We start from the raw sequence: 57,671 nt of genomic DNA, 5'->3' as shown, positions 1-57,671 counted from the left end.
CTTTTTCGATAATATCTTTTATCTGACTGATAGGTTCACTATTTCCTATCATTTCGTACTTCTTCCCTACTTTTTTCTTTAATATCGTATTCTCTACTACTAGCTTACTAGTATCTAAAGCATTTCTAACTGTAGTAAGTAACCTATTCAGATCAGGTGGTTTTGAGATATAGTCAAAAGCACCTAGACGCATTGTGTTTACAGCAGTCTCTAAATCTCCATGCCCAGATATCATTACAAATACTGTATCTGGCTTTATCTTTTTAGCTGCTACTAACAGTTCCTCTCCATCCATTTTAGGCATCTTGATATCTGAAATTACTAAATCATAATCTTCAACCGTTATCTTTTGTAGTGCCTCCTCTCCATTCTCAGCAGCATCTACTACATATTCTGAAGACTCTTCTTCTAGAATCTTTACTAACACTCTACGAATAGCAGCTTCATCTTCTACTATTAATATTTTAGATGTTTTTCCCATATATTATAATTCAAAGCAATTTATAACACTAGTATTTAAGCCACTTATAAAGTTCTTTCCATGAAGGTCTCTTTCCGTACATTAACACTCCAATACGGTATATCTTAGCCGCTATCCATACTACTAGTATAAATGTAAGGAATAGAATAATAATAGACACTATAACTTCCCACAAAGGTACACCAAAAGGTATTCTCATCAACATAACAATTGGAGAGGTAAATGGAATCATTGAAAATACAGTAGCAACTGTCCCATGTGGATCTTTCATTACTGTAAAGAAACCAATATACACACCTAACATTAAAGGAAGTAAAATAGGCAATAAAAACTGTTGAGTATCTGTTTCGTTATCTACAGCAGCTCCTATAGCTGCATATAATGAACTATATAAGAAATATCCTCCGATAAAGAAAATAATGAAATAGATAAACAGAGAAATCAATGGTAAACTTAATATTTCACTCACATAATTCTGCACATCGAACATTATTTCATTCGAAATCATTCCATTAGCAGCTTGCATAGCTTCAGCACTTCCTGTTCCTGGCATAGCATTGATACCTAATACACTACTTGCTACACCTAATAAAATGGCTCCTACTACTCCCCAAATAAGGAATTGTAGCAACCCTGCCATAGACGTTCCTACTATTTTTCCCATCATCAATTGAAAAGGTTTTACAGATGAGATAATGATTTCTATAATACGGTTTGTCTTTTCTTCTATCACAGAGCGCATCACCATATTTCCATAAATAATAATAAACATCATGATAAAGTATCCAAATAACCCACCTATAATAATCTTAATTTCATTAAGACCTTTTACAGTAGCTTCTCCATCTGCTTTCACTAGCTTTAAGTTTACATCAGCCTTAGCTTTATCTATTACAGAAATATCGATTCCACTTTGTTCTAAATTGACATGTGTTATCTTATCTCCTAACAATAACTCTACTTTACTAACAAAACTAAGACTAGGACTTTCATTAGAAATATAAGTTACACTCTCTTGATAATCTCCAATATTATCAGTCTTTGGAACATACACTACCCCTTCGTACTTTTCCTCTTTCACTCCCTCTTTAAGAATATCTAAATCAACTGCTGATAAATCTTGATATTCAAAAGCTTCATTGCTTTCAAATTGAGTAACAAATAATCCACTTTCATCGTGGATAGCTATTTTTTTTACTTCCCCTTTCATACTGCTCAAATAAGCAATAAATACAGTTAGTAAAACAAAAAATATAGGGCTTACGAAAGTCATTACGATAAATGACTTATTGCGTACTTTAGCAATGAACTCCCTCTTTATTATTAATGGTAGTATATTCATATTACTTGCTTACAGATTGAATAAAGATATCATTTACAGTTGGTAATTTTTCTACGAAGTGAGTTACCTGTCCGTTAACAGATAATATACTTAATAATTCATTAGGCATTTTTGTACCTAAGTCCACTTCTAACTGTACTTCATTATTAAGAGATTTAAAACTAGTATTTTGGAACTTGAATTTATCACTCAATTCTAAAAATAAACGTTCTATATTATCACTTAAAACTCCGACTTGATACAAGTTCGTTCTGTGTTCTCTTTTTACATCTACTAGTTTTCCTTCTATTAGTTTATTTGATTTATTAATTAATGCAATATAATCACACATTTCTTCTACACTTTCCATACGGTGAGTAGAAAATATAACAGTAGTACCTTTTTCCTTTAACTCTAGGATTTCATCTTTTATGATATTTGCATTAACTGGGTCAAACCCTGAGAATGGTTCATCTAAGATTAATAATTTTGGTTCGTGTAATACAGTTACTACAAACTGTATTTTCTGAGCCATTCCTTTTGATAGTTCTTGTATTTTTTTATTCCACCACCCCTTGATATCAAGTTTATCAAACCAATAATCTAATTGACGTTTAGCTTCAGCTTTAGAAAGGCCTTTTAATTGAGCCAAATACATAGCCTGCTCTCCTACTTTCATAGTTTTATACAGACCTCTTTCTTCAGGCATATAGCCTATATCTTGGATATGTCTTGGACTTAGAGGTTCTCCATCTAGTAAGATTTGTCCTGAGTCTGGATAAGTGATTTGATTTATTATACGGATTAAAGAAGTTTTACCTGCACCATTAGGTCCTAAAAGACCATAGATTGTACCCTTAGGCACAGTGAGAGATACTTTATTTAATGCTGTTTTATCAGAATATGTCTTTACCACATCCTTTACTTCTAATATAGATTGCATCGGTGAATTCAATTAATTTCTGTAAAAATAAGTAAATATTTGAAAACGGGAGAATGAGGACAGTTATTTTCAATATGGCATAAAAAAACCCAACCTTATTTGGATAAATAAGGTTGGGAAAAATTGCTATGAAAAAGAAAATCCACTGTTTAATAAGTGTCCTACAAATGTATAACTTATTTTCAATCAAGAAAACATTTCTTTCACTTTTTCAAAAAAAGATTTGTCATTTTTAGTCGGACTTGGCTTAAAGTTTTGATCCTCAAGCATTTGTTCAAAGAATTCTTTTTGCTCTTTGTTCAACTTTTTAGGTGTCCATACGTTAATATGTACTAATAAATCACCATTTCCGTAACTATTTAAGCTTGGTAATCCCTTGCCTTTTAGGCGTAAAATCTTACCAGACTGAATTCCTTCTTCTAATTTGATACGTACACGTCCTGTTACCGAATCAATTTCTTTACTTCCTCCAAGAGCTGCTTCTGCGAAACTTATGTATAAATCATAATGAAGATTATCTCCTTCACGTTGTAATGTATCGTGTTCTAATTCTTCTATAACTACTAATAAGTCTCCTGGTATACTATTCTTTCCTGGCGCTTCATTTCCTTTTCCAGATACTTTCAGTTGCATACCATCTGCTACACCTGCAGGTATTTTGATTGATACGGTCTCATCACTTACGATCATACCATCATTATCAGCACCAGCAGGTTTGTGATCCATTACTTGACCACTTCCTTGACAGCTATTACAAGGAGAAGCTGTTTGCATACGTCCAAACACAGTATTAGCTACTCTCATTACTTGCCCAGTACCATTACAGGTAGGACATGTTTTGTAAGTAACTCCATCCGCTTGAACTTTGCGTTTTACTTTTATTTTTTTCTCTACTCCATTAGCGATATCTTCTAAAGTCAACTTCACTTTTATACGTAAGCTAGTTCCTTTCACTCTGCGCTGACCGCCACCACCTCCGCCGAAGCCACCAAAGCCTCCGCCTCCGAATGCACTACCAAAAATGTCTCCGAACTGACTGAATATATCATCCATATTCATGTGACCACCTCCACCGAAGCCACCTCCGCCTTCGAATGCAGCATGACCATATTGATCATATCTCGCTTTCTTATCCGCATCACTTAATACTTCATAAGCCTCAGCTGCTTCTTTGAACTTCTCTTCTGCTTCTTTATCTCCAGGATTTTTATCAGGGTGAAACTCAATTGCTTTCTTACGGTATGCTTTTTTGATAGCTGCAGCATCTGCACCTTTATCAATACCTAATATTTCGTAATAATCTTTTTTCATCTTTACTGTCTTTTACTTCCTATTTTAGAAAGATTACTGTCCTATAACTACTTTAGGGAAACGAATAACTTTTTCTCCTAATTTATATCCTCTTTCTATAACATCTACCACTTTACCTTTCATATCATCTCCTGCAGGAATTTGTGTCACAGCTTCTGACAAATCGGCATTAAAGTCATCTCCTGCCTTAATCTCCACCTCTACTAAACCTTTGCTAGATAATGTATCTGTAAATTTAGTAGCGATTAGTTTAATTCCTATAAGATGATCACTCTCTCCATGCTTCTCTAATTCTAGAATAGCACGATTAAAATCATCTAACACAGGTAATAAAGATAACATCACACCTTCACTTGCAGTGCTTAAAAGCTCTAAACGCTCTTTAGCAGTACGCTTTCTAAAGTTTTCAAATTCAGCAAACAAGCGTAAATTCTTATCTTTTTCACTTGCTAATTGTTCTGCAAGTAATTCTTCTGCACTCTTCACTTCTTGTTCTACGTTCTCTTGCGTTTCAGCAGTATCTTGTACTACTTCTTGTTGAATTTCTTCTTGTTCTTTATTTATATCTTTATTTTCAGTACTCATGATTGTGTATTTATTATTCTTATTAACTGCTAACTTCATAGCAAATCCTTTGCCAACTTAGTCAATCTGTCATTATGACATTTTCATTATTAAGCTATATTCGTGTTAATTACCTCACTTAATCTCTTTAAATAAAATTCCTATCACACTTTATAAAAAAAGGAAACTCTAGCACCCTAAAGTTTCCTTCTATCATTATCTATTGTACTTTTTTCTTTAACTTTTAAAAAAGTCCCTTAAAGCCATTTTTAAAGTCTTGAATTTAAATTCAAATCCTGAACTGATAATCTTTTCACTACTTACTTTTTGTCCTTCTGTTACTAAGATTGCTTTTTCTCCTAGAGCTACTCTAATAACGCTTTCTGGTATTGCAGGTAACCAAATAGGCTTTCCCATTGCTTCGCCTAATCTATTTGTAAACTCTCTATTAGTCAAAGGTTCTGGAGCCACACCATTATAAATTCCCTCTAGCCTACGTTCTAAGACATAGACAAACAAGTTTACTAAATCATCAATATGAATCCATGAATAATACTGCTTCCCTGTACCAATAGGTGCACCTAACCATAGCCTAACAGGTTTTATCATAGTAGCTAATGCACACTCATGCAAATCTAATACTAAACCTATACGCACAAGACTCACCTTAATTCCTAATTCTCTAAACGCTAGATTACCTCTTTCCCATTGCTCTACTACATTTCCTAAAAAGTTAGTAGCCTTTTGATAATGCACTTCATCTTGTACCTCAGCTATATTACTATAAATACCTATAGCAGATGCGCCAATAAGATGCTTCACCTCATGCGTATTTTCTTTCAACACTTGATAAAGAAAAGCAGTAGGTATAATACGGCTATCCAATATTAACTTCTTACCAGCCTTAGACCAAGAATCGGCTATACTAGACCCAGCAAGATGAATAATAGCTTCTACTCCTTCTAGACAAGAAATATCGATCTCGCCCTTATAAGGATCCCATACAAATCCTTTTGCACTACTTACGTCATTCTTACCTAAAGAGCGTGTAAGATAATGCACTTCATGACCTTGACTGATCAAAGATTGAGTTACTCTACTCCCGATAAAACCTGTAGCACCTGTTATCAGTACCTTCATTATTTTTTACTTCTTATTTTTAAAGTCCATTCAAAGTTCATGACAGACACCTGATCACCATCTGCATTTCTTCCAATGCTCTTCATCCATACAGTCACTCCCTCACCCGTTTCTATTGTTTTCTTTATAGCTTCATCTAATAAGGCTCCATCTACACATTCAAAAAAAATACGTCCCGTTGCCTTCTTTGTAAAACTACTATTATTATTGGCTACTAGCATAGATATTTTCTCTCCACTCTCTGCTATCTTACGCATAACTAATGCCCCTGTAGATAATTCTGCTGCCATAGCTTGTACAGCAAAGTACATAGAATTAAATGGATTCTGATTTTTCCAACCATGCTTAACAGTTGTAACTGCCCTTACATCAGATATTTCTTTCATACGCACACCTGTCCAATAAGCAGATGGCAATTTAAAAAACAAAAACTTATTAATATTCGATACGTTAAACTTCATAAAACTTAGATTTTTACTAAATATACAAAAAATGTTTATCCCTAACATAAATTTAACAAAAGTTAATTCTGTGTTAAAAAACAGTACTATGCAATACAAAGTACCTTCCTTTAGATATATCTTTGCTATAGAAAATAAGAAACACTATTACCATGAATATAGAAAACACAAAAGCGCAAATGCGAAAAGGTATTTTAGAGTTTTGCATTCTTTCTATTCTTAAAGAGAGAGATTGTTATACCTCAGAAATACTAGACGAACTAAAAAGCGTCAAGTTGGTAGTGGTAGAAGGTACAGTATATCCTTTACTAACTAGATTAAAAAATGATGATTACCTAGCTTATAGATGGGAAGAGTCCAGTTCTGGACCTCCACGTAAATACTACAAGCTAACCGAAAAAGGAGAATTATTTTTAGACGAATTAGCGAAAACATGGTATGAACTAGCTAATGCAGTAAAAGAAATAACTACTAAAAAAATGAACGATGAATAAAACACTTACAATCAATATAGCAGGATCAGTTTTTCACATAGATGAAAATGCTTATCTAAAACTAGATCAATATCTAAAGGCAATTAAACGTTCGTTTCCTAAAGAAGAACAGGACGAAATCATTCACGATATTGAAATCAGAATAGCAGAACTATTCTCTGAGAATATTACAGACTCTAATCAAGTTATCACAATAGCTGATGTAGATAGAGTAATCTCTATTATGGGAAGTCCAGAAGACTACATAATAGATGAAGAACCAGCTGCAAAAACTGAGACTAAATACGTCTATACTGGTACGAAAAAACTATACCGAGATGGTGAGAACGCTATGGTAGGTGGAGTATTAGCAGGTCTAGGTCACTACTTTAAGATAGATACTGTATGGATGAGAATTATCTTTATGATATTAGTATTATTCTACGGAACAGGAGTTTTATTATACCTCATCTTATGGATTATCGTACCAGAAGCGAAGACTACTTCTCAGATCTTAGAAATGAAAAGAGAACCTATAAATATCTCTACTATTGAGAAAAAGGTAATGGAGAATGTTAATTATGTAACGAGCAAGATCAATGATGTAGACTACGAACATATCAAAAATCAAACGAAAAGAGCGGGTGAGCGCAGTGGTAAAATCATCCTAAATATTATCGGTATCTTCTTTATCGTCATAAGTGTATTATCAATATTTTCAAGCATAATAGGTATTTCAGCAGCTTTGATTAATAAAGAAATTATCTTAGAAGAAATAGGTTCTGAATTTCCTTTACTTTCTGCAGGAGTATATCCATTTTGGGTAAGTATCTTGTTGCTAACTTCATTAGTTACCCTTCCTTTCATCGGATTGTTAATTATAGGGTTACGCATGATTTATACTAACATTAAGTATGTAGCTCTAATCATAATTGGGTTATTACTACTGTGGTTTATTTCTTTAGGTTTGTTCTCTATACCATTCTTAAATGCTAAAAACTATGAAGCAAGACACATCTATAGAACTGAATATACAGAGTCAGCTAAAGCGACTTCAGAATTCAACTTTGATGATACTATTGATGACATTAAAATCACATTAGTAACAGAAGATTATTTTAAATCAGATAAGTCAAAAACGGAAGGGTTTGAAGTAAAAGAAATCAACTCTCTTTTGCCTATAGAAATAGAAATTTTACCAACATTTCAAAACGAGATATACGGTACTTCAGAGGTTAAAGACTTCACTATCAATAAAAAGAAAAACAAGTTAATTGAGATAGACCTAAACTTAATTAACTTCAATCAAGAAGGAAATCAATTAATCCTTTCTAACAATCTATTTCCAGAAAGTACAACAAATACAGATACTAAAAATGCTAAAATAGTATACACTATTTACATCCCAAAAGGTAAAAAAGTATACATCAGTGAACCAGTAAAAGCATTAATAAAATCAAACGAGACACTTACAGCCGGAGCGCATTGGTATGAGATGCAAGAGGACTCTACCCTTAAATGCTCTGACTGCTAGTAATATTAATTTTGTTTCAATTATTACCAATAAAAAAGGTTCCTTAAAGGAACCTTTTTTTGTATTATATCCATCTGATTAGTAAGAACCAGACTCGTTATAAGCGTCTCTGATCATTTTATCATTTGCTTTAATCGCAAACTCTACACGTCTATTCTTAGCTTGTCCTTCTTTTGTATCGTTAGAAGCGATAGGATCAGCTACTCCGAAACCATCTGTCTTCATACGATTAGCAGCTACTCCTTTAGATGCTAAATACTGTCTTACAGATGCTGCACGTTTTTTAGATAAGCTTAAGTTATATTCTTCTCTACCAGTATTATCCGTATATCCATATATCTCGATATCTGTATCTTGATTCTCAGGATCTTTAAATACTGTAATTAACTTATCTAAATTATCTTTTGCTCTTTGTGTCAATGTTGAAGAGTTTAAATCAAAGTTTACAGAATTCTCTCCTAACACTAATTTAATTCCTTCCCCTACACGTTCTACTTGAGCACCAGGTACAGTGTTTTCGATTTGACGTGCTTGCTTATCCATCTTGTTTCCGATCACTCCTCCAGCAGCACCACCGATTACACCTCCAAGTACTGCACCTAAAGCACCGTTTCCGCCTTTGCCGATATTGTTACCTAAGATCCCTCCGATAATAGCTCCACCTGCAGCACCGATAGCAGCACCGCGTTGTGTTTTATTAGAGTTTTTAGCAGCTTCACATCCTGTTAAAGATACTGAAGAGATTAATAATGTTCCTGCTAATATAAATGTGGCTGTTTTTTTCATCTTTTTTATTGTTTTGTTATAAAAGGTAATTAGTTCTTAGTAAAGCGATATGTCACATCATACGATTGTCCACCTGCATAGAATTTATCAACTAATTCAAATGTATTAGCTGTTTGATTCTTTACACGTAGAGAATATCCTGTTGTCACATTTTTAGCTTTGACACCCTCATCTACGAATTTGAATTCGAAGTTACCATTCGGAGTAATAGTCCATTTAAAGTCACTTGCAAAACTAGGACAGTCTCCTCCTTTTGTCAATTCTACTATACCTGTATTATTGTTAGAAACAAACTTCCATTGGCTCCCAATAAAACATTGTGAATCAGCAATATTAAATGAACTCACTTTTACGAACTCACCCCCGATGTGCTTGATATCCGTTAAAGTCCAATTCCCTTTTATCCCTACCTGAGATTTGGTATCCATAGTAGGTTTACACGATGCTACTGCAAGAGCCAGTGCACCAAATAATACTAATTTTTTCATAGATCTTTTATTATTGTTACATTTTTTTTGAACGATACTAATCTCAAAGTTACAAAGAAATAAGTTAACCTTAAGTTTTCTGACAAAGTGACACTCTTTTTGCTTTGGTATCTTTTTTGTCCTAACATCACTGTAAAAATATTAAAAATTCAAATAACATTAAACATACAACTATGACATCTGGAAAAATTAACGTTACAGTGGAGAACATCTTCCCACTTATTAAAAAGTTCCTTTACAGTGATCACGAAATTTTTTTAAGAGAGTTAGTATCTAATGCTACCGATGCAACATTAAAACTAAAACATTTAACTAGTATAGGAGAAGCTAATGTAGAGTACGGAAATCCTATTATCGAAGTTAAAATAGACAAAGACAATAAAAAACTTCACATCATAGACCAAGGTCTAGGGATGACTAAAGAAGAAGTAGAAAAATACATTAATCAAGTAGCTTTCTCTGGAGCTGAAGAGTTCTTAGAGAAATATAAAGACTCGGCTAAAGACACAGGTATCATCGGACACTTTGGTCTAGGGTTCTACTCTGCTTTTATGGTAGCGGATAAAGTAGAAATCTTCACTAAATCATTTAAAGATGAGCCTGCTGCACATTGGACATGTGATGGTAGCCCAGAGTACACTTTAGAGGCATGCGACAAAACAACTAGAGGTACTGAGATTGTATTACACATTGCGGAGGATTCACTAGACTTCTTAGAAGACTATAAAATCCGTGAATTATTAGTAAAATACAATAAATTCATGCCTGTGCCTATTAAGTTCGGTACACATGAAGAAGGTGAAGGAGAGGATAAAGTAGAAGTAGATACTATTATCAATAACCCTAACCCAGCATGGACAAAACAACCAGCTGATTTAAATGATGAAGATTATAAGAACTTCTATAAAGAGCTATACCCTACTCAATTTGAAGATCCTTTATTCAATATCCACTTAAATGTAGATTATCCATTTAACCTTACAGGTATCTTATACTTCCCTAAGTTAAATGCTGATCTTCAAATGCAAAAAGACAAAATCCAATTATACCAAAACCAAGTATTCGTAACGGATAATGTAGAAGGTATCGTTCCTGACTTTTTGACAATGTTAAAAGGGGTAATCGACTCTCCAGACATCCCATTGAACGTATCTCGTTCTTACCTTCAGGCAGATGGTAATGTGAAGAAGATCTCTAACTATATCACTCGTAAAGTAGCGGATAAGTTAAAATCGTTATTTAACGAAAACAGAGAAGACTTCGAAAGTAAGTGGAATGATATCAAAATCGTACTAGAATACGGTATGTTATCTGAAGAGAAGTTCTACGAAAAAGCTGGAGCATTCATGCTTTACCCTACTGTAGATAATAAATTCTATACATTAGAAGAATTAAAAGAAGCGACTAAAGATAACCAAACTGACAAAGATGGTAATCTAGTAATCTTATATGCTTCTAATAAAGATGCTCAACACAGCTATATCGCAGCTGCACAAGAGAAAGGATACCAAGTATTATTACTAGACTCTCCTATCGTATCTCACTTGATCCAAAAGTTAGAAAGTGATAATGAGAAAACAACTTTCGTACGTGTAGACTCTGACCATATCAATAACTTGATTAAGAAAGAGGATTCTGAAATCTCTAGATTATCTGAAGATGAACAAAAATCATTACAAGAGATCGTAGAGAATATCGTACCTAAGGATAAATATACTGTGAAGCTAGAAGCTATGGATAGCACAGCAGAGCCATTCATCATTACACAGCCTGAGTTTATGCGTCGTATGAAAGAGATGAGCCAGTCAGGTGGTGGAGGTATGTTCGGTATGGGTAACTTCCCTGAGATGTATAACCTAGTGGTGAACACAAACTCTCCTCTAGCATCTAACATCATTAGTAACACTGATGAAACAACTAGAACAGAAAGTATCAAACAAGCAATGGACCTTGCAAAACTATCTCAAGGTTTATTAAAAGGTGAAGAACTTACTGCCTTTGTAAAAAGAAATTTCAACAATCTGAAATAAGATTATAGCACTTCCAGAGAAGCCCATAACATCGCTGTTATGGGCTTTTTTTATTTAATATTAAGGATTACAGTTTTACAATACTCATTTTACATTATCCTCTGCACCTCTTTTTCAACTGTGCTTCTGTTGCTTTTACTTAATTTTAAATGGTTTAGCCCAGACTACATTTCTCCCTTTCCACAGTACAGCCACTACGGTTCTTAATCACTAATCTTTCTATCTCGTTTTATTATACTAGCACATTGCTAGGGGTATTCTTGCACATTCCTTCGATAAAACGGCCTTCTAGGCAAGTAAACTCCAAGGATTCTCCTAGCAAACCCCTAGAAAGTGCAAGCCAAACGAGGTGTAGACAACTTAGAGAAGCCTTAAAACAAGCATTTCTAAATCTACATTTTTAATTCCTAACAGAAGCATCTCGCTAGACATTTGTCCTAGACTGCTGAGAAAAATATGACTACCTTTGCCACGCAAAAAGTAATAAAAATGAAAGAACAAAATACAGCAAAAGGTGTTTTCTTAGTTGCTATCGGAGCGTCTAGTTTCGGTATGTTAGCTTCGTTCGTAAAACTGGCTTATGCACAGGGATATACGACTGCAGAAGTAACATTGTCTCAAGTACTTATTGGATTGATCTGTGTGACCTTAATCAATATGCTTCGCAAGAAGTCTAGTGATGAGCAAAAGGCGACTTCTAAAGATATTAGACAATTAATCTTAGCGGGTACTTCTATGGGATTCACTTCTGTACTATACTATATGGCTGTGAGCTATATCGATGCTTCTATCGCAGTAGTTCTCTTAATGCAGTCTGTGTGGATCGGTATCGTATTAGACAGTATTGCGACTAAGACTTTTCCTAATCTACTAAAAATAGTTTCTGTTATCTTAATCTTATCAGGGACAGTACTAGCGACTAATGTATTGTTTAGTGAAATCAAGTTAGATATTAGAGGAGTGATATTTGGTTTTATGGCAGCGTGCTCTTTTGCTACTACGTTATTTGCTTCAGGGCGTATCGCTAATCACTTAGCTGCTCCTAAGCGCAGTATGTTTATGCTATGCGGTGCAGCGACTATCGTATCTATCTTTGTGATCATTACACAGATAGGACCTAATAACTCTGATGCGATGATGAGCTTCTATACGATGTTCTCTGACAATACTTCTGGTATCCGTGATTTTGACTGGAGTATCTTCTATGGATGGGGACTTGTATTAGCCTTATTTGGTACTGTACTGCCTCCGATATTCTTGAATATGGGATTCCCATTGACAGGAGTTGGCCTAGGTAGTATTATCTCTTCATTAGAACTACCTGCGTCAGTAACAGTAGCTTTCTTTGTTCTAAAAGAAGAAGTTATCTTCATTCAATGGATGGGAATATTAATGATACTAGGAGCTATCGTATTGATGAATAGCAACCTATTATTTAAAAAGAAAAAAATTGAGGTAGTGGAATAACCTCCTCATTGTAGTTTTTATATATAATTTTAAAAAGCCTTCTCTTGCTAATCAAAAGAAGGCTTTTTTATTGGATTGAGTTACTTTATACTTTTCTCTTCGTTCCAGTAGTAGCTATCTGGATAGATACGTTCGCCGAAGATGGCAGTACCTACTCTCACGATGGTAGCCCCCTCTTCTATCGCTATCTCTAGATCATGGCTCATTCCCATAGAGAGCTCCTTCATTTCTACATTAGGCAGTTGTAGTGCTATAGCCTCTTGTTGTACTTTCTTTAATATTTTAAAACAAGGTCGTACTAAACTCTCCTCTGCGCTGAATAACCCGATTGTCATTAGCCCCTTTATATGTAATCGATCATACGTAGCTACTTCTTTTATAAAATCAATAGCTGCTTCTGGTGCTACCCCAAACTTACTGTCTTCATCAGAAGTATTCACTTGGATTAATACATCTATAGTTCTATCATCTCTTTCTAGGAGTTGTTGTAACTTCTCTACTACACTGATGCGGTCTATAGACTCTATGCAAGTCACACCATACTTCAGGATATCTTTAATCTTGTTGGTCTGTAGATGTCCTATAAAATGTCTAGTACAGTTATCTGTACCTATACCTTCATACTTATCCCTTAGTTCTTGTACTTTATTCTCTCCTATCAGAGGATATCCCTCCTCTATAGCCATCTTTATTCTATCTGCATCTACCGTCTTAGTAGCGAGTAGTAGCTGCACCTCATCTCTAGAACGACCACTGTGTACGCATGCTGCTGTAATACGCTTTTCTATACTTGCTAAATTATCCTTTATTCTAGTTTTCATACTTCTCGATTTAAAAAAGGATATCCCAAAGATTGATACTAAGGGATATCATGAACTAAACAACAGTTAGATTTCACTTTAGACTATTATCCATTACTGTTAGTACAAATGTAATATTCCTTTTGATCAAATAGATAACACAGATTTAATAATATAAGCTAGTCCAGATGTTCACTAAGCGACTCGCTGAAAATAGTGATTTTGCGAAACAGAACATAAAATATTGCCAATATGTGAAAATAATAAAAGAGACTTCTTTACTTTTACCATCTATAAAACACAAACAAAACCATTTAAAAAAGAACCTATGATTAAAAAGATTTTCTCATTAGCCATTTTATTCTCTACACCGATGTTCAGTCAGGTAGCACGAGATACTATCTGGGTAGATAGCTATGACTATGTAACAGCTAAAAAGAATGCTGAATCTTTTAAAATTGCAAAAGATATCAAAGGCGAACCTACATTAAAATCAATAGAAGTGTATAATGCGGCTTCTAAAAAAATAGAAAGTAAAGGAAATGGAACTCTTGAAGAAGGAGGACATATTCTATATACAGGAGCTGTAAACTATTATAACAAAGAAGGAAAAATAGACGCTACTTATACTTATGATCAAGATAATATGATCACTAAGGCAGAGACTATAGATCCACGTAATGGCAATAAATATATATGTACTTATAGCGATAATATGATCCAAGATGGTCAGGCTATCTATAACTGGCAAGGAACGTATATCTATGTAGAAGCTGAGGGAGGTATATATACTCGTTATGAGATTATAAACCCTAAGAATGAAAAGAACTATGTCGCTTATATCTTCGATGAGAATAATTATATCACAGAAGAGAAATACTTCGATGTAAATGGAGAGCTAAAGCAGCAAGCTAATTATAGTGGAGGGACACCTTATGCAGGGTATGTGACTACCTTAGACTACAACAACTTCACGGTACAGTCTATCAGCGAATATAGTGATGGTGTTCTAGTCTCTACTGTAGCTTACTATACAACAGGAAAAGTGAAGAGTAAATCTACAACTGTGGCTAATGTAACAACAGATGTGTACTATGATCAGTCTGGTAAAGAACTAGGTACCTTTACGAGTAAATTAGAAGACGATGGATATTCTACTTATCAGGAAGGAACTAACTACATATTCAATACATATGATAGTCATCCTGATGAAATCTACTCTATCTATACCTATAAACAAAATGTACCTGTACAGGTAAAAGAATACTATACATTCCCTAAAAAGAATGTAGTGAAGTCTATTACGTATAGCAATGAAGAGAGTTATATCCAGAAAGTAGAATACTTCAATGAAGATGGTAGTTCTAAAGGACAAATCACTTATAACGAGGATGGATATACTCCTAAAGAAGGGACTATGATAGCAGATAATGTAGTCTCTATTTATAAGAATAGCAAATTAGTAGAAAGAACAGAAACGTATGAAAATGGCAAGGTATTCGAGGTTACAAAAAACAATACTTCTGTATACTATGATCAAAAGGGAAAAGAGATAGGTCGTATTGACTTTAAACTAGATCCTATCTATGGTTCGATGTCATATATTACTGGTACTAGATATGTATTATCTAATGATTTAATTTCTACTGTTGCTAAGTATGAAAAAGAATTATTAGTATATCAAGCTGATTATGATACAAATACTGATAAAGCAGTATTATCAACAGAGTCATACTATTCTAACAATGCGTTAATCAAAGAAGTAGAGTATCATGACAATGGTAAAAAGGCAAAGGTATCTATTTATTCGCCTAACTCATACTCTTATTCTCCTGTAAAAGAAACACATTTCGACAAAGCAGGAAAAGAAATAGGTACGTATGACTATATCTCTCAGACAGGTACTCGTATAGAATTATCTTATGACAAACAAATAACTTCTATAGAGAAATTACAAGGTGGGAACCTTCTTTCTAAAAAGGGATATGCATTAAAAACAGGTAGTAACTCATACGCTACTAACTCTTATTTCTTACAAGCTGATATCGACTATAATAAGCAAGGAAAATTCTATAATGAAAAAGGAGAAGTAATCTCTACAGCTACTTATAAAGATGGTGTTCCTTATGAAGGAACAGTGACTATCATAGACTCGTATTACAAAACAGAAACTGTTTATAAAAACGGACATAAAATAGGCAAAGAGACTATTCAATATTCTAGTGGAGATGAGGTTATCAATATCAACTACTATGATGATAAAGGTGATCTTACTAAAATAGAGTCTTATGAGAACAGTACTCTTAAATCATCTAGTGAGTATAAAGACAATGTGATACACGGTGTCTCTACATACTATGATAGTGAAGGAGAGGTATTATCTACGCTGACTTACAATGAAGGAGTTCCTTATGAAGGAGTATTAACTGAAGCTTCGTATATAAACTACACCACGAAAGGTTTTGAGAATGGAGCGTTAACTTATGTAAAAGTTTACAACGTGGATGATGCTTATTCACCTACGAACTTACTGATGGAAGAGAATTATAGAACTTCTACTTCATTCGAAAGAACTATCTATAATCCAGAAACAGAAGCTATCGTGTATAAATACAATCTTACAGATAGTGAGCTAGATGGAGCATACCAATACTATGAAAATGGTAAAGTGAAATATCAAGCTACTTTTAAAGAAGGAACATTAGTAGATGGTTCTGTAGCTATAACTGACTTTAATTATGAACCATACAGCTATTATTATTCATATGAAACTTCTCAAGATACTTCTAAGTACACTGTATTAAATAATAAGAAAGGTACTTATACGATCAGTATTCTGAATACTGATGATAATAAAGAAGTATTTAAAATGGAAGCGAAAGTTAAAAAAGGAGATCATAGTTTAAACCCATTGGCTAGTAAAAAAATAAAACTAGAAAACTTATACCCAAACAATGAGTATAATGTAATGTCATACTACAGTAGTCCTTATGACTATGCAGTAGATGCAGCTGCTACTGCTGTAGCAGCGGAGGTGCCTGTACCTGCATCTGCATACTAAGAGACCTATAAATTCTATAAACAAAAAAAATCCCAAGTATAATACTTGGGATTTTTTTGTTTATAGAAGTATCATCCCTCTTTATTTTAATCAACTATTTTGATATAAATATTAATTTTATTAAATTAGACTTCAATAAAATTAAACAAACAATTCACATTATGTCAATTAAACCCAAACTACCTATACATTGTCCCAGTTGTGAAAGTGAACTAAAGGTCACTCAGCTATCTTGTGAGCACTGTCAGACTATCGTCAATGGTAACTTCTCTTTGCCCCTACTCTTACAGCTGAGTAAAGAGGAACAGGAGTTTATCTTAGCCTTCTTTTTAAACAGTGGGAGTCTAAAACAAATGGCTTTACAGATGAACATCAGTTACCCTACTGTCCGAAATAAGCTAGATGATATGATAGAACATATCCAACACTTACAGAAAAAAGAATAACTCACTATAAACAACCAACCTTATGACACTCAAAAACTACATTACAAAACCATTTGAAACAATTCAGGAAAAAACGCTATTATGGATTGGAATAAGCACAATCTTAATCAGTTCACTATTTGCTTACTTAACTCATGCTCGTTTTGATGGAGTAATAGATATGCATGTTGGAAGTAAAGTATTATGGTATCAACCTTTACTTGACAACATTGTCAATACCTTGTGCTTAACTTTATTTCTTTATCTGCTCTCATTATTACAACCTACGAAAACACGGATTATAGATCTACTAAATGTTAGTTTAATAGCGCGTATTCCCATTTACTTTACTTTGATTACAAATATTGGAGGTGTTAATCAAGAAACTGGCGAATATATCATTGCTAACATCGACAATCCAGCAGCAATTTCAAATTTGCCTATGATTAATTTAATTGTACTTGGTGTAGGAGCGCTTTTGTTTTTTGGGGCACTTATTTTTATTGGAATCTTAATTTACAAAGGCTATAAAACTGCTACGAATACTAAAAAGAACTCCCATCTAATTCTTCTAATTCCTGCCGTACTAATTGCAGAAATAGTATCTAAACTGATAGCATACAAATATTAATCATTAACCAACACAACAACACTATGAAAAAACTATTAACTACACTTATCGTATGCTTTGCTACTTCATTTAGCTTTGCACAAACAGCTGTTCAGATAGACAGTGAAATTGATGGTGACTTATACCTAGCTAATAAAGACAGTAAACAACTTGCCATTATAATAGCGGGCTCTGGTCCAACTAATAAGAACGGGAACAGCCCTGCAGGGGTAAATGCGAACTCGTATAAGTATCTTGCTCAAGGGCTAAAAGAGAATGGTATCAACACCTTCACGTATAACAAGAGGATGTTTGCTCAAATGAAGAACCAGACAATGAATGAAGCTGATGTAACTTTTGATGATAACGTAAAAGACCTCAACCTTGTTATTGATTACTTCAAAAGGGACTATCCAAATATTGTATTGATAGGACATAGCGAAGGAGCTTTAGTCGCTACATTGGCTAGTCAAGACAATAGTACTGTATCTAAGCTTATCTCACTACAAGGGCCAGGAGAGACAATAGATAAAACACTGTATAAACAGATAACAGCGCAAGCACCTTTCTTTGCGAAATCAATAGAAGACATTCATGCTAAACTTAGAAAAGGCGAAATAGTAGATAGCATCCCTCCTATACTACAAAGCTTATATCGCACTTCTGTTCAGCCTTACCTTATCTCTTGGATGAAGTACGATCCTACTGTAGAACTTAAAAAAGTAAAACAACCTATTTTAATCTTACAAGGGGATAAGGACTTACAGGTCAAGACAGATCAGGGAGACAACTTAAAACAAGCTGTACCTGCTGCAACTCTTGTGACAATAAAAGGAATGAATCATGTACTAAAAACAGTTGTAAAAGAGGATGAGAACTTAGCATTATACAAGAAGCCTGATGTGCCTCTTCACGCTGAACTAGTACCTATTATTGTTAATTTTATAAAGAAATAATATGACCGTATATTTTGTTATCGCTATAATGTATATAGGAATTAGTTTTCTTCTAACACCTACTAATGCTGACAGTATGTTAGCAGGTTACAATACATTATCAGAAGAGCGCAAAAAGCTTTATGACATCACCTCTACTGTTAATATAATTAACCGAACAATCCGCTGTACGGGTATAGTATTAGCTCTTTTAGGAATAGTCTTCTATTTTATTGATGTATCAGAGTTTATACATTTTATCATACTTATTTTCAGTGTACTCCCATTATTGATTTCAAATATTTATACGAGATTAAAGTATTCTTCAGATCCTATGCGCTGGTATGAATGGGTACTATACTTCATTACTTTATTTGTCTGTGTTGTTTTACCATTTATTAGTTAAAAAAAACAAAGGCTTGTTTAATAATACATTCTAAACAACTATAACTAAAAAAGCCTCGCAAATGCGAGGCTTTCTATATCTAAAGCACTAGTAGTGCCATATCTTTTAATGCTTGTGCTGGTTTAGAATACCAGAATGGTTCAAAGTCTTCATTCGTAAACTCCTCAAAGCTCTTTTTCATTTCTTGATACGTCATTGTTTGTGATGCTTTCTCTTTTAATGTCTCTACAAAGTGTACAAACCAATCTCCCACTACTCTATCCACATCTACAGCAATAGTTTCTTTCTTGGTATAAAACACCAACTGAGCCATCTCAAACACTCTGTTCTTTTTCTTCTTTTCGAAGTATTCGATATAAGGGAATGTCCCCAACCATAGTACCTTTTGATTCGGTTTACACACCGTTAGTGGTTCATTGTTTAAACAGCTAAAAATATAATCAGAAGCTATACTTGTACGAGGTACTTTAAAATCGAACCATTCGTTTAACGGCCAGTCAAAACACATGCCATGCATGAAGTTAAACAGTGATTTCTTTAGTCCATACGAGAACTTATCATGTATAGCTCCGTTCATCTCTACGTGAGGCACATCATTATTAGCGAATGTACCCATCTCAGCATGTACACGTTCTACCTTGTATTCCTCTGGGTTCATACCTACTGGTGAATGAGCAGTCATCGCAAACTGATGCCAAAAGCCCGATTGCATTACTCCTGCTTCAAACAACTGACGCACCATCTCAAGGCTGTCTATTGTCTCTTGTGCCGTCTGTGTTGGGAAACCATACATCAGATAAGCATGTACTAAAATACCTGCCTCTGTGAAGTTTCTATTCACACGAGCTACCTGTTCTACTGTAACTCCCTTATCTATTAATTTTAATAATCGATCTGAGGCTACCTCTAATCCTCCTGATACTGCCACACATCCTGAAGCTTTTAATAATAAGCACAAGTCTTTCGTAAAGCTCTTCTCAAAGCGGATGTTCGTCCACCAAGATACTGTTAGCTTACGTCTGATGATTTCTAACGCTACCTCGCGCATTAGGGCTGGCGGTGCTGCCTCATCGACAAAGTGAAAGCCTGTCTCTCCCGTCTGCTCAATTAACGTCTGCATACGGTCTACAATCTGCTTAGCCGCTATTGGTTCATATACCTTGATATAGTCTAAACTAATATCACAGAAAGTACACTTACCCCAATAACATCCATGCGCCATCGTTAGTTTATTCCATCGACCATCACTCCACATACGATGCATAGGATTCACCACCTCTATCACAGAGATATACTCTGTCAGCAGTAAGTCTGAATAATCAGGAGTACCTACCTCAGCCTGTTTATAGTCGCGCTTCAGCGGATTATTGATATACACTACCTCACCATCTTTAGCGATAAGCGTACGCTTTAACTCCTCTTGTGTTATCTTTCCTTCTACATATAGAATCAAGTTCTCCAGTGGAGCCTCTCCATCATCTAAAGTGATAAAGTCAAAGAATTCAAATACACGTACATCTTTTAACGAACGCAACTCTGTATTAGGAAACCCTCCTCCCATCGTGATTTTGATATGAGGATAATTCTTCTTAATGTACTGAGCACATCTAAAACTGCTGTATAAATTACCTGGGAAGGGTACAGAGAATCCCATTATCTTAGGATTAGTCTTATCTATTAGCTGTTGTAATAGATCAAGGGTAATCTCATCGATATAAGTCAAAGGCTGATGTAGTGCTTCATACATCTCATCAAAGGTATGAGCAGAACGACCTAATCGCTCAGCATATCTACTAAACCCAAAGTTGGTATCTACTGTCTCGACAATGAGATCAGACAAGTCCTCTAAGTACAGTGTAGATAAGTGCTTCGCCTTATCTTGTATTCCCATTGTACCGAATGCCCACTCTAATTCTTCTAGTTGTTCAAAGCGAGATGCTCGTGGAAGGTAATCTTCTTGTACGATAGCATGTGCTAATGTAGAGTTCTTTCCTTGCAAGAAAGCAATAACAGCATCGATAGTAGAGATATAATCCTCTTCTAAAGCAAGAATACGATGTATATTAGGAGATACTTCTTCTATGTGTTCATGTACATAATCAAACAAGTCTATCAATCCTTGTTTACTAAACAATTTCAATATAACCTCTATTCCCAAATCAGCCTGATAACTGTCAATATTCAAAGTATTCAAGAATCCCTTGATGTAAGCAGTTGCTGGATAAGGTGTGTTTAACTGGGTAAACGGTGGAGTTATAAAAGCAATTGTTGTATTCACTATATCTAATTTTGGAGTGCAAAGATACTACTATTCAACCGAGTAAAAAACTGTATATGATATGCATTACTTCTTATTTAATCAACATTTAACAAACTATAAAACAACACATTACACAGTACTAAAAGTTCTTACCTCTTTTTCAGAGAACACTACATCAACACCTTACGCAGATATATCTTAGAATACCCTAAAGGATAATCCTTCTCTTCTGCAAAAATCTCATACCCCAAAGATTGGTAAAAGTCAGAAGCTTGAAACGAAAAAGTATTAAGTGATATGTATTTACAGTTGCGCTCTACAGCTACCTGCTCTGCTACTAACATGAGTTTCTTCCCAAGACCTTGTCCTCTATGACTCTCTTTCACAGCGAGGTTCTGTATCTCTAACGTCCCCCATAGTGAACGGCCTAATATCCCGCCTATCACCTCTCCTTCTTCCACTAAAGTAATCTCTAATGCCTCATTAATACAAGCTGATAAATGTGTCGTATGACTTACATTATAAGAAGATAATATCTCCTTAATCGCCATTGCATTATGATCATCTATCTCTGTAGTTATCTTTATTTCCATCCTAATTCGTGTTTCAGTTTATACTAATCTAAAGTACTAAATCTTAATCATACCATAACTTATTTCTATTCAATTACCATTTAAAGAATTTAACATATTCCTATCTTTGCCTAAAATATTAGAAATATGGAGAACAATAGTATTCCAATTTACAACATCTGTAACCTACTTGACAATAACAATATATCCCAAGACTGTGTGATATATCGCTTAGAAGAGTATATTTCTAATAGACCGAATATGGTGTCTGCTCCTCATAGACATGCATTCTATCAAATTCTATTTGTAGCAGAAGGGAAGGGAATACACTCTATTGACTTTGAGAAATTCTCTATTGAGGAGAAATGTTTATTTTATCTGAACCCTTCACAAGTACACAAATGGGAATTCGAACCTGGTACAAAAGGGTTTCTTATCAATTTCAATGATAACTTTCTACGTACATTCTTAGTTAACCCGAATTATCTAAAGGAGTTTACTTTCTTTGGAGGAAATGCTCAGTACTCTAAGTTCTCTTGTGAGAAGTGCTATGAGACACTACACACTAAGTTCGAAAAGATGTATTATGCCTCTTTAGAGAACCAACCCTTACAGAAAGACTATATCAAAGTATTAATGTTAGAACTGTTCTTAGAGACACAACTATTCTTAGTCAAGAAAGTATTTGAGCCTGAAGAACCTAATGAGACTAAGGGTGCGCACTTCATTATCAAGAATTTTGAAAAGCTCGTAGAAGATCATTTTATAGAAAAAAGATTACCTGGAGAATATGCCGATATGCTTCACATCACTCCTAATCACCTCAACTCTTTATGCAAAAAGGTAGTAGGAATAACAGCAGGTGAAGTTATCCGTAATAGAGTGATCTTAGAATGTAAACGATTATTGGTCAATGCCGATTTATCGATTACAGAAATCTCTTATGAACTCGACTTTAAGAACAATGCTTACTTCTCTAGATTCTTTAAAAAGAACACAGGACTATCCCCTGAAGAGTTCAGAAAACAGAACTAAAAATTGATTACTTAAATACAATTCGCTTTTATCACACTATTCTAAATTGATTAGTATAAATATCACCACGTTTAGTGTAATATATTTCAGTAGGTAGGGTTCTAACTTTGCTGAAAAATAATACATTATGGATTTCCCTCTATTTCATTTAGACTGGTTGAACGATCGTTTCCTCATTGCGATGATAGCGATTATTCACGTATTTATAAACCATGGGCTAGCCGTTGGGTTCTTGCCCTATATTACATTATTAGAACAACAAGGAGTAGTCAAAAGTGGACCAGAAGACATTACTGATCTTGCCTGGGATAAGATGGTACACCGTATGATGATGGTCGGCTTTGTGATCACAACCACGATGGGAGCGATGACAGGAGTCGGTATATGGTTCTCAGCAGCACTAATTAGTCCTAATTCTATCGGTAGTTTAATCCGCGTTTTCTACTGGGGATGGTTTACAGAATGGATTGTATTCGTATTAGAAGTAGTTTTTATCATGATTTATTTCTTAACCTGGAAAAACTCTAATAAATCTCTGCGTGCTAAACAACGCCATATCCGATTCGGTTGGTTCCTTTCTGGATTCTCATGGCTGACTATGGCTATTATCGTAGCGATATTAGGATTTATGATGGATCCTGGTAACTGGATACAAGAACAATCTTTAGTAAGTGCATTAACTAACCCTATTTACTTACCTCAGCTATTATTTAGAACACCAACTGCTATGGTCGTGGCAGGAGCCTTTGGTTTCTTACTGATTATGTTGTTCACTAAGAAGTCTAGTGCGATCAGACCTACAGCTCTTAAGACTACTGCTATATGGGTATTACTATGGTTGCCACTATCTATTCTAGCTTCTATTTACTACTATAACGTGATACCTGATGCGATGACTGCTAATATGAGTACTGCGGTAGGTACTATGGACTTTGCTAAATACTATGATTTATTAAAATACATTATACTTATAGCGACAAGTTCATTAGCTCTGTTAGCAATTTGGACACTGTGGAAACCTAAGAAAGTCAATCTTATTATTGTGATTATTCCTTTTGTACTATCACTTGGTTTCTTAGGAATATTCGAACGTGTACGAGAATTTATCCGTAAGCCTTATGTCATTGGTAACTATATGTACTCTAACCTGATCAGAGAAGAAGACTATCCTCTGCTACAGCGAGACGGTATACTAAAGCACTCTACTTATACCTCTATCACAGAGATTACAGAAGAGAATAAACTAGAGGCTGGTAAAGATGTATTTATGATAGCGTGTTCTCGATGTCATACTAGTCAGGGGATTAACTCTATCATATTCGTCTTCGAAAAAATGTATGGAATAGGCAAGCCTTTAGATATCAACTCGATGAAAGCGTATATACCTAATATGCACAACGGTAGAACCTATATGCCTCCTTATCCAGGTAACGAAGAAGAACTAGATGCACTAGCACATTATATTTTCTATTTACAACAGAGTGGTGCGACACTAGAAGGGGCACAGAGTGCTGGAGCACATCTTAACCCTACTCACTCTGTAGAACATTTTATAGAACAAAAATTAAACAATAACAAAGATGAATAATACTCCATTACCTAAAGATATACCCTTAGACTTACCATTACCAGAGTGGTTACTAGTTATTCTATTAGTAGTTTCATTCTTAGCACATATTGTGTTTGTAAACTTAATGGTAGGAGGTTCTATAGCTACGCTATGGGCAGAAATAAAAGGACTTAAAAACAAAGAATATGATGTACTAGCACAAGAAATAGCTGCGACAATAACAGTAAACAAATCATTAGCTGTAGTACTAGGGGTAGCTCCCCTACTGAGTATTAATGCACTGTACACCATTTATTTTTACACAGCTAACTCCTTGACAGGGATTATGTGGATATTGATTATCCCTATGGTAGCGATTGTTTTCCTATTGACCTACTTACACAAGTACACTTGGGAAGCAATGGCAAATATGAAATTGTTACACATATCTATCAATGCTCTAGCAGTGATTATGTTCTTATTCATTCCCCTAATCTTCTTAGTGAATATCAATCTGATGTTATTCCCTGAGAAATGGATGAGTGTAAGAGGATTCTTATCTGCTTTAGCCTTGCCAAATGTATTCCCTAGATACTTCCATTTTATCTGTGCATCACTAGCCCTGACAGGTCTATTTATCACTTGGTATATGGGACGTAAGAACTATCCTTTTGAAGAATACTTTAAAGTATTCACTAGAGCGAAGGTTAAACGTCTTGGGTATCAGTTAGCATTAGGAGCATCAGTAGCTCAGTTTTTATTTGGTCCTATCGTGATGGCTACTTTACCTGCCAAAGGGTTTAGTTGGGCTATGATGGGAGTGATCTTATCTGGTGTAGCAGTAGCTGTATATGCAGTGTACTATATGATAAAAACACTAAGAGGTACAGATGACCAACTAGACAGATACTTCAGAAGAATAGTAATCTCTATGGGGATTGTAGTCGTATTCATGGGAAGTGGACGTCATGTCTATAGAGCCAATGCCATTAATCCACACCGAGAACTGATGGCTCAAAAGACAGCCGAATTTGAACAAGCATCCAAAGAAGCAAGAGAACAAGCTGCTAATGCACAAGAAGAAGAAAAACAAGCGATAGCAACTGCCGAAGCTTCTGGTGATAATACAGCTAAGGGTAAAGCAGTATTTAATAGCTACTGTGCTGCCTGTCATAAAGAGAAGACACCACTAGTAGGGCCTCCTGTGACAGAAATGCAAGAAATATATGCAGACAATAAAACGGATCTAATCAAGTGGATTAAGTCTCCAGGTAAGAAACGTCCTGATGCACCACAGATGCCTCCATTCCCTCAGATCAATGATACGGATATGGAAGATCTGACTCAATATATCTTAAACATTAAATAAGAAGATTATGATTATTACGATATCACTATTTCTCATCTTAGCCATCCTGATCGTCTCAGGTGTTATCATTTCTAAGGTGATTAAAATCTACCTCTACTCTTCTAAGAATAAGGAGATGTGGAAAAAAGAAATTAAAGAAGAAAAAGACTATCAGTTTATAAAAGGTCTTTACTAACTCAGTGTTCTCCCCAGCACTGCGCACATTGTATCCCTCATTAGTAGATAAGTATTGTATTTCCTGTAAGGTGATCTATTATTGTCATATCAAGAGAATGCTCCCAAAACTCTCTTTTTTATAGATTACTTACATCACTGTTCCCAATACCTTATCTATTCTAATGGGGGATATTTTTATTCCCTCCACTTCAGGTTACAACTCTGTTATTTACTTCTCAGACCATTTTATCAATTCCTCTTTGGCATCATATACAGACTGTGCATACCATGCGTAGATATTCATAATCATATATCTTTCTATGCTTCCATCTGTACTCTTCATAGATACCATGATAAGGTGAATACGTCCAAGATTATACTTTTTGACGTTGACTAACTGCTTAGCTGTATAGTGTTTCTCACTTCTAAAATACTTTTTGAGTACCAGCTTATCTTCCCTTATATAAGCAGTACAGAGGTATATAACTTGACTCACTGTTATACATGTAACTAACACCGTAATTACATACTTTATAATCACAAACCAATAATCTCCAACATCATGACTGATTGTAGCAATACTACAAAACAGAATGGTCAACAATATATTTAGTATCAGATGTCCTAATGAATACTGATAGGACAATCTCTTTTCTTGTGCAATCATCTAGTTAAAGAGTTTAATTATTTCAAAGAAAAGATTTTAACCTCTATAAATAAAATTTTCTAGCCGTATACTAGATCAAATAACTATAAACTTGGCATAATTAGCTATAATCGGGGATAAGAAAACACCTACTCTATCGCCAAAAATTATGTTCAAATAAGATATCGTCCATTAACAAAATCATTTAAATACAATCTCTCAATATCCATAAACTTCCACCTCCAACTATTCTGTTATTAAAAAGATTATTACGATAGTAATATTATGGGCAAGTGATACCATAGTGGTCGCATTAAAATTGGCTAAAATTATGCGACCACTATCCCATCACTATGCGACCACTATGCGATCAGTCAAATTAGGATTTGTCTCATCCTACTATAACTGTACACTTGTTGTTCATAACCCTGATTTTAACTATAGACTTGTTTATGCTTTTTATTCTTCAAAAGATAAAGTACATTTTTAACTAATATAATTCTTTTAAAATAAAGTACTTTTAACCAGGGTAATTCAATTACTAAAATGAATTTTATAACACCATATCAACCTTTATAATAGACCTCTTACAAAATCGAGTTCAATAACAAGCAATATGTTCAACAACAAATACATCTTCTAAATGATAAAGTTACTTATAGAAAAACATAAAGGTATCATCACGTATGACTCCTTATCTCATTTAAATTTTAATGATTTTCCTGCTGAGGTAATAGATGAGTTAAAAGAAGATTTGCTTCAAGCAGCGTTTGACAACCAGATCATACTTGATATTGGCTGGTATCCAGAGTTTGATATCAATGGACACTTTAGCGTACAAGTTATTGCTAACTACAACTGGGAAGCACCACTGTATAAAGAGAACTGTAAGTCCTTTACCTGTTTAGAAACAGCTGTTATCTCTACATTAAGGTACTGTCAGTAAACATACATTATGCCACAAACAGTTTATGCTATTAGCAGAGACTATTCGTTTCTTAATTTTAATAGATTTTCATGTGAATGCATCTCTCTAAACCACTGTTAGCACAGATATAATATACGATACGTAATACAAAAAAAAGCGAAAGGTCGGAGAGTTCTCCAACCTTTCGCTTTTTCATATAATTGTAACATCTATACCATTACTCATCGAATGAATTCCATGGTATTAATACCCCTGTATTTTCTATTAAATCATATTCTAATTTATACATAGGAGTATACAGCTTTCGGTAACCTGCCTTGCTAATAATAGGTTCATCACCTTGTCTAACTCTTACCTCTTTATGATCTGATTCAAAACTTAAGACTGGCATTTGCTCTTTTCCATCAAGCATGTTTATAAATCGTTTATCATTCTTTGGATCTGTCACCATTTGCCCTCCTTTATACACTTTAATTGTGATTTTAGTTGGAGCAGTTGGTGGTTTAGAGTTACCATAGTTATTCCACCTTGCAGACATACCGAACTCAAACTGAGTAGAACTTTCAGGATACCCTTGTAAGACTGTATTCAAATTAGGAATATCGGCATAAGGATTTTCACCTCCACTTTCTCTATCATCTCCTGGATATACTAATAAAGTCTTACCGTCTACTTTCAGCTCATCCAAATAAAAGAAACCAACAACCTTCCCATCAATTTTAGCTACATTTGTTTTCATTAATTCAGTAGCAGAATCAATATCTGTTTGACCTCCATCACTTGGTGGTGATACATATCCATACTCCATAACCAAATAGTCAAATGGAGGTAGTAATCTATAATTAGCATTTTGCTCTACTACTATAGTTCTCACAATTTCAGGTTGATCAAGATGTCGAACTTGTATATTACCACGTACAACCCCTGTTGCTTTAGCAACTCCTAACTCGAACTGAAGATGGCCATTTACGTTTTTAGGTGCTTTCGTCCAATTAAAAGCGTTTCGATCATAATCGAATACTTCCCAGTTAGCACTCCCTCCTCCATAAGCCGTAACAATACTCGATGAATTTATTGCGCCATCTACACTACCAGACCCTACTCTTAAGACAGATTTACTAAGTACTAAATTCAAATTACTCACTTTTAACTGTGTGAAAACCTCAGGCTTATCAACCAATCTAAAAGTATAAATCTCATCACCAAAAACGGTCTCGCTTCTCGTAAATGACAATGTACTTACTTTGCCGTTTGTAACACTTTCAAATGTAGAGACACCTATGTCTCCTTCAACACTTTTCTCCCATGCTAAACCATCTTTTTTAGCCGTCAATGTCACTTCCCCTGTTGGGTTATTCTCCCACAGAAATAGTTGATCAGTACTAAGTGCCAATTCTAATATTTTCCCTGGTCCACCAATAAAACCCCACGATTCTCCATCCCATGTATAGATTCCCTTTCCTTTACCATCTTGCAAATCTTCATTCATATTATAAACAACCAAGCCCGTATGAGCCATATCCTGAACACTTTTATCATACCCAGGTTCAAACATAGGATATAGCATCTCCATATCTGTTAAATCCACTCTCGGTAGACTAAGTCCCTTATTGGCATTTGCTTCAGCCCCTGTTTTATTATCTAAATTTTTTAACTGTAAAAGAGATCCTTCTACAGCAGGTTCACCAGTACCAACCGTAACCTGAGCTAATGCGCTATTAGTTATGACAAACAACATAAGCAAAACAAAAATGCATTGTCTTACTCCATGACATAATAATATTTTTCTCATTTGTTTTTTATTTTTACAATTATTCATCGAATGAATTCCATGGTATTAATACTCCAGTATTATCTATTAAATCATATTCTAATTTATACATAGGAGTATACAGCTTTCGGTAACCTGCCTTGCTAATAATAGGATCACTACCTTGTCTAACTCTTACATCTTTAGGATCTGATTCAAAACTTAAGACTGGCATTTGCTCTTTTCCATCAAGCATGTTTACAAATCGTTTATCATTCTTTGGATCTATCACCATTTGCCCTCCTTTATACACTTTAATTGTGATTTTAGTTGGAGCAGTTAGTGGGGTAGAATTACCATAGTCAGTCCACCTTGCAGACATACCGAACTCAAACTGAGTAGAACTTTCAGGATACCCTTGTAAGACTGTATTCAAATTAGGAATATCAGCATAAGGATTTTCACCTCCACTTACTCTATCATCTCCTGGATATACTAATAAAGTCTTATTGTCTACTTTCAACTCATTCAAATAAAAGTAACCAACAACCTTCCCATCAATTTTAGCTACATTTGTATTCATAAATTCAGTAGCAGAATCAATATCTGTTTTACCTCCGTCACTTGGTGGTGTTACATATCCATACTCCATAACCAAATAGTCAAATGGAGGTAGTAATCTATAATTAGCATTTTGCTCTACCACTATAGTTCTCACAATTTCAGGTTGATCAAGATGACGAACTTGTATATTACCACGTACAACCCCTGTTGCTTTAGCAACTCCTAACTCGAACTGAAGATGGCCATTTACATTTTTAGGTTCTTTCGTCCAATTGAAAGCGTTTCGATCATAATCGAATACTTCCCAGTTAGCACTTCCTCCTCCATAAGCCGTAACAATACTCGATGAATTTATTGCGCCATCTACACTACCAGACCCAACTCTTATGATTGGTTTACTAAGTACTAAATTCAAATTACTCACTTTTAACTGTGTGAAAACCTCAGGCTTATCAACCAATCTAAAAGTATAAATCTCATCACCAAAAACGGTCTCGCTTCTCGTAAATGACAATGTACTTACTTTGCCGTTTGTAACACTTTTAAATGTAGAGCTACCTACGTCTCCTTCAACACTTTTCTCCCATGCTAAACCATCTTTTTTAGCTGTCAATGTCACTTCCCCTGTTGAGCTATTTTCCCACAGAAATAGTTGATCAGTACTAAGTGCCAATTCTAATATTTTCCCTGGCCCACCAATAAAAACCCACTTTTCTTCATCCCATGCATAAATTCCCTTTCCTTTACCATCTTGTAAATCTTCATTCATATTATAAACAACCAAGCCTGCGTGAGCCACATCCTGAACACTTTTATCATAACCAGGTTCAAACATAGGATACAACATCTCCACATCGGTTAAATCCACTCTCGGTAGAATAAGTCCTTTATTGGCATTTGCTTCTGTACCTTGTTTATTTTCTAAATTTTTTAACTGTAAAAGAGATCCTTCTACAGCAGGTTCACCAGTACCAACCGTAACCTGAGCTAATGCACTATTAGTTATGACAAACAACACAAGCAAAACGAAAATGCATTGTCTTACTCCATGACATAATAATATTTTTCTCATTTGTTTTTGTTTTTTGTATTCTTACAACGATTCTTCTTTACAAATATCGTTAAAATAATAACAATTAACACATAAAAAAACATATTAAATAACTCGTATGTAAAATAAAAACAAAAATTAACCATTAAAAATCAATTATTAACAATAATTAAATTTAAATAGATATTAAAACAATGAAATTCAGCTACAAAATTGTCAGATTCTTATTTATCAAGTATTAATCGATATTGGAAAAACACTAAATAATTTAATCTTTTATAACTAAACAGTCTATTCAGAGAAAGAGCAAACCTAACATTACAGGTAAAAATGTTTATAGAATTAACTTTGGTTTATATATAACTCTTTAATTTATAATTTAAATTAGCAAAAAATAAACACTATGCCTTTAGACAAAATTACGTTTCAGAACGCGGGCTATTTTTCAAAACTAATGGTAGATTACCTCAATCAAGAGGCTAATCTAAAACACTTATATAATCACTTTCCTACTATAGAAAACTTTAAACAACAGTTAGACGAGAAGCGTGCTAACTATCCGATAGAACACAGAAGTGTACTCTGTCAGGCGTTGTTAAGTCAATATAAAAACACAAAGACTTCTGAGAAGACTTTAGAACATATAAATGCATTAGCGAAAGAAAACACATTTACAGTTACGACTGGACACCAGTTAAACTTATTTACGGGTCCATTATACTTCTTGTACAAGATTATATCGGTTATTAATTTAGCCAAAGAACTGAAAGCTAAATACCCAGGCGAAAACTTTGTCCCAGTATACTGGATGGCAACAGAAGATCATGACTTCGAAGAAATTAATCACTTCGTATTTGAAGAAAAAGTGATTTGCTGGAACAGAGAGAGCAAAGGACCAGTAGGGCGGTTAAGTACTGAAGGTCTGGATAAAGTATATGAAGTATTCCAATCTCATATAGGAGTAGGTAGTAATGCTACCTATATAAAAGAACTATTTGAAAATGCTTATCTCAAACATGACAATCTAACAGATGCTACACGTTACTTAGCAAATGAACTATTCGCAGAGTATGGACTGGTAATTATAGATGGTGATGACGCAGAATTAAAAAAATTATTTGCTCCTCATATTAAAGAAGAATTACTTCATCAGAGTGCTATCAAAGAAGTTGAAAAAAGCTATGATACACTATCAGAATACTTCATACAAGTGAATCCTCGTGATATCAACTTATTCTATATACAGGATAATCTTAGAGAAAGAATTATCTATGAAGATGAGGTATATAAGGTAAATAATACGTCGATCACCTTCACTAAAGAAGCAATACTTACAGAACTAGAGAATCACCCTGAATGCTTTAGTCCTAATGTGATACTGAGACCGTTATATCAAGAAGTAATATTGCCTAACCTATGCTATACTGGAGGTGGAGGAGAATTGGCATACTGGTTAGAACTGAAGAAAGTGTTTGATTTACACAATATCACTTTCCCTATGCTATTACTGAGAAATTCAGTATTATTAGCAACTTCTAAACAAGTAGAGAAAATGGATAAACTAGAGCTCTCTTGGAAAGATATGTTCATGAAACAAAGTCTCTTAATCAATGCGAAAACGAAAGAATTCTCTTCTATTCAATTTGATTTTGAACAGCAACGTCGATTCTTAGAAGAGCAGTTTAAAACACTAGAAGAAATAGCTTTACAAACAGATAAATCGTTTATCGGAGCGGTGAATGCTCAGAAAGTTAAACAACTAAAAGGGTTAGACAATTTAGAGAAAAGACTGCGTATCGCTGAGAAAAGAAATCACGCTGACAAGCTAGAGCGCATTACATTATTACAGAATGAATTATTCCCTAATAATAGTCTACAAGAGCGCATCACAAACTTCTCTGTATATTACAAAGAATATGGTGATCATCTGATCAAAACTCTATTTACACAACTAGAGCCGTTAAATCATGAATTTGACATCGTCATTTTATAATACAAAGCAAAAACTAGTATATTAACTATTACATAGACATATTTAGATTAAAACAAACATATTAGTGAATAAATGCCATTTACAACACAGATGGCATTTATTTTTATAAGATATTGAATTTTAATGTTTTTAGGGAAATGTTGATAAATAAGATTTCGTAGAGTCGCAAATAATCGTATTTTTACCAATTATAAAAACATTCTTTTGGTAAAATGGGTAAAATCATTGCTATTGCTAATCAAAAAGGTGGTGTAGGAAAAACTACAACATCAGTTAATCTTGCTGCTTCATTAGGAGCACTAGAGAAAAAAGTACTTATCATAGACGCAGATCCTCAGGCCAATGCTTCCTCAGGATTAGGAATCGATGTAGACTCAGTAGAGATCGGTACTTATGAAATATTAGAGCACAGTAATACGCCAGAAGAAGCGATTGTGGAATGTACAGCTCCGAATGTATATCTAATCCCCGCCCACATTGACTTAGTGGCTATTGAAATTGAGTTGGTGGATAAACCAAACCGAGAATACATGCTTAAAGAAGCGCTTAAATCTGTCAAAGATAAGTTTGATTATATAATCATCGACTGTGCTCCTTCTTTAGGTCTACTTACATTAAATGCGTTGACAGCTGCAGATTCTGTAGCTATACCAATTCAATGTGAGTACTTTGCATTAGAAGGTCTTGGTAAATTATTAAACACAATTAAAAGTGTTCAAAAAATACACAATCCTAATTTAGATATAGAAGGATTGTTATTAACGATGTACGACTCTCGCTTACGCTTGTCTAATCAAGTGGTAGAGGAAGTACAGAAACATTTTAACGATATGGTATTCGATACTATTATCCAACGAAATGTAAAATTAAGTGAAGCACCTAGCTTTGGTGAGAGTATCATTAACTATGATGCTACAAGTAAAGGAGCTACAAATTACATCAATCTAGCAGAAGAAATTATTCGAAAAAATAGTTAGACTTCTCTAGAATTATTATTTAGAATATTATGGCAAAGGCAATTAAGAAACAAGCTTTAGGAAGAGGACTATCGGCTCTATTAAAAGATCCGGATAACGATATTAGATCAATTGAAGATAATAATGCAGATAAAGTAATCGGCAATATTATAGAGCTAGACATAGACTCTATTGAGATAAATCCATTCCAACCTAGAACGAACTTTAACGAAGAGTCTTTACAAGAATTAGCTACGAGTATTCGAGAATTAGGTGTAATACAACCTATTACAGTTAGAAAAATTGAATTCAATAAATACCAATTAATCTCTGGTGAACGTCGTTTAAGAGCTTCTAAAATAGTAGGTCTAGACTCTGTGCCTGCTTACATCCGTATAGCGAATGACAATGAGTCTCTAACGATGGCTTTAGTAGAGAATATTCAACGTCATGATTTAGATCCTATCGAGATAGCGCTATCCTATCAACGTCTAATGGAAGAAATAAATCTAACACAAGAACAAGTAAGTGACCGCGTAGGAAAGAAACGTTCTACTATCGCTAATTACTTGCGTCTATTGCGTCTAGACCCTATCATCCAGACAGGAATAAGAGACGGATTTATCACTATGGGACATGGTCGTGCGATTATTAATATAGAAGACTTAGATGTACAGACAGATATCTATCACAAAATCATCACAGAAAACTTATCTGTGAGAGAAACTGAGGCTATCGTAAAAAAATATCAAGAACAACTAAGAGGTATAGTATCACCTGCTCTACCTAAGAAAAATACAGAATTTAATGTTCCTGAAAGTTATTCGAAATCATTCGGACAATTCTTTGGAACAAAAGTAGATATTAAAGTTTCTAATAATGGAAAAGGGAAGATATCTATTCCTTTCCACTCTGAAGAAGACTTAAATCGTATTATCAAACTATTAGAAAATTAGTGAAACACAAGTTATTAATCCTATTATTCTTCATAGGAGCAGTCTGTCACCCCACCTATGCGCAGTCTGTAAATGAAGAAGATGTACCTACTACGAAAAAAGAATCTGCAGAATATAAACCTTTAGATCCTGTAGCTCCTTCTCGTGCGGCATTTTATGCCTCTGTTATTCCTGGAGTAGGTCAAATCTATAATAAGAAATATTGGAAAGTACCATTAGTATACGCAGGTATAGGAATACCTACATACTTCTGGATGGATAACCAAAAACAGTATAATAGATATAGAGACGAATATAAAAAACGTCTACAAGGTGTTAACGATCCTAACGACCCTACTTTTGGAGGATTAGACAATGATCGTATATTAGAAGCTCAAAAGTTCTATAGACGTAATAGAGATTTATCTGTAGTAATCACAGTTGGTTTTTATGTTCTAAGTATCATAGACGCTAACGTAGATGCTCACTTGATGCAGTTCAACGTTAATGAGAACTTGACTATTAAGCCTGCCTTTGAGATAGACAGAATGAATCTTCAGAATCAAAATCAGTTCCAATACGCGATAAATGTAGAATATCGCTTTTAAAATATTTATCCAATGAAAATTGCTTTATTAGGATATGGCAAAATGGGTCAAATCATCGAGAGAATTGCCATAGAAAGAGGTCATGAAATAGCACTTCGCAAAAGAAGTTCTGATACTTACGAAGGGCTAAAAGATGCAGATGTAGCTATAGACTTCAGTGTACCTTCTGCTGCTGTACAGAATATTACAACTTGTTTTGAACTAAATATCCCTATTATATCGGGTACCACAGGTTGGTTAGAAGAATATGATAAGATGGTAGATCTATGTACAAAAAGCAATGGTGCTTTTTTATATGGATCTAATTTTAGTTTAGGAGTAAACCTATTCTTTGAGCTAAATAGCTATTTAGCTAAGATGATGAATAATCTTAATGATTATAAAGTATCTATGGAAGAAATACACCATACCCAAAAGTTAGATGCTCCTAGTGGAACAGCTATTTCTTTGGCTAATGGCATTATTGAGAATACAAACTATACAGCATGGACACTAGATACCCCAGACGCTAATGAGATACATATCGACGCAAAACGCATAGATAGCGTACCTGGTACACATAGTGTATTCTATGACTCTCCTATCGATCAAATAGAGATAAAGCACACAGCTCATAATAGAGAAGGCTTTGCTCTAGGAGCAGTAGTAGCTGCTGAATGGATACAAAATAAAAAAGGAATATTCTCTATGAAAGATGTTCTGAATTTAAAAAAATAATTATCTTCACTAATAATCATTAAACAATACTAAACTATGACAATGTCTCAATGGTTTTTGTTTTTTCTTTTAGTACAAGTTATACACTTTCTTGGAACTTGGAAATTATACGTAAAAGCTGGAAAGAAAAGCTGGCAAGCTATCGTGCCTGTATATAATGCTGTGGTCTTAATGCAAATCATTAACCGTCCTAGATGGTGGGTTATCTTATTGTTTGTACCTATTGTGAATTTAATCATGTTTCCAGTAGTTTGGGTAGAGACACTGAGAAGCTTTGGAAAAAACAAAACAGTAGACACTATACTAGGAGTAGTAACACTAGGTCTTTATATCTATTATATCAACTATGCTGTCGATGTAAAATATGTAGAAAACAGAAGCACAAAAGCAGCTACAAGCTCAGGCGAAACTGTTAGTTCTATTCTATTTGCAGTTGTAGTGGCTACAGTGATTCACACTTATGTAATCCAACCTTATACAATACCAACATCTTCTTTAGAAAAGACCTTATTAGTAGGAGACTTCTTATTCGTAAGTAAGTTTCATTATGGAGCAAGAACTCCTATAACTACAGTAGCGTTACCAATGGTACATGATACTTTACCATTTACAAAGAAAAATTCTTACTTAAAGAAACCACATTTACCATACTTTAGATTACCTGGTTTTCAAAAGATACAACACAACGATATCGTCGTGTTCAACTGGCCAACTGATACTGTTTATCAGTTCAACGATCCACTTAGAAGACCTGCTGTTGATAAACCAATCGACAAGAAAACAAACTATGTTAAACGAGCTGTAGGTTTACCAGGAGAAAACATTTCGTTAGTTAATGGTGATGTTTACATCAATAATGAGAAACTAAAACTAAATGATCGTGCTAGATTACAGAACACCTATACTGTAAAAACAGACGGTACACCTTTAGATCTTAATGCTTTAGTAAAACGACTAGATACAAGAGAGGGTATTGAGTACTTTAACAATGATCCGAAAACTCTAATCTTCGCTGCATTAACAGATGAGAATGTTGAAGTTTTAAAGTCTATGTCTCAAATAGTAAGTGTTACAAAAGGATATCCAGAAGAAGCTAAAGCGTATATTCAAGCAGCGTATGCTAATGTAATATTCCCTCATAACTCAAAAACATGGACAAATGATGACTTAGGTCCTCTACATATCCCTGCTAAAGGAGAGACAGTTACTTTAAATGCAGATAACTTCCCAATGTATCAAAGAGTTATTCAGGTATATGAAGGTAATAAATTAGAAATTAAAGATAATAAAATCTATATCAACGACGTAGCTACAGATAAATACACTTTCCAACAAGATTATTACTTCATGATGGGAGACAATAGAAACAGATCTGAAGATAGTAGATATTGGGGATTTGTACCTGAAGACCATATTGTTGGAAAACCCGTTTTTGTGTGGTTAAGTTTAGATCAATACGTTCCATGGTCAAAAGCATTAGATAAGATTCGTTGGGATAGAATGTTTACCACAGTAAATGGTAATGGTAAACAGACTTCTTACTTCCCTTACTTCTTAGTAGCCGTGATAGGTTTAGTAGGTTATAATACTTACAAAAAGAGAAAAGAAAAAAAGAATTCGAAATATTAAAATAAAACATGAATAACATAATTATTCATCCTAGTTACTTCCCTTCTATCAGTCACTTTGTAGCTATGCTACAAGCAGACAAAATAACATTTGAGATGGAAGATAACTTTCAAAAACAAACCAATAGAAATAGAGCGTTCATTTACAGTGCTAATGGAAAGCAAATGCTAAATATTCCAATCAAACACTCAGAAGAACCTAAACAAAAATATAAGGATGTAAGAATAGAGCATGCTTTTGGCTGGCAAAAACAGCATTTTAAAAGCCTAGAAGCAGCTTATAGAACTTCTCCTTACTTCGAGTACTTTGAAGATGAAATTCGTCCTATTTTTGAAGGAAAACCAGAGTTTATGTTAGATCTTAACCTTCAAATACATGAAGTATTATGTTCTTGTTTAGGGATAGACCTCCCTTATGAACAAACTAAAGACTACCATAAAGAGGTAAGCAATGACATTACTGATTTGAGAACTTTAATAAATGGTAAAAAAGATACTAATATCTATACACCATACATCCAAGTTTTTGATGAAAAACATGGCTACCTAAACAACCTAAGCATTCTGGACTTATTATTCAATGAAGGAAGACATGCTATCGATTATCTTAAAAAGCAGTCACTAAGCATATAAAAAAAGCTGACCAATGGTCAGCTTTTTTTCTTTCATAGCGCAATTTTATACTTTTATTTTAAGTACTATAACGATAAATTATAAGTAACAAACAATCAACATATCTTTTCCTTTTCATAGCATTAAAAATCGTTGATGACTTTATCGTTATACACTTAAGACAATAATTCTGAAAAAAGTCACATCATTTTATACAATTTATTTAAAACAAATTGTATTCAACTAACAATCAGCCTCTCCTCTCACAAAAAGATTTAAATTATCTGGAGATAGAAAAGGAATATCCAGTCCTAAACCACGTATAATAAACAACATTCCAAAGACTACAATAACATAAGGGTAATACTTCATAATACCATTTCTTACTTTAGGAGAAAACATATCTCTAACATAAATAATAGAACTCATCAAAGGAATAGTTCCTACTCCAAATAGAGCCATATATAGCATCCCCATAGATACACTCTGTGTAGCTAATGCACCAAACAATGCGACATAAACCATACCGCATGGTAAAAAGCCATTAAAAAAACCAATAAAATACAATGTTCCTTTATTCTGTTTTTTAAACTGACCTCCTAGTTTAGTTTTAATCTTACTCACTACAAAGTAAAAAGGTTTTAAAAAGCCAAAGTTACCAAGCTTGTTTTGTGGTATTAATATAAAGACAATCATTAAGATCCCAACTACTATAGACATCTGCTGTTGTAGTCCTGCTAAGTAAAGCCCCTTACCAAACATCCCAAAAACAAGTCCTAAAATAGAATATGCAGATATTCTTCCTAAATGATAGGTGAATATCTGCATAGCTTTAGTACCGTTACTCTTAGAAACTGGCAACATCATAGCTATAGGACCGCACATACCAATGCAATGCAAACTACTAATCAGTCCAAAAATAAGAGCTGTAATCACTAATTAATCTTTTTTTACAGTTAAACTTTGTTTATTTCTGTAATCTGCTCCATTATAAGACCATTCTACCGCAATATCCCAACGACCGTCTACCAAAGCATTGTTAGGTATGAGCAAATTGGAAGAAGACAGAGATATAGGCATATCAAAGTCTAATTTCTGGTTAGACGGTCTGTATAGGAATATTTTACCTGTAATATTTTTTGCGTCAAAATCTGAAGGAAATACAATAGATATATCTCCAGCTTTAGTAGACTCAATAGACACAGGAGTCGCAAGCTTCAATGCTGCTACTTCCCTATCGTGTTTACCATCTACTTCTATTTCTTGTTGATAATAATTTTCAGTAACTAATTCATTATCATATTTACTATCAATCTGTACTCTTATAACATATTGCAGAATGAAGACCATAAAAATCCCCATAGCAATAACAATACCTGTTCCAAAATTAAACTTCATACCTAACAAATTTTAATATTAATCCAATGTTCTAGGGCCTAAGAAGTTTGTTGATGTTGTTTGAATCAACTTATCCCCTTCATATACCTCTATTTTAACTTTTGTACGATGACTTTCTAACAAGAACTGCGGAACATCTATAAACATAGTTCCTTCTGCATACCCTTCTTTATCCACTTTTATAATTGCATTCCCTACTAAAGTAATAACTCCCGTTTCTGGTGAAGACAACTTGAAAGTTACATTCTCGAAATCCTTCATCGTTTTATTTACTACCTTAAAGGTATAAATGTTTCTAATATTCTCTTTATCATCTACAGTGACGTGTGTATAAGTTTGACCTGCAACACGAAGCACAGTAGCTTCAATATCTGTTCTTAAGAACAATAACCCTACCAAAATAGTCATTAGGATACAAAGAACAGCTACATAACCTTTCTGACGTAGACTAAACTTAAACTTAGTACCTTCTGATATCTCAGATTCAGATGCATAGCGTATTAAACCAGTAGGTAAACCAACACTCTCCATCATATGATCACACTCATCAATACAAGCCGTACAGTTCACACACTCTAACTGAGTACCGTTACGTATATCAATACCTGTAGGACATACATTTACACATTGTTTACAATCAATACAATCTCCAATACCCTCGGCTACTCTATCAACTCCTTTTTTAAACTTAGCTCTTCCGTTTGTTGCTTCACCACGTACGTGATCATAAGCTACAATTATAGATTTGTTGTCTAATAATACTCCTTGTAATCTACCATAGGGACAAGCAATAACACATACTTGCTCTCTAAACCATGTAAATACAAAGTAGAAAGCTCCAGTAAATATGATCAATCCCATAAAACGTCCCATATGATCTGCTGGTCCGTCTTTCATCATCTGAAGAACGACATCACTTCCAATAATATAAGCTAAGAAAACATTAGCAATCAAAAAGGAAATAACAAAGAATATAAACCATTTTAAGACTCTCTTTCTAATCTTCTCAGAAGTCCAAGGCTGTTTATCTAAACGCATTTGAGCCCCTCTGTCACCATCAATCCAATATTCAATACGTCTAAAAACCATTTCCATAAAAATCGTTTGAGGACAGATCCAACCACAAAATATACGACCAAATGAAACTGTAAATAGGGTAACAAAAACTACCCCTATAATCATAGATATTACTACAAGATAAAAATCCTGTGGCCAGAAAGGAAAACCAAAAATATTAAACTTTCTATCTATTACGTTAAACAATAAAAACTGGTTCCCATTTATCTTAATAAATGGCGCAGCAAAAAGAAACAATATAAGAGCGTAACTTACGATCTTACGTTTATTATAAAAAGGGCCCGAAGGTTTTTTAGGATAGATCCAAGCTCTTTTACCATCTTTGTCAATTGTACCTATGGAGTCACGGAAACTCTCATCATGTATTGTAGCCATAGTAAAATGTTTTTCAATGAGTAATAAAGCAATAAACTACTTATACTCTATTCTTATTATGTTAGTTTATAATAGTGCTTAAGCACAAGTTCTTGACAGATAATCTGTCAGAAATCTTTTAATTATTGTCGCCTAAAAGATTCCTTATTCTCTTAATCTGAAATATATCTAACTGTTCCGCTTTCCCTAACCAAAGTAAAAAACACAAACAATCCTATTCACTTATTAAAAAGATAAGATTTACTTCTCATCTACTGTTATATCAACACCTATATTTATCAAGCTCAAAAAAGCATAATCACTTCTAAATACCTACTCCTTTAAACAGTTTAACTCTACCAAGTCTTCATTTAATAACTAAATAGAACCTTGACAGACATAAACTTTTTTATACTAGAAAGGTACGAAAAATGCTCTCAATATGCATTGTTTTTATGATAATAATACTACATATAACATCTTTATTAACAACAATAAGCTAAATAAGTCAACACCTCTTAATTAATAGAAAATAATTGGTATAAAAGAGGGCTAAATTGTCAACCTTAGCCCTCTATTCTTTTTACCAGTCTATACTAATAAGTTAGCATAGACTATATTATTTTAATTCTTTACTTCAACAGTTTCTGCGTCTACAGCAACCTCTTCTGAAGTTTCTTCTTTCGCACCTTCTTCTGATGCATCTCCTTTTGTCAATTCTGCTTTAGACCATACGATATCTCCTTCTGGAGCTTTAGCCTCTGCTGGAACAGTACCATTAAGAGAAATAACATAAGAAGCTAACTTTTCAATTTCAGATGGTTTGAAATTTGACTTCCAAGGCACCATTCCTTTTCCAGGACGTCCACCTTCAGAAATTGTATTGAAGACATTTTTCATACCTCCACCTAATATCCAATGGTCGTCAGTTAAGTTAGGTCCAATAGCTCCACCACCGTCATTCTTATGACATACAGCACAGTTAGTATCAAAAAGTGCTTTACCAGCAGCTAATACAGTTGGATCGTCAGAGAACACTGCTTGATCAGCTGTTAACATATCAGGAGCGTTTTTCTTGTACTCCTCAACTTGTTCTTTAGCAGCAATCATTTCTTTTTCAAACTCAGCAACTTGATTATCTGCATCAAATACGTGATATCTCAACATATAGATTACAGCAAAAATTGCAGTTACATAGAAAAGTCCAACCCACCATGGTGGTAAATCATTATCTAACTCTTTAATTCCATCATAATCATGATCCATCATGATATCGCCTTCTTGCTCAATTGTTTTAGTGTTAGTCAATTTTTGCATTAAGCGTTTTACCCAAGGGGCATCTCTTAATGGACGACTAGCTTCTTTTTGTTTTAGAGCTCTCTCTTCAGGAGTCATTAAGCGATCCAAAATCTTGTTTGTTGCAGATGCTACAATTTCAACAGCAATCAATGCGAACAAGAATAAACCTAATAATATTAGAACAACGGGATGTTCTACAAAAGCCGGTTTATCACTATCCCCCCCTACTAACCATTCTATCGCTAAAAAGAAAATAGCAAATAGAAGAGGAACTCTTACATATACTGGAAAAAACTTTTTCATAATTTTCGTGAATTACTATCAACATTGTGCTCTTCATCATCCATGAATGGCATATTGCTCAATTCTTCTATTGTGTCTTTCTTATAAGTAGCAACCCACACGAAAAGTCCAACAAAGAATGTAAAGAAAATAATAAGTGATATAATAGGGAATATCTCCACTCCACCTATTGTTTCCATATTATGTTTAATGAATTTTAGCATATTGATTCATTTTAAAATATTATTCTTCTACCTTTTTAATGTCGGTACCTAAACGTTGTAGATAAGCAATCACTGCTACGATCTCACGATCACTCATAGGTATAAACTCTTCACCTTTTGCTTGTGCACGTTTTTTACTGTCCTCGTATGACTTAACATAGTCAGGATCTCCTTCTAAATTCTTAGCAATCTCTTCAGATTGTGCTTTTATAGAAGCTTTTGCGTTAGCAATATCCTCATCTGTATATGGAACTCCTAAAGTTCTCATCACACTCATTTTAGTTTCTATGTTTGAATAGTCTGCATTTTTATTAGCAAATAACCATTTATATCCAGGCATGATTGAATTTGGAGATGTTGACTGAGGGTCATACATGTGGTTATAATGCCAACTATCAGAATATTTACCTCCTACTCTAAATAAATCTGGACCTGTTCTCTTAGAACCCCATAAGAATGGGTGATCGTAAACATATTCACCTGATTTTGAGTACTCACCATATCTTTCAACTTCTGAACGGAAAGGACGAATCATTTGTGAGTGACATCCCACACAACCTTCTCTAATATATAGGTCACGACCTTCTAATTCTAGAGGAGTATATGGTTTAACACTTGTAATTGTAGGAATATTTGACTTAACAAATATCGTAGGAACAATCTGTACCAATCCTCCAATTAAGATAGCTACTGTAGTTAAAATAGTAAATTGAATAGGTCTTCTCTCTAAATGAGTATGCCATCCTTCTCCTTTTAATCTACCAGCAGAAATTCTTTGTAATGCAGGTGCTTCAGCTAATTCATCTTGAACTGGTTGACCAGCTTTTACAGTTTTATAGATATTATAAATCAATACTAATACCCCTGCTAAATATAATGTACCTCCAATAGCACGCATTGCATACATTGGCATAATAGCTGTAACTGTCTCTAAGAAGTTACCATATTTTAAAGTTCCATCAGGGTTAAAGTCTTTCCACATTAAGTGTTGAGAGAAACCTGCCACATATAATGGAATAGTATATAAGATAATACCTAATGTACCAATCCAGAAGTGGAAGTTAGCAGCTGCTTTAGAATAAAGCTCTGTTTTAACCATTCTAGGAATTAACCAGTACACCATACCAAATGTCATGAATCCGTTCCAAGCTAACGCTCCAACGTGTACGTGAGCTACGATCCAGTCAGTATAGTGAGCAATAGCGTTTACGTTTTTAAGAGATAACATTGGTCCTTCAAAAGTAGCCATACCGTATCCTGTAATACCTACTACGAAGAATTTTAATACTGGATCAACTCTAACTTTATCCCAAACTCCACGAAGAGTTAAAAGACCGTTGATCATACCTCCCCAAGATGGTGCAATTAACATTACTGAGAACACAACTCCTAAGTTTTGAGCCCATTCTGGTAATGCTGAATACAATAAGTGGTGAGGACCTGCCCAAATGTATAAGAAAATTAAAGACCAGAAGTGAATAATAGATAGTCTATAAGAATAAACTGGTCTATTCGCAGCTTTTGGTAAATAATAATACATTAACCCTAAGAAAGGTGTAGTTAAAAAGAATGCTACCGCATTATGTCCATACCACCACTGTACTAATGCATCTTGCACCCCTGCATACACAGAGTAAGATTTAAATGCACTTACAGGTAACTCTAATGAGTTAAAGATATGTAATACTGCTACGGTAACAAAAGTCGCTAAGTAGAACCATATTGCAACATAAATATGACGCTCTCTTCTTTTGATTATCGTCATAATCATATTAACACCGAATGTTACCCAAATCACTGCAATCGCAATATCAATAGGCCATTCTAATTCAGCATACTCTTTCGATGTTGTAAAACCTAATGGTAAGGTAATTACAGCACCAATTAAAATTAATTGCCATCCGTAAAAGTGAAGATTACTTAAAAAGTCACTGTACATTCTGGCTTTACATAACCTTTGTAAAGAATAGTATATTCCACCGAAAATTGCGTTACCAACGAACGCAAAAATCACAGCATTAGTATGCAATGGACGCAATCTCCCGAAACTCAACCAAGATATTCCATCTGTTAAGTTAGGAAATATAAACATCACTGCTAAAACTAATCCTACAAGCATTCCGACAGCTCCAAAAAATATTGAAGCATAAAGAAATTTCTTTACAATTTTGTTGTCATAATAAAATTGTTGCACTTCCATAGTTGTTTATATTTGATTTTCTTTTTGTTTATTATATGTTTTTTTTTCTTTCTTCTCTTTTGAAGTGATTTTCACTTCGTCATCAAAAAGCATACGCACTGAAGGTGTATACGCGTCATCAAACTGACCGCTTTTTACTGACCGTATAAATAAGTATAGAAATATACCAGCTACTACTACACTGATACTAATTAAGAAATATATAACACTCATACCTAATATTTACTTGTCAAAATTAACATTATCTAATACCTTAAAACATGATAACTATCATATTTGGCTTTTTATCTTAATCTTTCTTTATAATTCTCCTTGCAAAATAATTACTCATAATTGTTACAAAGCTTATTATAGAAACAGTGCTTATTGGCATTAATATAGCCGCTACTAATGGAGACATTTTGTTCATTATAGACACTGTAATACCAATCACATTATAGCTCAAAGCTAAGATATAACTTAATTTGATAATTTTAACAGATTTCTTTGAATAATTTAAGAACGATTTTAAATATTTAAACATTTTCGCATCTAGAATAGCATCACTTGCAGGAGTAAAAACATTAACATTCTCAGAAACAGATACTCCTACATTACTTTGAGCTAATGCACCTGCATCATTTAAACCATCCCCTACCATCATTACATTTCCTTCTTCTTCTTGTATTTTTTTGATATATTCCAATTTCTCTTCTGGCTTCTGATTAAAAACCAACGAAGTAGAGCTAGGAAGAAGTTTTTCCAACACCTTTCTCTCACCATCATTATCCCCCGATAGAATAACTAATTTATATCCTATATTTGTTAAATTTTCAAACAATTCTGTAATACCTTCTCTATAGTGGTTAGCAAATACAAACTTCCCTTTGTACTCCCCATTAATTTGTATATGAACTGCTGTTTCATTTAATACTTGCTCACTTTGAATTCCTAATAAACCAGGAGATCCTATTAGATAACTATTCTTATTTATTGTACCTAACAGTCCTTTTCCTGGTATTTCTTCAAATATCTCTGGTTTAACAACCACCTTTGTAGACAAAAAATTATACAGTTTCCTGCTCAAAGGATGATTAGACGCTCTAATAATATTTCGAATATCACCTTGTTCTTCTTTAGACAGCTCTTCTCCCACATACTGTATAGTTGAACTTGCATTGGTAGTAATCGTACCCGTTTTATCAAACACAATGGTATTTACCTTTGCCATTTGTTCTACGACAGTAACATTTTTTAAATAGAACTTATTTCGACCATAAATACGAATAGCATTTCCTAAAGTAAATGGAGCTGTCAAAGCTAGCGCACAAGGACAGGCTACGATTAGAATTGCTGTAAACACATTAAAAGCAGCATTGATATCCACAAAAGCCCAGCCTATAAAAGCAGATATAGAAATCAGCAACAATACAGGGGTAAAATAATGACTAATCGTATCTGTTATAGTTTTATACTTAATATCTACTTTTTTCTGGAAGACGTCATTACTCCATAACTGAGTTAGATAACTTTGAGAAACCGTATTCACTGCCTCTATCTCAATAACGTCTCCGACTTGTTTTCCTCCTGCAAAAACTTTATCTCCTGATTTCTTTTCTACAGGAACAGCTTCACCTGTTACAAAACTATAATCAATAAACGCTGATTCTGAAATTAATATTGAATCTACAGGTACTAGTTCTTGGTTACGAATCAGAAGACGATCCCCTTTTACAACTTCATAGACTTGAATAGGTTCTTCTACTCCATCCTCTCCCATCTTAGTAATTGCAATAGGAAAATAGGATTTATAATCTCTTTCAAAAGACAAGAAGTTATAAGTGCGTTGTTGAAACAGTTTTCCTAATAACATAAAGAAAACTAACATAGTCATACTATCAAAAAAACCAGGACCTAAATCAAATATAATATCTATAGTACTACGGATAAACATAACTATAATCCCTAAAGACATAGGAATATCAATAGTATAGTTTTTTGTTTTAATACCTTTCCAAGCAGCTAAGTGGTAAGGAGAAGCTGAATAAAAAAAGACAGGTAAAGAAATAAGTAATATAAGCCATCTAAAAAAATCCTTATATTCTCTCATCCAGATATCATCAATATTAAAATATTCTGGGAAAGAAAGCATCATAACATTCCCAAAACTAAAGAATGCTATCCCTATTTTATAAATTAAGCTTCTATCTATAGCCTGAGGTTTATCTTCATAGTTCTTCAAACTTATATAAGGCTCATAACCAATCTTAGTTAACAATAGCACCAGTTCCTTTAAAGATACTTTTTCCGAATTAAATGTAATAGTCGCTTTCTTTTCAGGAAAATTAACCAATACCCTAATCACTCCTTCATTTAGCCTATGCAGATTCTCTAATATCCAAATACAAGAACTACAGTGGATATGTGGAATATATAAAGAAACAATATTAGTTGTCCCCTCATTAAACTCTAGAAGCTTGTTAATAATTTCTGTTTTTTCTAAAAAATCATACTTCCCATTTGCTTCTTCTGGAGTAGCACCTGGAGTAGTCTCCATGTCATAATAACAGCTTAAATCATTCTCGCTAAAAATCTCATAAACTGTCTTACACCCATTACAACAAAACTCTTTATCATCGAAGTCAATGCGGTTAAAAGTAGTCACCTCATTACCACAGTGATAACACTTATTCTTATCCATAAATTATTGCTCATTTTACCTATACCAAAGGTCTACGTTTAATAATGGAGAATATATGACATTTATCATAAAAAATCACTATATTTGTAGAGTTATTTTAACAAAAACTACTTGGTCATGGGCAGATGTGAACAGTGTATTATTAGAGAATTTAGTTCTCTAAAAGCATTAACTAGAGAAGAGCTTTTAACAATATCTGAAACTAAAACGCACTTTATCGTAAAAAAAGGAGAAACCATCTTTACTGAAGGCGATAACCTTAATGGCGTATTTTGTATCAAAGACGGTTTTTGTAAATTGACAAAACTGAACTCTAATGGTAAAGACACAATTGTTAAGCTTGCTAAAAATGGTGACCTTTTAGGACAACGCTCTATCATTAATGAAGAGACATCAAATCTTACTGCAACAGCAATTGAAGACATGCAAATCTGTTTTATTCCTAAAAAAGAAATGATGGAATACTTCACAGATAACAATAAGTTCTCTCTACTTGTCACCAGAGATATCTGTAACCACTTAAAAGATGCAGATAAAGGCTTAGCTGACCATACACACAAAACAGTTAAAGAACGACTTGCTATCATACTTCTAAAACTAGAAGAAGTTGGAGGGATTAATCCTGAAAATAATGCCCTGAATATTCAACTGTCTAGAGAAGATCTTGCTAATATGGTAGGTACTGCTACAGAAAGTTGTATTCGCTTATTATCAGAACTTAAAAAAGATGGTATAATAGAATTATCTGGTAAAAAGATCATTCTAAAAGACAAAAACGAACTAAAAGCATTAGCTCAATAATATCATTCATTCTTTAACGTAACTTTTTATCATTTAAACTTAGATATCATTATTTAATATTCTTAAAATAATGTATTTTCGCAACATGATGAATGAAAAATATATAGAGCAGCTTCAATCTATTTTAAGCTCGCCAAAAAAGATAAGTATTATCCCTCATAGAAACCCTGATGGTGATGCCATTGGTTCTACCTTAGGATTATATCATGTTTTAAAAGCTTTAGGACATGAAGCATATATTATATCTCCTAATGACTTTCCTCACTTCCTTGCTTGGATGCCAGCCAGTGAAGACATTATAATCTTTGATAAGAAAAAAGAACTAGCTAATCAGATTCTTTCTTCTAGTGATTACATATTCACATTAGATTTTAATATTCTATTAAGAACAGGGGAAGAAATGGAAAAAGTTCTTGAAAAAATGACCGCTCCATTTGTAATGATAGATCATCACCAAATGCCTGGTGACTATGCTGCATTAACCTTCTCTAACCCTGAATTTGGATCTACATGCGAACTACTATATACTATTATACAAAGATTAAAACTAACTCATTTAGTTGATAAAGATGCTGCTACTTGTATATATACAGGCATTGTAACTGATTCTGGATCATTTAGATTTCCTAAAACAAACGCTAATACCCATCGTGTTATAGCAGAACTTATAGATAAAGGAATAGACAACCCTGCTATACACAATGCTTTATTCGACAATAGTAATTATAACAGATTACAGTTGTTAGGTAAAGCGTTACAAAACATGGTCATTTTACCAGAATACAACACATCATATATATTCCTAACTGATAAAGAACTTAATGAATTCCAACATCAAAAAGGAGATACAGAAGGTTTTGTTAACTATGGTTTATCGATAAAAGGAATTGATTTAACCTTTTTCTTTATTGAAAGAAAAGATGAAGGAATTGTAAAAATATCACTAAGATCACAAGGTAATATGGATGTGAACCAACTAGCTCGTAAATATTTCGAAGGTGGAGGACATGTAAATGCAGCGGGTGGTAAATCAACCTTATCTTTAGAAGATACCATAACAAGATTTACAGACATCATTAAAAAGCATAAAAAAGAATTCTATGTATAAATCTATTCAGTTTCTAAGTTTAGCATTATTTGCTGTTTTTGCTACTAGTTGTAATCAAGATAAAGAAGCAAGAAAACCGATATCGAAGTCAAAAGAAAGTATTATACAAAGCTCTGCTTTGAAAAATATGGATATGGTTAAAAGTGAAGAAGAACTCATAAGCCAATACATAGAAACAGATAAAGAAAACACATATATAAATTCTAAAAACGGTTTTTGGTACAGTTATAAAGAAAGAAAAATACATGACTCTATCAGACCGTCAGAAGGTAATACTATCATGTACACTTACGAAGTTAGTACATTAAAAGATAGTTTATTGTATTCTACTAATGATATAGGGGTACTATCTTATGTAGTAGATAAAGAAGACATCCTTCCTATATTAAGACACTCAATAAAACTCATGAAAAAGAATGAGTCTATAAAAGTACTTAGTCCTTCTATACTAGCATACAGCTATCTAGGAGACAGAAACAAAATAGGTAAAAACCAACCATTAATATTCACTATAGATCTAAAATCAATAGAAAAAAGTAACTAAAATAATATGAAAAAAATGACAAGTTTAATTCTAAGTATTGTAGCATTAGCTGCTTCTTGTACTTCAGCGAAAACAGATTTACCAGATGGTTTATATGCTGATATCAAAACATCAAAAGGCAATATCGTTGTAGAACTAGAATATGAAAAAGCACCAGTAACAGTTGCTAATTTCGTTTCATTAGCAGAAGGTAATAACCCTTTTGTTGATAAACAATATAAAGACAAACCTTATTTTGACGGTATTACTTTCCATAGAGTAGAACCCAATTTTGTTATACAAGGTGGAGATCCTACAGGTACAGGTTCTGGTGGACCAGGATATGTATTTAAAGACGAGTTTGACCCAAGTTTAAAACATGATAAAGCAGGTACTTTATCTATGGCTAACAGTGGACCTTTTACGAACGGAAGTCAATTCTTTATTACACATAAAGCTACTCCACATTTAGATGGAATGCATTCAGTTTTTGGATATACTGTAAAAGGTCTTGACATTGTTAACTCTATCACTCAAGGAGACAAGATGGAGTCTGTAAAAATCATTCGAGTAGGAAAAGAAGCTAAAAAATTCAACGCAGTTAAAGTGTTTAAAAAATACTTTGAAGACGCTGACAAAGCTAAAAAGGATCAAGCAGACAAAGTAGAAGGTGCCCAAAAAGAATACGCTTCTAAATTCGCAGAATTAAAAGCAAAAGCTACTAAAACACACTCTGGTCTATCTTATGTTATCATTAACGAAGGAGAAGGGAAAAAGCCTAATATCGGACAAGACGTTATGATTGATTACGCAGGATTCTTTGAAAATGGACTTATGTTTGATTCAAGCAACGAGGAATTATCTAAGCTTTTCGGTACTTTTGATCAAAGAAGAGCTAACGCTAATCAATATATTCCAATTCCTTTTAAATACGGAACTAAAACAGGTTTAATACCTGGTTTCATTGAAGGAATAGAACAAATGAAAATAGGAGACAAAGCAATTATCTTTATCCCTGCTCATTTAGCTTACGGAGAACGTGGAGTTGGTCCTATCCCTCCTAACACTGATTTAGTTTTCCAATTAGAAATGACTACTGAAAAGTAATATTCCAATATATTTAAAATTACAAAAAGGATTGACATACGTCAATCCTTTTTTATTTGCACATACCATAGCATTTCGTATTCATGCATTTAGTACTGTATAAAACCATTTAACATTCCTAACTACAAATCTATAGAAACGAAAAAAGACGTGCTTAAAACACGTCTTTTTTATTTCACATCATTTATAATGAAATATTTATTTTTAAGCTTCAGATACCTCTTCTGCTGGTTGTTCTTGTTGTGGTAAATCTGCTCTAGTCAAGAATGTCATTACCTCAGAATCAATCTCGAAAATAGTTTTTCTAAATAATTCAAATGCTTCGAATTTATAGATTAACAATGGATCTTTTTGCTCATGCACAGCTAACTGAACAGATTGCTTTAATTCATCCATTTTTCTTAAATGCTTCTTCCATGCCTCATCTAGGATAGTCAAAGTAATGTTTTTCTCAAAATCATTAATTAATGACATTCCTTCAGTAGCATAAGCTTCTTCTAAGTTAGTTACGATATTAATCGTTTTAACACCGTCTGTAAAAGGAACTACGATACGCTCAAACTGACCTGCATTGTTCTCATAAACATTTTTGATCACTTTGAATGCTTCTGTTGCACTACGTTTACATTTATCAGCATAAGCATTATAAACGATATCGTATTGCTTATTAGCGATAGCAACTACATCGCCTTTTGCAAATTCTTCTTCACTAACTACATTGTTCGTACCGAAATTACGGATAATATCAAATTCGTAATTTTTATAGTCACTAGCTAATTTGTTAGTTTCTACAATACGCTCACATAGGTCATACATCATATTCGCGATATCCACTTTAAGGCGCTCTCCGAATAAGGCATGCTTTCTACGTTTATAGATTACTTCACGTTGTGCATTCATTACGTCATCATATTCTAATAAACGCTTACGAATACCGAAGTTATTCTCTTCTACTTTTTTCTGAGCTCTTTCTATAGACTTTGTCATCATAGAGTGTTGGATAACTTCTCCATCCTCTAATCCCATTCTATCCATTAATTTAGCTACACGGTCAGATCCGAATAGACGCATCAAGTTATCTTCAAGTGACACATAGAACTGTGAGCTACCTGGATCCCCTTGACGACCTGCACGACCTCTTAACTGACGGTCTACACGACGAGAGTCATGGCGCTCAGTACCGATGATAGCAAGACCTCCTAAGTCTTTTACTTCTTGAGAAAGCTTAATATCCGTACCACGACCTGCCATGTTTGTAGCAATAGTTACGATACCTGACTGTCCTGCTTCTTCTACGATTTGAGCCTCTTGTTTATGCAATTTAGCATTCAACACATTGTGTCTAATACCACGCATTTTCAATGATCTACTTAATAACTCAGAAATTTCAACTGATGTTGTACCGATCAACACTGGACGTCCAGCATTTGATAACTCTACTACATCCTCGATTACTGCTTTAAATTTCTCACGTACCGAACGATAAATCTTATCTTCTTTATCATGACGAGCAATACCTCTATTTGTAGGAATCTCTACAACGTCTAATTTATAAATCTGTAAGAACTCACCTGCTTCTGTAATCGCCGTACCAGTCATACCTCCTAGTTTGTTATACATACGGAAGTAGTTCTGTAATGTAATTGTAGCAAATGTTTGAGTAGCTGCTTCAATTTTCACATTCTCTTTAGCCTCGATAGCTTGGTGTAATCCATCTGAGTAACGACGTCCATCCATGATACGTCCTGTTTGCTCATCTACGATCATAATTTTGTTATCCATTACTACATACTCTGTATCTTTTTCGAATAGAGTATAAGCTTTTAATAACTGGCTTAAAGTGTGGATACGCTCACTTTTCACTCCGAAGTCTTGGAACAATACTTCTTTTGCTTCAGCCTCTTCATCCTTAGATAAGTTTAGCGCTTCGATCTTAGCGATTTCAACACCGATATCTGGAAGTACAAAGAAGTTTTGATCTGTATCTTTTGATAAGAATTGAATACCTAAGTCCGTTAACTGTACTTGATTATTCTTTTCTTCGATCACGAAGTATAAAGCCTCATCTACTTTATGCATTTCTCTATTGTTATCCTGCATATAGTAGTTCTCTGTTTTTTGAAGTATTTGTTTTACTCCTTCTTCACTTAAGAACTTAATTAACGCTTTATTCTTAGGTAAACTTCTATATGCTCTAAACAATAAGAAACCACCTTCTTTAGTGTTTCCTTCACGAATTAATTTTTTAGCTTCTGCTAAGAATCCGTTAGCTAGCTTTCTTTGCATCTCTACTAGGTTAGCTACTTCTGGTTTTAATTCATTAAATTCATGACGATCTCCTTGTGGTACAGGTCCAGAAATAATCAATGGCGTTCTAGCATCATCGATTAATACAGAATCCACCTCATCCACGATTGCAAAGTTGTGTTTTCTCTGTACTAATTCTTCTGGAGTATGTGCCATATTATCACGTAGGTAATCAAAACCGAATTCGTTATTTGTACCGTATGTAATATCTGCTGCATAAGCCGCTTTTCTACCTGGAGAGTTTGGTTGGTGATTATCAATACAATCAACAGTCATTCCGTGGAACTCGAACAATGGAGCTTTCCACTGACTATCACGTTTTGCTAAGTAATCATTCACTGTTACTAAGTGAACTCCATTTCCTGTTAATGCATTTAAGTACAATGGTGAAGTTGCTACTAATGTTTTCCCCTCCCCTGTATGCATCTCAGCAATTTTACCTTGGTGTAATACGATTCCTCCGATTAACTGTACATCATAGTGAATCATGTCCCAAGTAACTTGTTTTCCTGCTGCAGACCAGGTATTAGCCCAGTGTGCCTTATCCTCTACGATAGTCACATAAGGTTTAGTCTCTGCGAAGATTCTATCTTGTTCTGTTGCAGTAACGATTACTGTTTCATTTTCTTTGAATCGACGAGCTGTTTCTTTTACTACTGCGAATGCCTCTGGTAGAATATCCAATAGCAATTTCTCAGAGTTGTTATAAGCCTCTTTTTCTAAGCTATCAATGCTAGCGTAGATAGACTCTCTCTTATCGATATCTTGCGTTTTCTCAATTTCTTCTTTATAAGAAGCGATTTTAGCATCTTGATCTGCTCTAGACTGCTGTATCTTTTCTTTGAAGTAAATTGTTTTCGCTCTTAGTTCATCGTTTGAAAGGCTAGATAAAGCTCCTTCATACGTTTTTATTTTCTCAATTAAAGGCTTGATGTCTTTGATATCTCTTTCTGATTTATCTCCTACAAACACCTTTAATATGCTGTTTATGATACTCATAAATTTATGTGGTTTATTTTTTTATTACTGTCAAATCGTAAAATTAAATAAAAAAAAAGCCTTTTTAGAGGCTTTTTTCTTATCTATATCTTAATACTCATCCTCGTTCCAAAGGTAATCTTCGTCAGTCGGATAGTCTGGCCATATCTCTTCCATTGATTCATAGATCTCTCCCTCATCTTCTATAGATTGAAGGTTTTCTACTACCTCTAGAGGAGCACCTGTTCTAATTGCATAATCAATAAGCTCATCTTTCGTCGCAGGCCATGGAGCATCACTTAGGTAAGATGCTAATTCTAATGTCCAATACATCTCTATTCGTTTTAAATTTTTAATGCAAAAATAATTTTTATTATGAAATTATCAAGCTTTTTTTTATTTATTTCAGCTGTTTTCAAGAACGTAGCTTTTTAAAATCTACAGATTTTAAGAAAAATAACACTTTTTTAGTCTTCTTTTCTTGGAATCCATTTCACTTCTTCAGCCTGTAAATCAAAAGTCAACTTTCGTGCCAACACAAAAAGATAGTCAGAAAGTCGGTTTAAATATTTTAAAACTGACTCGTCTACAGGCTCTGACTCATTCAGACTCACTGACAAACGCTCTGCTCTACGACAAACACATCTTGCAATATGACAATATGACACAGTAGTATGTCCACCTGGCAAAACGAAATGAGTCATCTGTGGTAATGATTCTTCCATACGGTCAATTTCATTTTCTAACAGCTCTATATCCGCCACACTTATTTTTGGAATATTTAGTCTTTCTTTTCCATTTTTCAAAATTGCTTTCTCTGGATCAGTTGCTAATATAGCTCCCACAGTGAATAATCTATCCTGAATCTCTATCAATACTTTTTTATACAAGGGATTCATCTCTTGATCTCGGATTAAACCGATATACGAATTCAATTCATCTACAGTACCATAACTTTCTATTCTGATATGATGTTTTGGTACACGTGTACCGCCAAATAACGCTGTTGTTCCCTTATCTCCAGTTTTTGTATATACTTTCATAATATTGCTCTTGGTTTAATTAACTCACAAAGTACAACAAAAAAAGAATTGTATAATATTTATTCTCTAATCAAATAGCTATTATTTCTAGTTGAAGACTTATACTCACTAAATAAAACAATGCTATCCCTAAAGCTAGTTACTTTTAAACATCAAATATCAACATCTACTTAATACGTTCATCACTTTCTATCACACCATCTCTAAGTCTAATGATGCGATGTGCATGCGCAGCTATATCTTCTTCATGCGTTACTAGTATAACAGTATTTCCATTCGCATGTATTTCATCGAATAGACTCATTATTTCTACAGAAGTCTTAGTATCTAAATTTCCTGTTGGCTCATCAGCTAATATAATAGCTGGCTTATTCACTAGAGCACGAGCTACAGCTACACGCTGTCTCTGTCCTCCTGAGAGTTGATTAGGATGGTGATCTATACGATCACTTAATCCCACTTGGTCTAGCACTTCTTTTGCGCGTGCATTGCGTTCTGCTTTAGAATTGCCAGCATACACCATAGGTAACGCTACATTGTCTAACGCTGTTGTTCTAGGCAATAAATTAAAAGTCTGGAATACAAAACCGATATGCTTATTTCGAATCTCTGCTAATTGATCATCTTTTAGAGCACTAACATCTTTACCATCTAGGTAATAGCTACCCGAAGTAGGTGTATCTAAGCACCCCAATATATTCATCAAGGTAGACTTGCCGCTTCCTGAGGGCCCCATTAGAGCAACATAATCTCCTTTTGCTATTTCTAAATTTACACCTTTCAACACATATACTGTTTCAGAGCCTAATTTAAAATCGCGTTTAATATCTTTTATTTGAATAATATGAGTAGACATAATAGATAGTTTAGTTATGCTTTTAGTTCATTATCTTATCTGACGATCCGAAAGACTCTTCTAAGATAAATAAATTACTAGAAATAATACATCTACGTGCTAACTATCTGATAGAAACTATTACATACGTAGAATAAAATGTTGTTTTAATTGCTCTGATCTAACAAATGCCACACCGTAATAATAGAAATCTACCGTAGCACTGAAGCCTTCATCTAACACAATCTGTTTCCATAAAGCCTCCACATCTTCTCGTCCTTCTCTTCTATCAATCACAAGGACGCTATCATTATGCATTCGAGTACGTAGTTTAGTTATATTGACGTCATTAACACTAGACATATAGATCATATCTACTACATCAGAAGATTCATTCAGTGATTCAGCACAAGCCACCTCCACAGAGAAGACTCCATGTACAGCGAGAGACTGAGGTTGATAATAGCTTAGCATGCGCAACATAAAAGCATCTTTCTTAGCCATTCCTCTCCATCTGCTATCTTTAGGATATAATCCTTTAGTCAGTAAATTAAATATAAACGGAGAGTGTACCCCATGTTCATTACTTGACTTCCACCAATATCTAAAATAGTTCTCTTTCTTAGTCATCCCATTATAGTAAAGATTCTTCTACAAAAATACATATAAATAAAAAAAGCTTCTCAAATGAGAAGCTTTTAGTGACCGCGGCAGGATTCAAACCTGCAACCTTCTGAGCCGTAATCAGATGCGCTATTCAGTTGCGCCACGCGGCCGTTAATTCTTTTATTTATTTCTATCACAGTCTTGATTTGAATCAAGACTTTAGTGACCACGGCAGGATTCAAACCTGCAACCTTCTGAGCCGTAATCAGATGCGCTATTCAGTT

53 protein-coding genes and 1 tRNA gene (1 of these 54 running past the window's edge) are annotated in these 57,671 nt (G+C 34.1%); 25 read left to right on the top strand and 29 right to left on the bottom strand.

Annotation, left to right across the window (positions count from 1 at the left end; all coding sequences use genetic code 11):
• From AABL85_RS05125 to AABL85_RS05095, 7 genes are all read right to left on the bottom strand, one after another.
• Positions 1–481, bottom strand: the 5' portion of a protein-coding gene (locus AABL85_RS05125) for a sigma-54-dependent transcriptional regulator (protein WP_286413865.1). It extends 692 nt beyond the left edge of the window; the window shows 481 of its 1,173 coding nt (coding positions 1–481); its start codon is at positions 479–481; the stop codon falls past the left edge of the window.
• A gap of 28 nt (positions 482–509) precedes the next feature.
• Positions 510–1,823 carry an ABC transporter permease gene (locus tag AABL85_RS05120; protein WP_341309384.1) on the bottom strand — a complete coding sequence of 438 codons (1,314 nt, stop codon included), beginning with the start codon at positions 1,821–1,823 and terminating at the stop codon, positions 510–512.
• A 1-nt stretch (position 1,824) separates the two neighbouring features.
• Positions 1,825–2,745 (bottom strand): ABC transporter ATP-binding protein, encoded by a 921-nt coding sequence (locus AABL85_RS05115; RefSeq protein WP_286413868.1) that lies wholly within the window; start codon positions 2,743–2,745, stop codon positions 1,825–1,827.
• A 186-nt stretch (positions 2,746–2,931) separates the two neighbouring features.
• Positions 2,932–4,056 (bottom strand): molecular chaperone DnaJ, encoded by a 1,125-nt coding sequence (gene dnaJ / locus AABL85_RS05110; RefSeq protein ID WP_006257057.1) that lies wholly within the window; start codon positions 4,054–4,056, stop codon positions 2,932–2,934.
• A gap of 33 nt (positions 4,057–4,089) precedes the next feature.
• Positions 4,090–4,680 carry a nucleotide exchange factor GrpE gene (locus AABL85_RS05105; protein ID WP_341309383.1) on the bottom strand — a complete coding sequence of 197 codons (591 nt, stop codon included), beginning with the start codon at positions 4,678–4,680 and terminating at the stop codon, positions 4,090–4,092.
• A gap of 177 nt (positions 4,681–4,857) precedes the next feature.
• Entirely contained in the window at positions 4,858–5,760 is a 903-nt protein-coding gene (locus AABL85_RS05100) for a TIGR01777 family oxidoreductase (protein ID WP_341309382.1), read from the bottom strand.
• Positions 5,760–6,221: a DUF4442 domain-containing protein gene (locus AABL85_RS05095; RefSeq protein WP_286413872.1), complete on the bottom strand. Its 462-nt coding sequence runs from the start codon at positions 6,219–6,221 to the stop codon at positions 5,760–5,762. The genes AABL85_RS05100 and AABL85_RS05095 overlap by 1 nt, the downstream gene beginning before the upstream one ends.
• Positions 6,222–6,373: 152 nt before the next feature.
• Here AABL85_RS05095 and AABL85_RS05090 point away from each other — a divergent pair, with 152 nt between their 5' ends.
• Positions 6,374–6,715, top strand: a complete 342-nt coding sequence (locus AABL85_RS05090; RefSeq protein ID WP_006257061.1) for a PadR family transcriptional regulator — start codon at positions 6,374–6,376, stop codon at positions 6,713–6,715.
• Positions 6,708–8,228, top strand: a complete 1,521-nt coding sequence (locus tag AABL85_RS05085; protein ID WP_341309381.1) for a PspC domain-containing protein — start codon at positions 6,708–6,710, stop codon at positions 8,226–8,228. The genes AABL85_RS05090 and AABL85_RS05085 overlap by 8 nt, the downstream gene beginning before the upstream one ends.
• Before the next feature lie 78 nt (positions 8,229–8,306).
• Here the strand turns inward: AABL85_RS05085 and AABL85_RS05080 are convergent, their stop codons facing one another.
• The gene (locus AABL85_RS05080; RefSeq protein WP_041889457.1) at positions 8,307–9,014 is read right to left on the bottom strand and encodes an OmpA family protein; all 708 of its coding nucleotides are present in this window, start codon (positions 9,012–9,014) and stop codon (positions 8,307–8,309) included.
• 29 nt (positions 9,015–9,043) lie between these two features.
• Positions 9,044–9,502, bottom strand: coding sequence for a lipocalin family protein (locus tag AABL85_RS05075; RefSeq protein WP_286413877.1), 459 nt, complete (start codon positions 9,500–9,502; stop codon positions 9,044–9,046).
• A gap of 173 nt (positions 9,503–9,675) precedes the next feature.
• Here AABL85_RS05075 and htpG point away from each other — a divergent pair, with 173 nt between their 5' ends.
• Entirely contained in the window at positions 9,676–11,532 is a 1,857-nt protein-coding gene (gene htpG, locus AABL85_RS05070) for a molecular chaperone HtpG (RefSeq protein WP_341309380.1), read from the top strand.
• Between the two features lie 489 nt (positions 11,533–12,021).
• Positions 12,022–12,999, top strand: coding sequence for an EamA family transporter (locus AABL85_RS05065; protein ID WP_286436838.1), 978 nt, complete (start codon positions 12,022–12,024; stop codon positions 12,997–12,999).
• 80 nt (positions 13,000–13,079) lie between these two features.
• On the opposite strand, the gene AABL85_RS05060 is transcribed toward AABL85_RS05065, so the two are convergent.
• Positions 13,080–13,820, bottom strand: coding sequence for a YggS family pyridoxal phosphate-dependent enzyme (locus AABL85_RS05060; protein WP_341309379.1), 741 nt, complete (start codon positions 13,818–13,820; stop codon positions 13,080–13,082).
• 307 nt (positions 13,821–14,127) lie between these two features.
• Here AABL85_RS05060 and AABL85_RS05055 point away from each other — a divergent pair, with 307 nt between their 5' ends.
• From AABL85_RS05055 to AABL85_RS05035, 5 genes are all read left to right on the top strand, one after another.
• The gene (locus tag AABL85_RS05055) at positions 14,128–16,860 is read left to right on the top strand and encodes a hypothetical protein (protein WP_341309378.1); all 2,733 of its coding nucleotides are present in this window, start codon (positions 14,128–14,130) and stop codon (positions 16,858–16,860) included.
• Between the two features lie 161 nt (positions 16,861–17,021).
• Positions 17,022–17,306 carry a DUF2089 family protein gene (locus AABL85_RS05050; RefSeq protein ID WP_286413889.1) on the top strand — a complete coding sequence of 95 codons (285 nt, stop codon included), beginning with the start codon at positions 17,022–17,024 and terminating at the stop codon, positions 17,304–17,306.
• Positions 17,307–17,328: 22 nt separating this feature from the next.
• Positions 17,329–17,916, top strand: a complete 588-nt coding sequence (locus AABL85_RS05045; protein WP_341309377.1) for a hypothetical protein — start codon at positions 17,329–17,331, stop codon at positions 17,914–17,916.
• Positions 17,917–17,939: 23 nt separating this feature from the next.
• Positions 17,940–18,851, top strand: coding sequence for an alpha/beta hydrolase (locus tag AABL85_RS05040; RefSeq protein ID WP_341309376.1), 912 nt, complete (start codon positions 17,940–17,942; stop codon positions 18,849–18,851).
• Between the two features lies 1 nt (position 18,852).
• Positions 18,853–19,236 carry a DUF3784 domain-containing protein gene (locus tag AABL85_RS05035; RefSeq protein ID WP_341309375.1) on the top strand — a complete coding sequence of 128 codons (384 nt, stop codon included), beginning with the start codon at positions 18,853–18,855 and terminating at the stop codon, positions 19,234–19,236.
• Between the two features lie 79 nt (positions 19,237–19,315).
• Here the strand turns inward: AABL85_RS05035 and AABL85_RS05030 are convergent, their stop codons facing one another.
• Together AABL85_RS05030 and AABL85_RS05025 are read right to left on the bottom strand one after the other, a co-directional pair.
• Complete coding sequence (locus tag AABL85_RS05030; protein WP_341309374.1) at positions 19,316–21,514, bottom strand: B12-binding domain-containing radical SAM protein; 2,199 nt, start codon at positions 21,512–21,514, stop codon at positions 19,316–19,318.
• 152 nt (positions 21,515–21,666) lie between these two features.
• Positions 21,667–22,089, bottom strand: coding sequence for a GNAT family N-acetyltransferase (locus AABL85_RS05025; protein WP_155092194.1), 423 nt, complete (start codon positions 22,087–22,089; stop codon positions 21,667–21,669).
• A 126-nt stretch (positions 22,090–22,215) separates the two neighbouring features.
• On the opposite strand from AABL85_RS05025, the gene AABL85_RS05020 reads away from it, so the two are divergent.
• The 4 genes from AABL85_RS05020 (at position 22,216) to AABL85_RS05005 (ending at position 26,196) form a co-directional block, all read left to right on the top strand.
• On the top strand, positions 22,216–23,103 hold the full coding sequence (locus tag AABL85_RS05020; RefSeq protein ID WP_341309373.1) for an AraC family transcriptional regulator: 888 nt from the start codon (positions 22,216–22,218) through the stop codon (positions 23,101–23,103).
• A gap of 127 nt (positions 23,104–23,230) precedes the next feature.
• Complete coding sequence (locus AABL85_RS05015) at positions 23,231–24,691, top strand: c-type cytochrome (protein ID WP_286413906.1); 1,461 nt, start codon at positions 23,231–23,233, stop codon at positions 24,689–24,691.
• On the top strand, positions 24,684–26,021 hold the full coding sequence (locus AABL85_RS05010; protein WP_286436828.1) for a c-type cytochrome: 1,338 nt from the start codon (positions 24,684–24,686) through the stop codon (positions 26,019–26,021). Before AABL85_RS05015 ends, AABL85_RS05010 begins: the two co-directional genes overlap by 8 nt.
• A gap of 7 nt (positions 26,022–26,028) precedes the next feature.
• The gene (locus AABL85_RS05005) at positions 26,029–26,196 is read left to right on the top strand and encodes a hypothetical protein (RefSeq protein WP_286413910.1); all 168 of its coding nucleotides are present in this window, start codon (positions 26,029–26,031) and stop codon (positions 26,194–26,196) included.
• Between the two features lie 210 nt (positions 26,197–26,406).
• Here the strand turns inward: AABL85_RS05005 and AABL85_RS05000 are convergent, their stop codons facing one another.
• A complete protein-coding gene (locus tag AABL85_RS05000) occupies positions 26,407–26,844 on the bottom strand; it encodes a hypothetical protein (protein ID WP_341309372.1) in 438 nt (145 codons plus the stop codon).
• A 622-nt stretch (positions 26,845–27,466) separates the two neighbouring features.
• Between AABL85_RS05000 and AABL85_RS04995 the strand changes: the two genes are divergently transcribed.
• Positions 27,467–27,769, top strand: a complete 303-nt coding sequence (locus AABL85_RS04995) for a hypothetical protein (RefSeq protein ID WP_341309371.1) — start codon at positions 27,467–27,469, stop codon at positions 27,767–27,769.
• Between the two features lie 199 nt (positions 27,770–27,968).
• Here AABL85_RS04995 and AABL85_RS04990 read toward each other — a convergent pair whose 3' ends face one another.
• Both AABL85_RS04990 and AABL85_RS04985 read right to left on the bottom strand, forming a co-directional pair.
• A complete protein-coding gene (locus AABL85_RS04990) occupies positions 27,969–29,543 on the bottom strand; it encodes a hypothetical protein (protein ID WP_341309370.1) in 1,575 nt (524 codons plus the stop codon).
• Between the two features lie 19 nt (positions 29,544–29,562).
• On the bottom strand, positions 29,563–31,137 hold the full coding sequence (locus tag AABL85_RS04985) for a hypothetical protein (RefSeq protein ID WP_341309369.1): 1,575 nt from the start codon (positions 31,135–31,137) through the stop codon (positions 29,563–29,565).
• A 382-nt stretch (positions 31,138–31,519) separates the two neighbouring features.
• Here AABL85_RS04985 and bshC point away from each other — a divergent pair, with 382 nt between their 5' ends.
• The 7 genes from bshC (at position 31,520) to AABL85_RS04950 (ending at position 38,586) form a co-directional block, all read left to right on the top strand.
• The gene (gene bshC / locus AABL85_RS04980) at positions 31,520–33,109 is read left to right on the top strand and encodes a bacillithiol biosynthesis cysteine-adding enzyme BshC (protein ID WP_341309368.1); all 1,590 of its coding nucleotides are present in this window, start codon (positions 31,520–31,522) and stop codon (positions 33,107–33,109) included.
• Between the two features lie 212 nt (positions 33,110–33,321).
• A complete protein-coding gene (locus AABL85_RS04975; RefSeq protein ID WP_006257090.1) occupies positions 33,322–34,086 on the top strand; it encodes a ParA family protein in 765 nt (254 codons plus the stop codon).
• Positions 34,087–34,115: 29 nt separating this feature from the next.
• Positions 34,116–35,021 (top strand): ParB/RepB/Spo0J family partition protein, encoded by a 906-nt coding sequence (locus AABL85_RS04970; RefSeq protein ID WP_286413923.1) that lies wholly within the window; start codon positions 34,116–34,118, stop codon positions 35,019–35,021.
• Positions 35,021–35,608: a DUF5683 domain-containing protein gene (locus tag AABL85_RS04965; protein ID WP_341309367.1), complete on the top strand. Its 588-nt coding sequence runs from the start codon at positions 35,021–35,023 to the stop codon at positions 35,606–35,608. Before AABL85_RS04970 ends, AABL85_RS04965 begins: the two co-directional genes overlap by 1 nt.
• A 12-nt stretch (positions 35,609–35,620) precedes the next feature.
• The gene (gene dapB / locus AABL85_RS04960) at positions 35,621–36,325 is read left to right on the top strand and encodes a 4-hydroxy-tetrahydrodipicolinate reductase (RefSeq protein WP_341309366.1); all 705 of its coding nucleotides are present in this window, start codon (positions 35,621–35,623) and stop codon (positions 36,323–36,325) included.
• 36 nt (positions 36,326–36,361) lie between these two features.
• The gene (gene lepB / locus AABL85_RS04955) at positions 36,362–37,954 is read left to right on the top strand and encodes a signal peptidase I (RefSeq protein ID WP_341309365.1); all 1,593 of its coding nucleotides are present in this window, start codon (positions 36,362–36,364) and stop codon (positions 37,952–37,954) included.
• An 8-nt stretch (positions 37,955–37,962) separates the two neighbouring features.
• A complete protein-coding gene (locus tag AABL85_RS04950) occupies positions 37,963–38,586 on the top strand; it encodes a WbqC family protein (RefSeq protein ID WP_341309364.1) in 624 nt (207 codons plus the stop codon).
• A 222-nt stretch (positions 38,587–38,808) separates the two neighbouring features.
• On the opposite strand, the gene AABL85_RS04945 is transcribed toward AABL85_RS04950, so the two are convergent.
• From AABL85_RS04945 to AABL85_RS04910, 8 genes are all read right to left on the bottom strand, one after another.
• Positions 38,809–39,501: a sulfite exporter TauE/SafE family protein gene (locus AABL85_RS04945; protein WP_341309363.1), complete on the bottom strand. Its 693-nt coding sequence runs from the start codon at positions 39,499–39,501 to the stop codon at positions 38,809–38,811.
• Between the two features lie 3 nt (positions 39,502–39,504).
• Positions 39,505–39,963, bottom strand: coding sequence for a FixH family protein (locus tag AABL85_RS04940; RefSeq protein WP_286413934.1), 459 nt, complete (start codon positions 39,961–39,963; stop codon positions 39,505–39,507).
• An 18-nt stretch (positions 39,964–39,981) separates the two neighbouring features.
• On the bottom strand, positions 39,982–41,415 hold the full coding sequence (gene ccoG, locus AABL85_RS04935) for a cytochrome c oxidase accessory protein CcoG (RefSeq protein WP_341309362.1): 1,434 nt from the start codon (positions 41,413–41,415) through the stop codon (positions 39,982–39,984).
• A gap of 603 nt (positions 41,416–42,018) precedes the next feature.
• Complete coding sequence (locus AABL85_RS04930; RefSeq protein ID WP_341309361.1) at positions 42,019–42,996, bottom strand: cbb3-type cytochrome c oxidase N-terminal domain-containing protein; 978 nt, start codon at positions 42,994–42,996, stop codon at positions 42,019–42,021.
• Positions 42,993–43,199, bottom strand: a complete 207-nt coding sequence (locus tag AABL85_RS04925; protein ID WP_006257102.1) for a CcoQ/FixQ family Cbb3-type cytochrome c oxidase assembly chaperone — start codon at positions 43,197–43,199, stop codon at positions 42,993–42,995. Before AABL85_RS04925 ends, AABL85_RS04930 begins: the two co-directional genes overlap by 4 nt.
• A 19-nt stretch (positions 43,200–43,218) precedes the next feature.
• Complete coding sequence (gene ccoN, locus AABL85_RS04920; protein ID WP_286413941.1) at positions 43,219–45,399, bottom strand: cytochrome-c oxidase, cbb3-type subunit I; 2,181 nt, start codon at positions 45,397–45,399, stop codon at positions 43,219–43,221.
• A gap of 6 nt (positions 45,400–45,405) precedes the next feature.
• Positions 45,406–45,612 (bottom strand): cbb3-type cytochrome oxidase assembly protein CcoS, encoded by a 207-nt coding sequence (gene ccoS, locus AABL85_RS04915; protein ID WP_341309360.1) that lies wholly within the window; start codon positions 45,610–45,612, stop codon positions 45,406–45,408.
• A 76-nt stretch (positions 45,613–45,688) separates the two neighbouring features.
• Complete coding sequence (locus AABL85_RS04910; protein WP_341309359.1) at positions 45,689–48,079, bottom strand: heavy metal translocating P-type ATPase; 2,391 nt, start codon at positions 48,077–48,079, stop codon at positions 45,689–45,691.
• A 117-nt stretch (positions 48,080–48,196) separates the two neighbouring features.
• Here AABL85_RS04910 and AABL85_RS04905 point away from each other — a divergent pair, with 117 nt between their 5' ends.
• The 4 genes from AABL85_RS04905 to AABL85_RS04890 all read left to right on the top strand — a co-directional run bounded on the left by AABL85_RS04905 (position 48,197) and on the right by AABL85_RS04890 (position 51,618).
• A complete protein-coding gene (locus tag AABL85_RS04905) occupies positions 48,197–48,880 on the top strand; it encodes a Crp/Fnr family transcriptional regulator (RefSeq protein WP_041889350.1) in 684 nt (227 codons plus the stop codon).
• 85 nt (positions 48,881–48,965) lie between these two features.
• Positions 48,966–49,988: a DHH family phosphoesterase gene (locus AABL85_RS04900; RefSeq protein WP_286436915.1), complete on the top strand. Its 1,023-nt coding sequence runs from the start codon at positions 48,966–48,968 to the stop codon at positions 49,986–49,988.
• A complete protein-coding gene (gldI, locus tag AABL85_RS04895; protein WP_286413952.1) occupies positions 49,981–50,532 on the top strand; it encodes a gliding motility-associated peptidyl-prolyl isomerase GldI in 552 nt (183 codons plus the stop codon). Before AABL85_RS04900 ends, gldI begins: the two co-directional genes overlap by 8 nt.
• Before the next feature lie 6 nt (positions 50,533–50,538).
• The gene (locus AABL85_RS04890) at positions 50,539–51,618 is read left to right on the top strand and encodes a peptidylprolyl isomerase (protein ID WP_341309358.1); all 1,080 of its coding nucleotides are present in this window, start codon (positions 50,539–50,541) and stop codon (positions 51,616–51,618) included.
• Between the two features lie 204 nt (positions 51,619–51,822).
• Here AABL85_RS04890 and secA read toward each other — a convergent pair whose 3' ends face one another.
• The 6 genes from secA to AABL85_RS04860 form a co-directional block, all read right to left on the bottom strand.
• A complete protein-coding gene (secA, locus tag AABL85_RS04885; RefSeq protein ID WP_341309357.1) occupies positions 51,823–54,924 on the bottom strand; it encodes a preprotein translocase subunit SecA in 3,102 nt (1,033 codons plus the stop codon).
• Between the two features lie 90 nt (positions 54,925–55,014).
• Positions 55,015–55,236: a DUF2795 domain-containing protein gene (locus tag AABL85_RS04880; RefSeq protein WP_002986941.1), complete on the bottom strand. Its 222-nt coding sequence runs from the start codon at positions 55,234–55,236 to the stop codon at positions 55,015–55,017.
• A 134-nt stretch (positions 55,237–55,370) separates the two neighbouring features.
• Positions 55,371–55,946 (bottom strand): cob(I)yrinic acid a,c-diamide adenosyltransferase, encoded by a 576-nt coding sequence (locus tag AABL85_RS04875; protein WP_286413957.1) that lies wholly within the window; start codon positions 55,944–55,946, stop codon positions 55,371–55,373.
• 166 nt (positions 55,947–56,112) lie between these two features.
• Positions 56,113–56,802, bottom strand: a complete 690-nt coding sequence (locus AABL85_RS04870) for an ABC transporter ATP-binding protein (protein WP_286413959.1) — start codon at positions 56,800–56,802, stop codon at positions 56,113–56,115.
• 120 nt (positions 56,803–56,922) lie between these two features.
• Positions 56,923–57,411 (bottom strand): hypothetical protein, encoded by a 489-nt coding sequence (locus AABL85_RS04865; RefSeq protein ID WP_341309356.1) that lies wholly within the window; start codon positions 57,409–57,411, stop codon positions 56,923–56,925.
• A gap of 72 nt (positions 57,412–57,483) precedes the next feature.
• Positions 57,484–57,557: transfer RNA gene (locus tag AABL85_RS04860), tRNA-Arg, on the bottom strand.
• Positions 57,558–57,671 lie beyond the last annotated feature (114 nt).

Origin of the sequence: Myroides odoratimimus (assembly GCF_038039805.1) — a bacterium.
GTDB classification, from domain to species: domain Bacteria; phylum Bacteroidota; class Bacteroidia; order Flavobacteriales; family Flavobacteriaceae; genus Flavobacterium; species Flavobacterium odoratimimum_B.
The sequence above is the reverse complement of the archived record's forward strand: the minus strand, read 5'-3'. Positions and strand labels throughout refer to the sequence as shown.

Coding starts and splice junctions, on each gene's coding strand:
- AABL85_RS04870 (WP_286413959.1), bottom strand. CDS start 56,802: ATGTCTACTCATATTATTCAAATAAAAGATATTAAACGCGATTTTAAA.
- AABL85_RS04950 (WP_341309364.1), top strand. CDS start 37,963: ATGAATAACATAATTATTCATCCTAGTTACTTCCCTTCTATCAGTCAC.
- AABL85_RS04970 (WP_286413923.1), top strand. CDS start 34,116: ATGGCAAAGGCAATTAAGAAACAAGCTTTAGGAAGAGGACTATCGGCT.
- htpG (WP_341309380.1), top strand. CDS start 9,676: ATGACATCTGGAAAAATTAACGTTACAGTGGAGAACATCTTCCCACTT.
- AABL85_RS05060 (WP_341309379.1), bottom strand. CDS start 13,820: ATGAAAACTAGAATAAAGGATAATTTAGCAAGTATAGAAAAGCGTATT.
- AABL85_RS04865 (WP_341309356.1), bottom strand. CDS start 57,411: ATGACTAAGAAAGAGAACTATTTTAGATATTGGTGGAAGTCAAGTAAT.
- AABL85_RS04985 (WP_341309369.1), bottom strand. CDS start 31,137: ATGAGAAAAATATTATTATGTCATGGAGTAAGACAATGCATTTTCGTT.
- AABL85_RS04875 (WP_286413957.1), bottom strand. CDS start 55,946: ATGAAAGTATATACAAAAACTGGAGATAAGGGAACAACAGCGTTATTT.
- ccoS (WP_341309360.1), bottom strand. CDS start 45,612: ATGAGTGTTATATATTTCTTAATTAGTATCAGTGTAGTAGTAGCTGGT.
- AABL85_RS05085 (WP_341309381.1), top strand. CDS start 6,708: ATGAATAAAACACTTACAATCAATATAGCAGGATCAGTTTTTCACATA.
- AABL85_RS05015 (WP_286413906.1), top strand. CDS start 23,231: ATGGATTTCCCTCTATTTCATTTAGACTGGTTGAACGATCGTTTCCTC.
- AABL85_RS05020 (WP_341309373.1), top strand. CDS start 22,216: ATGGAGAACAATAGTATTCCAATTTACAACATCTGTAACCTACTTGAC.
- AABL85_RS05080 (WP_041889457.1), bottom strand. CDS start 9,014: ATGAAAAAAACAGCCACATTTATATTAGCAGGAACATTATTAATCTCT.
- secA (WP_341309357.1), bottom strand. CDS start 54,924: ATGAGTATCATAAACAGCATATTAAAGGTGTTTGTAGGAGATAAATCA.
- lepB (WP_341309365.1), top strand. CDS start 36,362: ATGACAATGTCTCAATGGTTTTTGTTTTTTCTTTTAGTACAAGTTATA.
- AABL85_RS05115 (WP_286413868.1), bottom strand. CDS start 2,745: ATGCAATCTATATTAGAAGTAAAGGATGTGGTAAAGACATATTCTGAT.
- AABL85_RS05050 (WP_286413889.1), top strand. CDS start 17,022: ATGTCAATTAAACCCAAACTACCTATACATTGTCCCAGTTGTGAAAGT.
- AABL85_RS04995 (WP_341309371.1), top strand. CDS start 27,467: ATGATAAAGTTACTTATAGAAAAACATAAAGGTATCATCACGTATGAC.
- AABL85_RS04905 (WP_041889350.1), top strand. CDS start 48,197: ATGGGCAGATGTGAACAGTGTATTATTAGAGAATTTAGTTCTCTAAAA.
- AABL85_RS04900 (WP_286436915.1), top strand. CDS start 48,966: ATGATGAATGAAAAATATATAGAGCAGCTTCAATCTATTTTAAGCTCG.
- AABL85_RS04890 (WP_341309358.1), top strand. CDS start 50,539: ATGAAAAAAATGACAAGTTTAATTCTAAGTATTGTAGCATTAGCTGCT.
- ccoG (WP_341309362.1), bottom strand. CDS start 41,415: ATGGCTACAATACATGATGAGAGTTTCCGTGACTCCATAGGTACAATT.
- AABL85_RS05005 (WP_286413910.1), top strand. CDS start 26,029: ATGATTATTACGATATCACTATTTCTCATCTTAGCCATCCTGATCGTC.
- AABL85_RS05090 (WP_006257061.1), top strand. CDS start 6,374: ATGAATATAGAAAACACAAAAGCGCAAATGCGAAAAGGTATTTTAGAG.
- AABL85_RS05065 (WP_286436838.1), top strand. CDS start 12,022: ATGAAAGAACAAAATACAGCAAAAGGTGTTTTCTTAGTTGCTATCGGA.
- AABL85_RS05075 (WP_286413877.1), bottom strand. CDS start 9,502: ATGAAAAAATTAGTATTATTTGGTGCACTGGCTCTTGCAGTAGCATCG.
- AABL85_RS05010 (WP_286436828.1), top strand. CDS start 24,684: ATGAATAATACTCCATTACCTAAAGATATACCCTTAGACTTACCATTA.
- gldI (WP_286413952.1), top strand. CDS start 49,981: ATGTATAAATCTATTCAGTTTCTAAGTTTAGCATTATTTGCTGTTTTT.
- dnaJ (WP_006257057.1), bottom strand. CDS start 4,056: ATGAAAAAAGATTATTACGAAATATTAGGTATTGATAAAGGTGCAGAT.
- AABL85_RS05025 (WP_155092194.1), bottom strand. CDS start 22,089: ATGGAAATAAAGATAACTACAGAGATAGATGATCATAATGCAATGGCG.
- AABL85_RS04975 (WP_006257090.1), top strand. CDS start 33,322: ATGGGTAAAATCATTGCTATTGCTAATCAAAAAGGTGGTGTAGGAAAA.
- AABL85_RS04990 (WP_341309370.1), bottom strand. CDS start 29,543: ATGAGAAAAATATTATTATGTCATGGAGTAAGACAATGCATTTTTGTT.
- AABL85_RS04940 (WP_286413934.1), bottom strand. CDS start 39,963: ATGAAGTTTAATTTTGGAACAGGTATTGTTATTGCTATGGGGATTTTT.
- AABL85_RS05055 (WP_341309378.1), top strand. CDS start 14,128: ATGATTAAAAAGATTTTCTCATTAGCCATTTTATTCTCTACACCGATG.
- dapB (WP_341309366.1), top strand. CDS start 35,621: ATGAAAATTGCTTTATTAGGATATGGCAAAATGGGTCAAATCATCGAG.
- AABL85_RS05000 (WP_341309372.1), bottom strand. CDS start 26,844: ATGATTGCACAAGAAAAGAGATTGTCCTATCAGTATTCATTAGGACAT.
- AABL85_RS04880 (WP_002986941.1), bottom strand. CDS start 55,236: ATGTATTGGACATTAGAATTAGCATCTTACCTAAGTGATGCTCCATGG.
- AABL85_RS05105 (WP_341309383.1), bottom strand. CDS start 4,680: ATGAAGTTAGCAGTTAATAAGAATAATAAATACACAATCATGAGTACT.
- AABL85_RS05045 (WP_341309377.1), top strand. CDS start 17,329: ATGACACTCAAAAACTACATTACAAAACCATTTGAAACAATTCAGGAA.
- AABL85_RS05095 (WP_286413872.1), bottom strand. CDS start 6,221: ATGAAGTTTAACGTATCGAATATTAATAAGTTTTTGTTTTTTAAATTG.
- ccoN (WP_286413941.1), bottom strand. CDS start 45,399: ATGGAAGTGCAACAATTTTATTATGACAACAAAATTGTAAAGAAATTT.
- bshC (WP_341309368.1), top strand. CDS start 31,520: ATGCCTTTAGACAAAATTACGTTTCAGAACGCGGGCTATTTTTCAAAA.
- AABL85_RS05035 (WP_341309375.1), top strand. CDS start 18,853: ATGACCGTATATTTTGTTATCGCTATAATGTATATAGGAATTAGTTTT.
- AABL85_RS04930 (WP_341309361.1), bottom strand. CDS start 42,996: ATGAAAAAGTTTTTTCCAGTATATGTAAGAGTTCCTCTTCTATTTGCT.
- AABL85_RS04910 (WP_341309359.1), bottom strand. CDS start 48,079: ATGGATAAGAATAAGTGTTATCACTGTGGTAATGAGGTGACTACTTTT.
- AABL85_RS04925 (WP_006257102.1), bottom strand. CDS start 43,199: ATGCTAAAATTCATTAAACATAATATGGAAACAATAGGTGGAGTGGAG.
- AABL85_RS05040 (WP_341309376.1), top strand. CDS start 17,940: ATGAAAAAACTATTAACTACACTTATCGTATGCTTTGCTACTTCATTT.
- AABL85_RS05120 (WP_341309384.1), bottom strand. CDS start 1,823: ATGAATATACTACCATTAATAATAAAGAGGGAGTTCATTGCTAAAGTA.
- AABL85_RS05100 (WP_341309382.1), bottom strand. CDS start 5,760: ATGAAGGTACTGATAACAGGTGCTACAGGTTTTATCGGGAGTAGAGTA.